This window comes from Streptomyces sp. NPDC101393 (genome assembly GCF_044767385.1).
In the GTDB taxonomy this organism is placed as follows: domain Bacteria; phylum Actinomycetota; class Actinomycetes; order Streptomycetales; family Streptomycetaceae; genus Streptomyces.
This window is the reverse complement of sequence record NZ_JBIWNU010000003.1, coordinates 526,590-580,931: the sequence shown is the minus strand read 5'-3', so window position 1 is coordinate 580,931 and position 54,342 is coordinate 526,590. Positions and strand designations below refer to the sequence as shown.

At 71.9% G+C, this 54,342-nt stretch carries 53 protein-coding genes (1 of these 53 cut by a window edge); 23 read left to right on the top strand and 30 right to left on the bottom strand.

The genetic code is table 11. From position 1 onward, the window contains the following. On the bottom strand, nucleotides 1-567 hold the 5' portion of the coding sequence (locus ACIRQ7_RS12410; protein ID WP_401467036.1) for a helix-turn-helix domain-containing protein. The gene continues 345 nt to the left of window position 1, outside the view; only the first 567 of its 912 coding nucleotides appear in the window; the start codon lies at nucleotides 565-567; its stop codon lies off the left edge, out of view. 91 nt (nucleotides 568-658) lie between these two features. Next, nucleotides 659-901 carry a DUF397 domain-containing protein gene (locus ACIRQ7_RS12405; protein WP_401467033.1) on the bottom strand — a complete coding sequence of 81 codons (243 nt, stop codon included), beginning with the start codon at nucleotides 899-901 and terminating at the stop codon, nucleotides 659-661. Between the two features lie 195 nt (nucleotides 902-1,096). Between ACIRQ7_RS12405 and ACIRQ7_RS12400 the strand changes: the two genes are divergently transcribed. Then, the gene (locus ACIRQ7_RS12400) at nucleotides 1,097-1,618 is read left to right on the top strand and encodes an ATP-binding protein (protein WP_404262014.1); all 522 of its coding nucleotides are present in this window, start codon (nucleotides 1,097-1,099) and stop codon (nucleotides 1,616-1,618) included. A gap of 350 nt (nucleotides 1,619-1,968) precedes the next feature. On the opposite strand, the gene meaB is transcribed toward ACIRQ7_RS12400, so the two are convergent. The 3 genes from meaB to mutA are packed head-to-tail and all read right to left on the bottom strand — an operon-like array spanning nucleotide 1,969 to nucleotide 7,092. Beyond that, nucleotides 1,969-2,964, bottom strand: a complete 996-nt coding sequence (gene meaB, locus ACIRQ7_RS12395) for a methylmalonyl Co-A mutase-associated GTPase MeaB (protein ID WP_404262013.1) — start codon at nucleotides 2,962-2,964, stop codon at nucleotides 1,969-1,971. 13 nt (nucleotides 2,965-2,977) lie between these two features. Continuing rightward, nucleotides 2,978-5,209 carry a methylmalonyl-CoA mutase gene (gene scpA / locus ACIRQ7_RS12390; protein WP_404262012.1) on the bottom strand — a complete coding sequence of 744 codons (2,232 nt, stop codon included), beginning with the start codon at nucleotides 5,207-5,209 and terminating at the stop codon, nucleotides 2,978-2,980. Beyond that, complete coding sequence (gene mutA, locus ACIRQ7_RS12385) at nucleotides 5,209-7,092, bottom strand: methylmalonyl-CoA mutase small subunit (protein WP_404262010.1); 1,884 nt, start codon at nucleotides 7,090-7,092, stop codon at nucleotides 5,209-5,211. Before mutA ends, scpA begins: the two co-directional genes overlap by 1 nt. A 183-nt stretch (nucleotides 7,093-7,275) precedes the next feature. On the opposite strand from mutA, the gene ACIRQ7_RS12380 reads away from it, so the two are divergent. Next, the gene (locus ACIRQ7_RS12380; RefSeq protein WP_404262009.1) at nucleotides 7,276-8,571 is read left to right on the top strand and encodes a hypothetical protein; all 1,296 of its coding nucleotides are present in this window, start codon (nucleotides 7,276-7,278) and stop codon (nucleotides 8,569-8,571) included. Nucleotides 8,572-8,592: 21 nt separating this feature from the next. Here ACIRQ7_RS12380 and ACIRQ7_RS12375 read toward each other — a convergent pair whose 3' ends face one another. From ACIRQ7_RS12375 to ACIRQ7_RS12360, 4 genes are all read right to left on the bottom strand, one after another. Next, nucleotides 8,593-8,994, bottom strand: a complete 402-nt coding sequence (locus tag ACIRQ7_RS12375; RefSeq protein ID WP_404262008.1) for a DUF1992 domain-containing protein — start codon at nucleotides 8,992-8,994, stop codon at nucleotides 8,593-8,595. 116 nt (nucleotides 8,995-9,110) lie between these two features. Beyond that, nucleotides 9,111-9,695, bottom strand: a complete 585-nt coding sequence (locus ACIRQ7_RS12370) for a hypothetical protein (protein ID WP_404262006.1) — start codon at nucleotides 9,693-9,695, stop codon at nucleotides 9,111-9,113. Then, on the bottom strand, nucleotides 9,692-11,227 hold the full coding sequence (locus ACIRQ7_RS12365; RefSeq protein WP_404262310.1) for an ATP-binding protein: 1,536 nt from the start codon (nucleotides 11,225-11,227) through the stop codon (nucleotides 9,692-9,694). The genes ACIRQ7_RS12370 and ACIRQ7_RS12365 overlap by 4 nt, the downstream gene beginning before the upstream one ends. A gap of 26 nt (nucleotides 11,228-11,253) precedes the next feature. Then, on the bottom strand, nucleotides 11,254-11,961 hold the full coding sequence (locus tag ACIRQ7_RS12360) for a response regulator (protein WP_401467012.1): 708 nt from the start codon (nucleotides 11,959-11,961) through the stop codon (nucleotides 11,254-11,256). Between the two features lie 141 nt (nucleotides 11,962-12,102). Between ACIRQ7_RS12360 and ACIRQ7_RS12355 the strand changes: the two genes are divergently transcribed. Further along, nucleotides 12,103-12,867 (top strand): polysaccharide deacetylase family protein, encoded by a 765-nt coding sequence (locus tag ACIRQ7_RS12355; protein WP_404262005.1) that lies wholly within the window; start codon nucleotides 12,103-12,105, stop codon nucleotides 12,865-12,867. A 56-nt stretch (nucleotides 12,868-12,923) separates the two neighbouring features. On the opposite strand, the gene ACIRQ7_RS12350 is transcribed toward ACIRQ7_RS12355, so the two are convergent. From ACIRQ7_RS12350 to ACIRQ7_RS12340, 3 genes are all read right to left on the bottom strand, one after another. Beyond that, entirely contained in the window at nucleotides 12,924-13,337 is a 414-nt protein-coding gene (locus ACIRQ7_RS12350; RefSeq protein ID WP_401467006.1) for an SsgA family sporulation/cell division regulator, read from the bottom strand. Between the two features lie 178 nt (nucleotides 13,338-13,515). Next, nucleotides 13,516-15,042: a PH domain-containing protein gene (locus ACIRQ7_RS12345; RefSeq protein WP_404262003.1), complete on the bottom strand. Its 1,527-nt coding sequence runs from the start codon at nucleotides 15,040-15,042 to the stop codon at nucleotides 13,516-13,518. Next, nucleotides 15,039-15,557: a PH domain-containing protein gene (locus ACIRQ7_RS12340; RefSeq protein ID WP_401467000.1), complete on the bottom strand. Its 519-nt coding sequence runs from the start codon at nucleotides 15,555-15,557 to the stop codon at nucleotides 15,039-15,041. The genes ACIRQ7_RS12345 and ACIRQ7_RS12340 overlap by 4 nt, the downstream gene beginning before the upstream one ends. A gap of 158 nt (nucleotides 15,558-15,715) precedes the next feature. Here ACIRQ7_RS12340 and ACIRQ7_RS12335 point away from each other — a divergent pair, with 158 nt between their 5' ends. Beyond that, on the top strand, nucleotides 15,716-16,345 hold the full coding sequence (locus ACIRQ7_RS12335) for a TetR/AcrR family transcriptional regulator (protein ID WP_404262001.1): 630 nt from the start codon (nucleotides 15,716-15,718) through the stop codon (nucleotides 16,343-16,345). 20 nt (nucleotides 16,346-16,365) lie between these two features. Here the strand turns inward: ACIRQ7_RS12335 and ACIRQ7_RS12330 are convergent, their stop codons facing one another. Beyond that, on the bottom strand, nucleotides 16,366-16,779 hold the full coding sequence (locus ACIRQ7_RS12330; RefSeq protein ID WP_404261999.1) for an SsgA family sporulation/cell division regulator: 414 nt from the start codon (nucleotides 16,777-16,779) through the stop codon (nucleotides 16,366-16,368). A 294-nt stretch (nucleotides 16,780-17,073) separates the two neighbouring features. Here ACIRQ7_RS12330 and ACIRQ7_RS12325 point away from each other — a divergent pair, with 294 nt between their 5' ends. The 3 genes from ACIRQ7_RS12325 to ACIRQ7_RS12315 all read left to right on the top strand — a co-directional run bounded on the left by ACIRQ7_RS12325 (nucleotide 17,074) and on the right by ACIRQ7_RS12315 (nucleotide 19,476). After that, entirely contained in the window at nucleotides 17,074-17,235 is a 162-nt protein-coding gene (locus ACIRQ7_RS12325) for a hypothetical protein (RefSeq protein ID WP_404261998.1), read from the top strand. 113 nt (nucleotides 17,236-17,348) lie between these two features. After that, the gene (locus ACIRQ7_RS12320; protein WP_404261996.1) at nucleotides 17,349-18,410 is read left to right on the top strand and encodes a nitrous oxide reductase family maturation protein NosD; all 1,062 of its coding nucleotides are present in this window, start codon (nucleotides 17,349-17,351) and stop codon (nucleotides 18,408-18,410) included. A gap of 37 nt (nucleotides 18,411-18,447) precedes the next feature. Next, nucleotides 18,448-19,476: a methyltransferase gene (locus tag ACIRQ7_RS12315; protein ID WP_404261994.1), complete on the top strand. Its 1,029-nt coding sequence runs from the start codon at nucleotides 18,448-18,450 to the stop codon at nucleotides 19,474-19,476. Nucleotides 19,477-19,553: 77 nt separating this feature from the next. Here ACIRQ7_RS12315 and ACIRQ7_RS12310 read toward each other — a convergent pair whose 3' ends face one another. From ACIRQ7_RS12310 to ACIRQ7_RS12280, 7 genes are all read right to left on the bottom strand, one after another. Then, nucleotides 19,554-19,886: a TcmI family type II polyketide cyclase gene (locus ACIRQ7_RS12310; protein ID WP_401466982.1), complete on the bottom strand. Its 333-nt coding sequence runs from the start codon at nucleotides 19,884-19,886 to the stop codon at nucleotides 19,554-19,556. Nucleotides 19,887-19,921: 35 nt separating this feature from the next. Beyond that, nucleotides 19,922-20,401, bottom strand: coding sequence for an SRPBCC family protein (locus ACIRQ7_RS12305; protein WP_404261992.1), 480 nt, complete (start codon nucleotides 20,399-20,401; stop codon nucleotides 19,922-19,924). Between the two features lies 1 nt (nucleotide 20,402). Further along, nucleotides 20,403-20,669, bottom strand: coding sequence for an acyl carrier protein (locus tag ACIRQ7_RS12300; protein WP_401466976.1), 267 nt, complete (start codon nucleotides 20,667-20,669; stop codon nucleotides 20,403-20,405). 16 nt (nucleotides 20,670-20,685) lie between these two features. Further along, the gene (locus ACIRQ7_RS12295) at nucleotides 20,686-21,936 is read right to left on the bottom strand and encodes a ketosynthase chain-length factor (RefSeq protein WP_404261989.1); all 1,251 of its coding nucleotides are present in this window, start codon (nucleotides 21,934-21,936) and stop codon (nucleotides 20,686-20,688) included. After that, nucleotides 21,933-23,201, bottom strand: a complete 1,269-nt coding sequence (locus ACIRQ7_RS12290; RefSeq protein WP_401466970.1) for a beta-ketoacyl-[acyl-carrier-protein] synthase family protein — start codon at nucleotides 23,199-23,201, stop codon at nucleotides 21,933-21,935. The genes ACIRQ7_RS12295 and ACIRQ7_RS12290 overlap by 4 nt, the downstream gene beginning before the upstream one ends. After that, on the bottom strand, nucleotides 23,198-23,632 hold the full coding sequence (locus tag ACIRQ7_RS12285) for a cupin domain-containing protein (protein WP_401466967.1): 435 nt from the start codon (nucleotides 23,630-23,632) through the stop codon (nucleotides 23,198-23,200). The genes ACIRQ7_RS12290 and ACIRQ7_RS12285 overlap by 4 nt, the downstream gene beginning before the upstream one ends. Before the next feature lie 63 nt (nucleotides 23,633-23,695). After that, nucleotides 23,696-24,823: a SchA/CurD-like domain-containing protein gene (locus ACIRQ7_RS12280; protein WP_401466964.1), complete on the bottom strand. Its 1,128-nt coding sequence runs from the start codon at nucleotides 24,821-24,823 to the stop codon at nucleotides 23,696-23,698. Between the two features lie 269 nt (nucleotides 24,824-25,092). Here ACIRQ7_RS12280 and ACIRQ7_RS12275 point away from each other — a divergent pair, with 269 nt between their 5' ends. The 3 genes from ACIRQ7_RS12275 to ACIRQ7_RS12265 all read left to right on the top strand — a co-directional run bounded on the left by ACIRQ7_RS12275 (nucleotide 25,093) and on the right by ACIRQ7_RS12265 (nucleotide 28,640). Continuing rightward, nucleotides 25,093-26,724 (top strand): FAD-dependent oxidoreductase, encoded by a 1,632-nt coding sequence (locus ACIRQ7_RS12275; RefSeq protein WP_404261987.1) that lies wholly within the window; start codon nucleotides 25,093-25,095, stop codon nucleotides 26,722-26,724. Between the two features lie 399 nt (nucleotides 26,725-27,123). After that, entirely contained in the window at nucleotides 27,124-28,167 is a 1,044-nt protein-coding gene (locus ACIRQ7_RS12270) for a WD40/YVTN/BNR-like repeat-containing protein (RefSeq protein WP_404262309.1), read from the top strand. Between the two features lie 146 nt (nucleotides 28,168-28,313). Continuing rightward, the gene (locus ACIRQ7_RS12265) at nucleotides 28,314-28,640 is read left to right on the top strand and encodes a hypothetical protein (RefSeq protein WP_404261985.1); all 327 of its coding nucleotides are present in this window, start codon (nucleotides 28,314-28,316) and stop codon (nucleotides 28,638-28,640) included. Between the two features lie 161 nt (nucleotides 28,641-28,801). On the opposite strand, the gene ACIRQ7_RS12260 is transcribed toward ACIRQ7_RS12265, so the two are convergent. Further along, the gene (locus ACIRQ7_RS12260; RefSeq protein WP_404261983.1) at nucleotides 28,802-29,308 is read right to left on the bottom strand and encodes a MarR family winged helix-turn-helix transcriptional regulator; all 507 of its coding nucleotides are present in this window, start codon (nucleotides 29,306-29,308) and stop codon (nucleotides 28,802-28,804) included. A 73-nt stretch (nucleotides 29,309-29,381) separates the two neighbouring features. Beyond that, entirely contained in the window at nucleotides 29,382-31,301 is a 1,920-nt protein-coding gene (locus tag ACIRQ7_RS12255; RefSeq protein WP_404261982.1) for an FUSC family protein, read from the bottom strand. A gap of 247 nt (nucleotides 31,302-31,548) precedes the next feature. On the opposite strand from ACIRQ7_RS12255, the gene ACIRQ7_RS12250 reads away from it, so the two are divergent. Continuing rightward, nucleotides 31,549-32,211 (top strand): TetR family transcriptional regulator, encoded by a 663-nt coding sequence (locus tag ACIRQ7_RS12250; protein WP_404261981.1) that lies wholly within the window; start codon nucleotides 31,549-31,551, stop codon nucleotides 32,209-32,211. A gap of 85 nt (nucleotides 32,212-32,296) precedes the next feature. Here the strand turns inward: ACIRQ7_RS12250 and ACIRQ7_RS12245 are convergent, their stop codons facing one another. From ACIRQ7_RS12245 to ACIRQ7_RS12230, 4 genes are all read right to left on the bottom strand, one after another. Further along, on the bottom strand, nucleotides 32,297-32,608 hold the full coding sequence (locus ACIRQ7_RS12245; protein ID WP_404261979.1) for a hypothetical protein: 312 nt from the start codon (nucleotides 32,606-32,608) through the stop codon (nucleotides 32,297-32,299). A 640-nt stretch (nucleotides 32,609-33,248) separates the two neighbouring features. Continuing rightward, nucleotides 33,249-34,052, bottom strand: coding sequence for a DeoR/GlpR family DNA-binding transcription regulator (locus ACIRQ7_RS12240; RefSeq protein WP_403672787.1), 804 nt, complete (start codon nucleotides 34,050-34,052; stop codon nucleotides 33,249-33,251). Between the two features lie 138 nt (nucleotides 34,053-34,190). After that, on the bottom strand, nucleotides 34,191-35,072 hold the full coding sequence (locus tag ACIRQ7_RS12235; protein ID WP_404261978.1) for a ketose-bisphosphate aldolase: 882 nt from the start codon (nucleotides 35,070-35,072) through the stop codon (nucleotides 34,191-34,193). A gap of 54 nt (nucleotides 35,073-35,126) precedes the next feature. After that, complete coding sequence (locus tag ACIRQ7_RS12230; RefSeq protein WP_403672790.1) at nucleotides 35,127-36,032, bottom strand: SIS domain-containing protein; 906 nt, start codon at nucleotides 36,030-36,032, stop codon at nucleotides 35,127-35,129. 331 nt (nucleotides 36,033-36,363) lie between these two features. Between ACIRQ7_RS12230 and ACIRQ7_RS12225 the strand changes: the two genes are divergently transcribed. The 3 genes from ACIRQ7_RS12225 to ACIRQ7_RS12215 all read left to right on the top strand — a co-directional run bounded on the left by ACIRQ7_RS12225 (nucleotide 36,364) and on the right by ACIRQ7_RS12215 (nucleotide 38,701). Continuing rightward, nucleotides 36,364-37,806, top strand: coding sequence for a sugar porter family MFS transporter (locus ACIRQ7_RS12225; protein WP_401466937.1), 1,443 nt, complete (start codon nucleotides 36,364-36,366; stop codon nucleotides 37,804-37,806). 218 nt (nucleotides 37,807-38,024) lie between these two features. Beyond that, complete coding sequence (locus ACIRQ7_RS12220) at nucleotides 38,025-38,438, top strand: hypothetical protein (RefSeq protein ID WP_404261976.1); 414 nt, start codon at nucleotides 38,025-38,027, stop codon at nucleotides 38,436-38,438. Beyond that, the gene (locus ACIRQ7_RS12215; protein WP_404261974.1) at nucleotides 38,411-38,701 is read left to right on the top strand and encodes a hypothetical protein; all 291 of its coding nucleotides are present in this window, start codon (nucleotides 38,411-38,413) and stop codon (nucleotides 38,699-38,701) included. Before ACIRQ7_RS12220 ends, ACIRQ7_RS12215 begins: the two co-directional genes overlap by 28 nt. A gap of 358 nt (nucleotides 38,702-39,059) precedes the next feature. On the opposite strand, the gene ACIRQ7_RS12210 is transcribed toward ACIRQ7_RS12215, so the two are convergent. Beyond that, nucleotides 39,060-39,359: a YciI family protein gene (locus tag ACIRQ7_RS12210; protein WP_401466931.1), complete on the bottom strand. Its 300-nt coding sequence runs from the start codon at nucleotides 39,357-39,359 to the stop codon at nucleotides 39,060-39,062. Nucleotides 39,360-39,501: 142 nt separating this feature from the next. Here ACIRQ7_RS12210 and ACIRQ7_RS12205 point away from each other — a divergent pair, with 142 nt between their 5' ends. Beyond that, entirely contained in the window at nucleotides 39,502-40,236 is a 735-nt protein-coding gene (locus ACIRQ7_RS12205; RefSeq protein ID WP_404261972.1) for an endonuclease V, read from the top strand. Between the two features lie 133 nt (nucleotides 40,237-40,369). On the opposite strand, the gene ACIRQ7_RS12200 is transcribed toward ACIRQ7_RS12205, so the two are convergent. Next, nucleotides 40,370-41,560: a saccharopine dehydrogenase family protein gene (locus ACIRQ7_RS12200; protein WP_404261970.1), complete on the bottom strand. Its 1,191-nt coding sequence runs from the start codon at nucleotides 41,558-41,560 to the stop codon at nucleotides 40,370-40,372. A 478-nt stretch (nucleotides 41,561-42,038) separates the two neighbouring features. Here ACIRQ7_RS12200 and ACIRQ7_RS12195 point away from each other — a divergent pair, with 478 nt between their 5' ends. Continuing rightward, nucleotides 42,039-42,980, top strand: coding sequence for a dihydrodipicolinate synthase family protein (locus ACIRQ7_RS12195; RefSeq protein ID WP_404261969.1), 942 nt, complete (start codon nucleotides 42,039-42,041; stop codon nucleotides 42,978-42,980). Nucleotides 42,981-43,056: 76 nt separating this feature from the next. On the opposite strand, the gene ACIRQ7_RS12190 is transcribed toward ACIRQ7_RS12195, so the two are convergent. Further along, nucleotides 43,057-43,797, bottom strand: a complete 741-nt coding sequence (locus ACIRQ7_RS12190) for an MgtC/SapB family protein (protein ID WP_404261967.1) — start codon at nucleotides 43,795-43,797, stop codon at nucleotides 43,057-43,059. 160 nt (nucleotides 43,798-43,957) lie between these two features. On the opposite strand from ACIRQ7_RS12190, the gene ACIRQ7_RS12185 reads away from it, so the two are divergent. The 6 genes from ACIRQ7_RS12185 to ACIRQ7_RS12160 all read left to right on the top strand — a co-directional run bounded on the left by ACIRQ7_RS12185 (nucleotide 43,958) and on the right by ACIRQ7_RS12160 (nucleotide 51,400). Next, nucleotides 43,958-44,338 (top strand): MmcQ/YjbR family DNA-binding protein, encoded by a 381-nt coding sequence (locus tag ACIRQ7_RS12185; RefSeq protein ID WP_404261965.1) that lies wholly within the window; start codon nucleotides 43,958-43,960, stop codon nucleotides 44,336-44,338. A gap of 192 nt (nucleotides 44,339-44,530) precedes the next feature. Next, nucleotides 44,531-45,724, top strand: coding sequence for a CaiB/BaiF CoA transferase family protein (locus ACIRQ7_RS12180; protein WP_404261964.1), 1,194 nt, complete (start codon nucleotides 44,531-44,533; stop codon nucleotides 45,722-45,724). Continuing rightward, nucleotides 45,724-46,749, top strand: a complete 1,026-nt coding sequence (locus ACIRQ7_RS12175) for an LLM class F420-dependent oxidoreductase (protein ID WP_404261962.1) — start codon at nucleotides 45,724-45,726, stop codon at nucleotides 46,747-46,749. Before ACIRQ7_RS12180 ends, ACIRQ7_RS12175 begins: the two co-directional genes overlap by 1 nt. Before the next feature lie 15 nt (nucleotides 46,750-46,764). Beyond that, nucleotides 46,765-47,907: an acyl-CoA dehydrogenase family protein gene (locus tag ACIRQ7_RS12170; protein WP_404261960.1), complete on the top strand. Its 1,143-nt coding sequence runs from the start codon at nucleotides 46,765-46,767 to the stop codon at nucleotides 47,905-47,907. Nucleotides 47,908-47,967: 60 nt separating this feature from the next. After that, entirely contained in the window at nucleotides 47,968-49,182 is a 1,215-nt protein-coding gene (locus ACIRQ7_RS12165; RefSeq protein WP_401466904.1) for an acetyl-CoA C-acetyltransferase, read from the top strand. Between the two features lie 34 nt (nucleotides 49,183-49,216). Next, nucleotides 49,217-51,400 (top strand): 3-hydroxyacyl-CoA dehydrogenase NAD-binding domain-containing protein, encoded by a 2,184-nt coding sequence (locus ACIRQ7_RS12160; protein ID WP_404261959.1) that lies wholly within the window; start codon nucleotides 49,217-49,219, stop codon nucleotides 51,398-51,400. Between the two features lie 43 nt (nucleotides 51,401-51,443). Here the strand turns inward: ACIRQ7_RS12160 and ACIRQ7_RS12155 are convergent, their stop codons facing one another. Further along, nucleotides 51,444-52,172 (bottom strand): MerR family transcriptional regulator, encoded by a 729-nt coding sequence (locus ACIRQ7_RS12155; RefSeq protein ID WP_404261958.1) that lies wholly within the window; start codon nucleotides 52,170-52,172, stop codon nucleotides 51,444-51,446. A 554-nt stretch (nucleotides 52,173-52,726) separates the two neighbouring features. On the opposite strand from ACIRQ7_RS12155, the gene ACIRQ7_RS12150 reads away from it, so the two are divergent. After that, nucleotides 52,727-54,187, top strand: coding sequence for an amino acid permease (locus tag ACIRQ7_RS12150; protein ID WP_404261956.1), 1,461 nt, complete (start codon nucleotides 52,727-52,729; stop codon nucleotides 54,185-54,187). Nucleotides 54,188-54,342 lie beyond the last annotated feature (155 nt).

Here is a 54,342-nt window from a genome sequence, read left to right as displayed (position 1 = left end):
GATGACGGCCCACAGCCGCGGCGCGTCCTGGATGGACAGCAGATTCTGCCGCTGCACCCGCAGTGCCACCCGCCGCTCGATCTCCTCGGCGGACGCCCGCGGATGGCCGAGCTGGGTCACGGCGCGGGCGTAGTCCGCCGTCTGCAGCAGGCCCGGCACGAACTGGACCTCGTACGTACGGATGACCGAGGCGGCTTCCTCAAGACCGATGTGCGTCTCGAACCAGCCGGGCAGCACGTCGTTGTACTGGTGCCACCAACCCGGGCTGCTGGTACGGCCGGCCAGGGTGAGGAAGTCGGTGCGGTCGGACTCGTCGGTGATGCCGTAGAGCGTCAGGAGATCCGCGACATCCCGCTCCTTGCAACTCACCCGGCCGAGCTCCAGGCGGCTGATCTTCGCGTGCGAGCCGCGGATCGCGTCCCCGGCTGCCTCGCGGGTGATGCCCGCCGCCTCGCGCAGTCTGCGCAACTGAGTGCCCAGCACGATCCGCAGGACCGTCGGGCCGCCGCGCGGGTGGTCGAGGTAGCGGCGCAGTGAAGGGTCGCGACTCTGCTGCGCGGCGCTCATGCTGACTCCCCTGGGTGGTCGGGCGAACGCCCAGTGTCCCATCGCCCGGCGTGTTCGTACAGTCGTGGCGACTATCCAGCCGACATATGCGTCAGCCGAGGCCGATGAGGTCGTCGAAGTCGCCGTCCTTGGCGCCCTGGACGAAGGCCACCATCTCGTCGTGCGTGTAGACCAGCGCCGGGCCGGACGCGAACCTGGAGTTGCGCACCGCCACCCCGCCGTCGGAAAGAACGGCCAGCTCAACGCAGTTGCCGCTGGGGTTGCTACGGCGGCTCTTGCGCCACACGGCGGGCTCGATGCTGGTTGCCCGCATGCCGTTGGTCACCGACTCCATTACAGCTGCTCCTTGCTGGAGGACGCGCCTCCGACCGATCTCGAGCCCGCGATCACGATGGCGTGAACAAGCCCCTGTGCGACCGTCCTTACCGATGCAATTGCAGATGTACTTGCAGCGGGGGGCGGCTGCCGAGGATATTAGCTCTCCCGGGCACTCCCGCCCAGCCCCGAATTCCCCTTCGCGGAGATCGTGATGACGACACATCCGGTAGAGACCGTGCACGACACCCTTCGGGAGGAAGCGTGTGAGGAGACCTGGTGGCTGCCGGGCCCCGACGACTTCGCCGCCTGCGCGCTGAGCGGTTCCGCGCGCACCGTCGCGGACGCCCGCCGCTTCACCCGGACGACGCTGGCCGGCTGGGAGATCTGCCCCGATGTCGCCGAGGACGCGGCGCTGGTGGTCTCCGAACTCGTCAGCAACGCCCTGCGGTACGGATCGGAGGGCGGCCTGATCGAGGAGCAGGTCGAGGCGGGCGACATGGTGCTGCCGGCCTCGGTCGCTCCGGCCTGGCTGGCACTGACCCGGCAGGAGACCACCGTGCTCTGCGCGGTGTCGGACCCCGGCGCCACCGCGCCCGTCGTGGCCCCGCACCAGCCGCTCGCCGAATCCGGCCGCGGGCTGCAGATCGTCGACCGGCTGAGCGACTCCTGGGGCTGGACGTCGCCGGACGGTTCGGGCAAGACGGTCTGGGCCGCCATGTCGATGCGCGGCTGACCTTGCCGGTGGGGTCAACGGCCGCCCAGGGCTGGGCGGTTGTCCCCGTGCCGGGCGGGTGTCCCGCGCCGGATGGTTGTCCCGTGCCGGTCAGGCGCGGTCGAAAGGGCCGCCTGCGGACGGATGCGGCCCGATCGCGATGTCGTCGGCCGCCGGGACCGCTCGTGGCAGCACAGCGACGTCACGTGCGGTGGCAGCCAGTTGGGGCTGAATAGTCCTACGCGCAGGCCCCTGGGCGGCCGGCAGCCGGGTGCCGGGCCGCAGCGGGCCCCGTGCACCGCGGGCGTGCCTCCAGGCCGCCGCCCGCGGCGTGTGCCGGACAGGGAAGCGCTCGATCCGCCCGGAGAGGGTCAGGCCGGGCCCGTCAGCCCGAATGCCGAGAGCAGACGCTCGGCGGCAAGGGTGGCGGTGATCTGCCCCTCGCGCACCTCGCGCTCGATGCCGGGGCCGAGCCGGCGTACCTCCGGATGGTCCTGGAGGCGGTCGATCAGCCGCTCCCGCACCATCGCCCAGGTCCAGTCGACCTGTTGGGCGCGGCGGCGTTCGGCCAGTGCGCCGCTGGACTCCAGCAGGGTGCGGTGCTGCTCGATCCGTTCCCACACCGTCTTCAGCCCGCTGCCCTCGCGGGCGCTGCAGGTCAGCACCGGCGGCGTCCAGGCGGCGTCCGGGGGCTGCAACAGCCGTAGCGCACCCGCCAGTTCGCGGGCCGCAGAGCGGGCGTCCCGCTCGTGCGGGCCGTCGGCCTTGTTGACGGACACCAGGTCCGCCAGCTCCAGCACCCCCTTCTTGATGCCCTGGAGCTGGTCGCCGGTGCGCGCCAGGGTCAGCAGCAGGAAGGTGTCGACCATGCCGGCGACGGTGGTCTCGGACTGGCCGACACCCACCGTCTCCACCAGGACGACGTCATAGCCGGCCGCCTCCATGACCACGATCGACTCGCGGGTCGCCCGCGCCACCCCGCCCAGCGTGCCGGACGTGGGGGAGGGGCGGACGAACGCCGCAGGGTCCGTGGCCAGCCGCTCCATCCGGGTCTTGTCACCCAGGATGGAGCCGCCGGTCCGGCTGGAGGACGGGTCGACGGCGAGCACCGCCACCCGGTGCCCGGCACCGGTCAGCAGCGTGCCCAGCGCGTCGATGAACGTCGACTTGCCGACACCCGGCACCCCGCTGATGCCCACCCGGCGCGCCGTACCCGAATACGGCAGCAGCTCGACCAGCAGGCGCTGGGCGGCCTCCCGATGGTCGGCGCGGGTGGACTCCACCAGCGTGACGGCGCGCGCGATCCAGGCCCGGGAGCCCGCACGGACGCCCTCCGCGTACCGTTCGACATCGATCGTCACAGGCATCAGCGGCTCCGGCTCACAGCTCGTGGCCGAGGACCTGTGCCAGGTCCTTCACCAGGTCGAACGCGGCATCCGGGATGACCGTGCCGGGCGGGAAGACCGCGGCGGCGCCCATGTCGCGCAGCGTCTGCACGTCCTGCGGCGGGATCACCCCGCCCACCACGACCGTGATGTCCTCCCGGTCCTCGGCCGCCAGCGCCTCGCGCAGCGCCGGCACCAGCGTCAGGTGGCCGGCCGCCAGTGACGACACCCCGACGATGTGCACATCCGCCTCCACCGCCTGCCGGGCGACCTCGGCCGGCGTCTGGAACAGCGGGCCGACGTCGACGTCGAAGCCCAGGTCGGCGAAGGCCGTGGCGATCACCTTCTGGCCGCGGTCATGGCCGTCCTGGCCCATCTTGGCCACCAGGATGCGCGGCCGGCGCCCCTCGGCGCGCTCGAACGCGTCCACCAGTGTCCGGGTGCGCTCCACGCCGGAGGAGGGGCCTGCTTCGTCTCGGTACACACCGGAGATCGTACGGATCTGGCCGGAGTGGCGCCCGTACACCGATTCCAGGGCGTCCGAGATCTCGCCGACCGTCGCCATCGCGCGGGCCGCGTCCACGGCCAGCGCGAGCAGATTGCCCTCCAGCCCCTCACCCGGACCGGACTTCGCCGCGGCGGCCAGCGCCCGCAGCGCGTCCTGGCAGGCGCTCTCGTCGCGCTCCTCGCGCAGCCGCCGGAGCTTCTCGATCTGCTGGGTGCGCACCGAGGAGTTGTCGACCTTGAGGACGTCGATCTCCTCATCGGTCTCCACGCGGTACTTGTTGACGCCGATCAGTGCCTGGCGTCCGGAGTCGATGCGCGCCTGGGTGCGGGCCGCGGCCTCCTCCACCCGGAGCTTGGGGATGCCCGCGTCGATGGCCTTGGCCATGCCGCCGGCCGCCTCGACCTCCTCGATGTGCTGCCAGGCCCGCTGCGCCAGATCATGGGTGAGCTTCTCGACGTACGCGCTGCCGCCCCACGGGTCGATGACCCGGCAGGTGCCCGACTCCTGCTGGAGGAAGAGCTGGGTGTTGCGGGCGATACGGGCGGAGAAGTCGGTGGGCAGCGCGAGCGCCTCGTCGAGGGCGTTGGTGTGCAGCGACTGGGTGTGGCCCTGGGTCGCCGCCATCGCCTCGACGCACGTACGGGTGACGTTGTTGAAGACGTCCTGCGCGGTCAGCGACCAGCCCGAGGTCTGCGAATGGGTGCGCAGCGAAAGGGACTTGGGGTTCTTGGGCTCGAACTGCTGGACCAGGCGCGCCCACAGCAGGCGGGCCGCGCGCAGCTTGGCGATCTCCATGAAGAAGTTCATGCCGATCGCCCAGAAGAACGACAGGCGCGGGGCGAAGGAGTCCACGTCCATGCCCGCGTCCATGCCCGCGCGCAGATACTCGACCCCGTCGGCGAGGGTGTACGCCAGCTCCAGGTCGGCCGTCGCGCCCGCCTCCTGGATGTGATAGCCGGAGATCGAGATGGAGTTGTAGCGCGGCATCTTCTGCGAGGTGTACGCGAAGATGTCGGAGATGATCCGCATCGAGGGCTGCGGCGGGTAGATGTAGGTGTTGCGGACCATGAACTCCTTGAGGATGTCGTTCTGGATGGTCCCGGCCAGCTTCTCGGGCGGTACGCCCTGCTCCTCGGCGGCCACGATGTAGAGCGCGAGAACGGGCAGCACCGCGCCGTTCATCGTCATCGACACGGTCATCTTGTCCAGCGGGATGCCCTCGAAGAGCTGCCGCATGTCGTAGATCGAGTCGATCGCCACACCCGCCATGCCGACATCGCCGGTCACCCGCGGGTGGTCGCTGTCGTAACCGCGGTGGGTGGGCAGGTCGAAGGCGACCGACAGGCCCTTCTGGCCGGCGGCGAGGTTGCGCCGGTAGAAGGCGTTGGACTCCTCGGCGGTGGAGAAACCGGCGTACTGCCGGATCGTCCAGGGCTGGTTGACGTACATCGTCGGATACGGGCCGCGCAGATACGGCGTGATGCCGGGGTAGGTGCCCAGGAAGTCCAGGCCCTCCAGGTCCTCCTCGGTGTAAAGCGGCTTGACGTCGATGCCCTCCGGGGTCTCCCAGGTCAGGTCCTCGACGCCCTTGCCGGTGGCTTCCGCCACCGCCTCGGCCCACTGCCCGGCGTCGGACGCGCCGGCCGCCGTCTTCGGGTCCGTCAGCTCGACCGTGCTGAAGTCCGGGATGGCGCCCGCCTGTTGCGTCGTCTTGTCCATCACGCCACCTCCATGACGTCCAGGGCCGAGGACAGCACCTCGACCGCGTCGCAGCCCGCGAAGACAAAGGAGTCCACACCGGCCTGTACGTATTCCTCCCGGCGCTCGCCCGGCTTGCCGGCCAGATGCACCCGCAGTGCACCGGCCGACCTCAGCGCGGCCGCCACGGCCGCCGCCTGCTCGCCGTACACCGCGTCGCCCGCACACAGGCAGGCGATCCGCGCACCGCTACGGGTGAACGCCTCCGCCACCGACTCCGCGTCCACCGACGCCGGCTCCTGCACCGTCTCGATCCCGCCCGCCTGGAAGAGATTGGCGGCGAACGCCACCCGCGCGGTGTGCGTGGCGACCGGTCCCAGCGCGGCGAGGAAGACCTTCGGCCGGTCACCGGTGGCCGCCAGATGGGCGTCGGAACGCGAGCGCAGCGTCTCGTACGCGTCGTCCCTGCGCACCCGGGGCAGGCCACCGCCGACCGGGGCGGGTGCCGGATCGCGGTGTACGGCGGGCTCCGCGAGATGCGGGAACTCGCTGACGCCGGTGATCGGTTCACGGCGCCGGGCGAGGTCCTGTGAGCGGCGCTGCCAGGTGGCCGCGAGCCGTTCGCGGATCAGGCCGGAGCGCAGCGCGGCGGCCAGGCCGCCGGCGCCCTCGATCTCCTGGAACCACGCCCAGCCCGCGCGGGCCAGCTCGTCGGTGAGCTGCTCGACGTACCAGGAGCCGCCCGCCGGGTCGATCACCTTCGACAGGTGCGACTCCTCCAGCAGCACGGACTGGGTGTTCCGGGCGATCCGCCGGGCGAACGCGTCGGGCAGACCCAGCGCGGCGTCGAACGGCAGCACCGTCACCGCGTCCGCGCCGCCCACGCCGGCGGACAGCCCGGCGACCGTGGTGCGCAGCATGTTCACCCACGGGTCCCGACGGGTCATCATCACCGTGGAGGTGACGGCGTGCTGACGCTGCGCGGCGGCAGCGGGGGAGACGCCGCACACCTCGGCCACCCGCGCCCACAGGCGCCGGGCCGCGCGCAGCTTGGCGATGGTCAGGAACTGGTCCGCGGTGGCGGCGTAGCGGAACTCCAGCTGCGCCGCGGCCGCGTCGACGTCCAGCCCGGCGGCGGTCAGCTCGCGCAGATAGGCGACACCGGTGGCCAGCGAAGCGCCCAGCTCCTCGGCGGCGGAGCCGCCCGCCTCGTGGTACGGCAGCGCGTCGACGGCCAGCGTCCGCAGACCGGGTGCCTCGGCCGCGCAGCGCACGGCGAGCCGGGCGGCCGCGTCCAGGTGGGTGCGCAGACCGCCGTCGTCGCCGGTACGTGCCACCAGCCCGAGGGGGTCGGCGCCCAGGTTCCCGGCCACCTCGCCGGCCGGAACACCGGACGCGGCGTACAGCCGCAGCAACTCCTCGGCCGCGGTGGCGAAATCGGCGCCCGCGTCCAGTACCACGGTGGCCAGGTCCAGATAGACGCCCTTGAGCGCCTCGGCCAGCCCGGTCACCGGCACGCCGCCGTCACCGACGGTCAGCCAGAGCGAGGTGACGCCGTTTTCGAGATCGGCGAGCACCGACTCGTTGGCGCGCTGCGGATCGGTGTGCTCGTGGCGCTGGCGTACGTCCCAGCCGGAGACGGTCGTGCCTTCGGGGCGTCCGGCCCGTACGAAGGGCGGGAAGCCGGGGTGGCCCAGGGCGGCCGTGTGGTCCTCGGCGGTGTACAGCGGGCGGATGCGGATTCCGTCCTGGAGCTCGGTGGCGAGCGCGTCCTCGGCGGCGGCGCCCGCTGCCTCTGTGACGCCCGATTTGCGCAGCACGCCTTCGACGAGGCGCTGCCACTGCTCTCGGTCCGCGTCCGGGAATGCGGCGGCCAGGGGGAGTTCGGGGGACTCGGCGGTCATGGCAGCAGGCTAGGCGAACGACCGTTAGCCGGAGCAGGGGCTCCAGCTGTGACCTTGCACTCGTTGACCTCGTGTTTGTCCGTATTCAGGGCGACATTCCGGCGTGAGGTGATCTTGCGCGCGGCGCGTCGGGCGCGTCGCCGCCTTGGCTACGGTGGGCGCGGCCCCCGACCGAGGAGCGGAATGTCCAGGCCGCCGATCACCCGCCGCACCGCCGTCGCCGCATCGCTCTCGTCCCTCGTCGCCCTGGCCGCCCTCGCCGCCCCGGCGGTCCAGGCGCAGCCACGTCCCGGCCCCGGAGGCGCGGCTGCCTGCTCCGGACGGACGGTCGCCTCCTGGTCGGCCGAGCCCGCCGTCACCGGGGAATTCGCCCGCTACGGCAATGACAACACCCGGGTCGACGACTGGACCGGCGGCGACGGCACCCACTCGGTGCGGCTGCCCGACGGCAGGACCCTCTGGCTCTTCTCCGACACCTATCTGGACCGGATCCACCCGCCGCCCGGCCCGCTGGGCGAGCCCTACGGCCGGCGCACGTCCGACACGGGCAGCACCCCCTACCTCCGGCACAACACCGCCGTGGTGATGTCCCGTTCGGGCCGACTGGAGCGGACCCTGACCGGCGGCGGCGCCGGTCAGGCACCCGGAGCGTTCTTCCCCGACCCGGCGGGCGGCGGCTGGCGCTGGCCGGTCCGGGCGAGCGTGCAGTCCCGCACCCCCGGCTCGCCCCGGAAGGTCGTGCGGGTCCTGCTGTGGAACCGCGCCCCCGGAACGGGGCCGTGGGCCTTCGGCGTGCCCCGCAGCACCGAGGTCGCCACCCTCTCGCTGCCCGGCCTGCGCCTGGAGGGCATCACCGAGGTCGTCGGCCAGGCCTCCGTCACCGACCCGGGGCGGCGGGTCCTCTACGGCGCCGCGACGGCCTCCGCGGGCGGCTGGACCTACGTCTTCGGCGGCGACGACCGGCCCCGGACACCGGCCTCCAGCGCCTACCTCGCCCGGGTCCCGGCCGGGCGACTCGCCCGCCGCGCGGACTGGCGCTTCTGGGACGGGGAGCGCTGGCGGCGGCGGGCCGGCAGCGCGGTACCGGTGCTCGCGGCGGGTGGCGGCCGCGGGGTCGGCAGCGCCTTCACCGTCGTCCGCGACGGCGCGGCGTGGGTGCTGATCACGACGGCCACCGGGGGCGCGGGCACCGCCGGGATGAACGCCTTCACCAGCTACTGGTCCTGCTCGCCGCAGGGCCCCTGGCACGGCCCGAACGGCCGCATCGTGCCACCCCGACCGTCCGGCGACGGCCCCCGCCACATCACCGCCTACAACCCCCAGGCGCACCCGGAGTTCACCGCGTCCGGACGGCTGCTGCTCAGCTACGACATCAACTGGATCGGTCCGCCCGGTGTCCCGCCCGACGCGCGGCTCAACGGCAATGTGGATCTCTACCGGCCGCGGTTCCTGCGCGTACGGCTGGGGCCGGCGCGCTGACCGGGTGGCCGTGCCGGCCCGCTACCGTCCGTGCCGCTGCCGCCATTCGCGGGCGATCTCGTCGATGTCGAAGGGCGACAGCCGGAGCGGCGGACCTTCGAGGGGAGCACGGATCGCCTCGCGGATCCGGCCGTTGACGGCCGTCAGGATGCGGCGCAGTGAGGCCTCGGTGGGGGCCTGGCGCGCTGTCTCCAGCGCGTCCTGTGCCTCCTTGCGCAGGACCAGCGTCGGCGGGAGGTAGGAGAGGTCCTCGCGGCTCATCTTGTCCTTGATCCACCACAGCTCGTCATACGGCTGGTCGAGGTGGCGGAGCGGCTTCCCGATGCCCTTGAGGTTCGCGAAGTCACCCCGCTCCGACGCCTCGCGGATCTGCCTGTCGATCCAGCTCTCGAAGTCGACGCCAGGGGGTTTGCGCTCGGTCATCACGAGTCTCCCGGGTTCGGGGCCGGCCGGTCCGCACGGCACGCGGGTGCCTGTGTTCACCGTAGCGCGGCCGCGGCGGGCCCCGGCCGGGGCCGGTCACGCCGCGGCCGCCGGGCTCACGGCGTGGGGCTCGGCTGGACCACCGGGAAGGCGTTGTTGCCGCCGCAGACCATCGGGCCGACGCGGACGCTGTCGCCCGACAGCGTCACGGCGACCTGCCCCGGCGGCTTGTTCCCGGGGACGCGGGCGTTGGCCGCGGTGCACACCAGCTGGTTCAGCGAGGCGGAGTCCAGCAGCTTCGCGTTCATCGGCAGGCCGATCACGACCGCGCCCTCCGCGGCATCGGCGGTCAGCCTGCCGGGGAACTCCGGCAGCACGCTGGAGAGCCCGCGCTGCCGTTCGGCGTGGTTCGGGCCCCTCATCAGCAGCTCGATCGCGTGCTCCGGGTCGACCGGGGCCTTGGCCGGCCGGGTCGCCGAGCGCAGCCCGGACGGCCCGTAGAAGAACAGCTGGACATCGGCCTCGGGCTGGCCCGGTGCCTTCACCCCGACGGCCGGGGCGCCCGCGTCGATGACGTCGGTGGGGGCGATACCGCAGCCCGCCGACGCACCGGCCAGCGCGGCGGCCAGCAGACCGGCCGGCACCAGCCGCCGGGACCGGCCGGCGGCGGGCGGGGTCGCGGATGTGGCCTGCGCCCTCATGCGTCGTGCTCCTTTCCGGCGGCGGGTTCCGTCTCGTCCCGGCCGGCCTCCTTGACGGGCTCCTCGTCCCGTTCACCGGCCGTTCCGGCGCGGTGCAGGGGCAGATCGACGGTGAACACCGCGCCGCCCTCGGCGGAGTTGGCGGCGTGCAGCGTCCCACCGTGCAGCCGGACGTTCTCCATCGCGATGGCCAGCCCCAGACCGCTGCCCTCCGAGCGGGCGCGGGCCGAGTCCGCCTTGTAGAAGCGGTCGAAGACATGCGGCAGGACGTCGGGGTCGATACCGGGACCGCTGTCGGCGATCTCGATCAGCAGCCGGTCCGCCCCGGGCGCGGGGGAGTGCAGCAGCACCCGGACCGGCTCCCCGCCGTGGTGCAGGGCGTTGCCCACCAGGTTGGCGACCACCACGTCCAGCCGGCGCGGGTCCAGCCGGGCCCGCACGTCCGCCGGCAGCTCCGTGGCCACCCGCTTCTGCCAGGCCCTGGCCTGCAGGGTCTTACGGATGGTCTCGGCGACGTCCACCTCGTCCAGATGCAGCGAGGCGGCGCCCGCGTCGAAGCGGGAGACCTCCATCAGGTCCTCCACCATCCGCGCCAGCTTCCCGGTCTCCTGGCTGATCAGCCGGACCGCCGAGGCGGTGTCCGGATCGAGGGACCCCGCGTCCTCGTCGAGCACGTCGGTGACCGCGGACATCGCCGCCAGGGGGGTGCGCAGCTCGTGCGAGACATCGGCGGCGAAGCGCCGGGCGTTGGCCTCCAGCCGGCGCAGGTCGGCCATGCTCTCCTCCAGCCTCGCCGCCATGTCGTTGAACGTCCGGGACAGATCGGCCAGTTCGTCGGTGCCCTTCACCTCCAGCCGGGTGTCCAGCTTGCCCTCCGCGATCCGCCCGGCGGCCTGCCGCAGACCCCGCACCGGCCGCAGCACCCCCCGCGCCGCGAACAGCGCCGGGATCACGGCGAGCGCGAGCACCGGCAGCGCGCCCCGCTGCGCGGCGGACACCAGCGCCTCGACATTGGCCTCCTCGGCGTGCAGCGGCAGCTGGGCGTACACGGACAGTGCGGAGGCCGCGCCGTCGGACTGGCGCACCGGAACACCGATGAGCAGCCAGGGGGCGCCGGCCCGGTCGACTCGCTGGAAGGCCGGCACATGGCGCTTCTCGACCGACTCCTGGAGCTCGGACGGTATCGCCACGCTGCGCCGCAGTCCGCCCTCGGTGCTCTCCGGGACACCGCTGTAGTGCACGGAGATGTCCCAGTCGCGGGACTTGCCGGACCGCTCCAGCTGGACCCGGAAGGAGTCCAGGTCCGCCTGGGAGGGCGGCACCTGCAGCTCGGGCGCCAGCGAATTGATCTGCGCCCGGAGGTCGTTGACCGCGATGTCCTGGGAACGCTGCAGGATGGCGTTACGGGCCTCACGGTAGGTCAGCGCCGCCGTGGTCAGCGCGCTGACGGCGGCCACCAGCAGGAACGCGACGACCAGCCGGGCCCGCAGCCCGCGCAGCGGCTGGCGGTCGACCGTCCGCAGGCGGGTCAGGCTCCGCGGCAGGCGGCCGAAGCGGCTCACAGCGGCCCGAAGCGGTAACCGAAGCCGCGCACGGTCTGGACGTAGCGGGGGCTGCGCGGGGTGTCCTCTATCTTCGTCCGCAGCCGCATGACACACGCGTCCACCAGCCGGGCGTCACCGTGATAGCTGTGCTCCCAGACGTGTTCCAGCAGCTGCTGGCGGCTGAAGACCTGCCCGGGGGTGGCGGACAGGAACAGCAGCAGCTTCATCTCCGACGGGGCCAGCGCCAGGTCCGCGCCGGCCTTCGCGACGACCAGACCGGCGCGGTCTATGGCCAGTTCGCCGTAGGTCTCGACCGGGGCGGGGCCCGGCTCGGCGGTGGCCGGCTGGCCGTCGGCGGGCAGCGCGGTGCGGCGCAGCACGGCACGGATCCGGGCCTCCAGGACCTCGCCGCGGGCCGGTTTGACGATGTAGTCGTCGGCCCCCGCCTCCAGTCCGAGCACCACGTCCAGGTCGTCGCCGCGGGCGGTGAGCATGATGATCGGCAGCTGCCGCTCGGCGCGGATCAGCCGGCAGACCTCGAAGCCGTCCTTGCCGGGGAGCATCAGGTCCAGCAGGACGATGTCCGGTCGTACGCCCGGCAGGATCTCCAGGCCCTCCTCGCCGCTCGCCGCGGCCGCCACCTCGTGGCCGCGCCGCCGGAGCGCGAGACTCACCCCGTCCCGTACGGCGGCGTCGTCCTCGATCAGAAGTACACGTGGCATGGGCCCAGTATCAAAGACTTTCATGATGGATCCGTAACAGGAGCAGCCTGCCCGGAATCCCGCGCATCTGTCGTGGTGCAGGGCGGCACGCGCGCAGCGCGAACGCCGCCGCACGGTACGCACACGAGGGACGGGACACACATGGCACGGCGCTTCGGCATCGAGGGCGGGATCATCGGGGTGGCCACGGCGGCGGTGGCGTCGCTCGCGGTCGTGGGGGTACTCGCCCTCACCCAGTCCGGTGCCGCCACCACGGCCAGTGCCGACACCGCGCAGGGGGCCGGGTCGCCGGCGACGGCCAAGGTCGACGCGTCCATCGTGCACGCCTCCGACCGCCCCGGCCGCAGCCTCAACATCACCATCGACGACGGCCCGGACCCCCTCTGGACGCCGAAGGTGCTGGCGGTGCTCAAGAAGCACGACGTCAAGGCGGTGTTCTGCATGATCGGACCGCAGGCCGCGGCCCACCCGGACATGGTCAGGCAGGTCGTGGCGGCGGGGCACAAACTCTGCGACCACACCACCGACCACAACACCGCCATGGACCACCGGCCGCAGGACTACCAGTCGCAGCAGATCCTGGGGGCCCGGAAGATGATCGAGGACGCGGCGGGCGGCGCGAAGGTCGCGTACTACCGCGCCCCCGGCGGCGCGTTCACCCCCTACAGCCGGAAGCTCGCCGCCGGAGTGGGCATGCGCCCGCTGGGCTGGAACGTCGACAGCAAGGACTTCGAGAGCGGCAGCGTGCAGGCGATCGATTCGACCGTACGGGGCGAACTGTCCAACGGGCCGACGGTTCTCTTCCACGACGGCGGTGGCAACCGTGCCCTGACCGTCGAGGCGTTGGACCGCCTGCTGCCGTGGATGCGGCAGCAGGGATACGGCTTCGGCTTCCCGCAGCGCTGAGGGGAGTGAGCCGCATCGGGCGGGCCGCCGCACATCATCGGCCCGCCCGCTGCGGCTCACGCCGCGCCGAACAGCTCCGCGAGGCCGCGGTCGACGTCGAGATGCGTCTGCTCGCAACCGGCGGGCACCGCTTCGTAGGAGCGCGCCAGGAACTGCCGGACGTCGGCGGTCCGCAGCTGGACCATGGCGATGCCCTCGTCCGCGTGGAACTCCATCACCGTGCGGTCCGGGCCCGCCGGACGGACCCGCACATCGCCCCGTCCGGTGCGTGAGTGCAGCCCCTCGGCGAGCAGTTCGCGGGCGAACGCCCAGTCCACGGCCGCGCCGTCCAGGGAGATCTCCGGCGGGAAGGACATCCGCACCGCCAGCGGGTCGGCCGGCTGGTAGTGCAGCACCGCGGGCACCGCGTGCGGACCGGGCGTGGTCGCGATGAGACGGACCTGGACGGCTTGGTCGATGACATGTGGCATCGCGGCTGCTCCCTCACGGCTGTCGGTTCATGGGCACGGCTCGTCCACTAGGACGACGGACCGGGGCCCGTAGTGCACGCGAGGGGGGTGTGATCTGCGTCATGTCGTGGATCCCGGAGGCGATTCGGGGTAGCCGACGGGGGCCCGGACCGGGCTGCCGTGCCCACGCACCCGCGCCCTACCCGCCCGTCGGGGGCGGCGGCGCCAGGAACTCCTCCAGGATTCCCGGGGCCACCGCCGAGGCGAAGGCCGGGGCGCTGCCCGCGTCGAGGTCCGGGATGCGGTAGCCGTCCTCTCCGGCGGCGACCGCGGCGGTGAGCGTGACCAGTCCGGCCCGCCGGGTGAACGGTGAGGTGGTGAACGTCCAGGCGGCGACGGCCTCCCGCTCCAGCGCCAGGGTGTCGCGGCTGAAGGTGCCCGAGCGGGCGATCAGATAGCGGCCGCGCACCCCGTGCCCCAGGTTGCGGTACGCGTCCCGCGCCAGCCACAGCCCCACCGGCGTCGAGACCAGCGCGTACGCCCAGGCGCAGTGCAGCAGGACGGGTGTGAACGCCGCGCCGAGGCCCGCGAGGAGGGCGGTGCCCGGCAGCACCACCCACACCAGGGCGCGCACCCGCCGCCGGCGCAGGGCGCCGCGCGGATGCGGTGTCCGCGCGCCGTCGGGGAAGGGGGAGCGCAGGGCGCCGCTCGCCACCCGTAGCGCCTCGCGGCGCGGCGCGGGCGGCAGCAGCACGCTGCGCTTGCGGTTCTCCTCGCGGTTGCCGAGGCCGCCCGCCACCGCGCCGACCGTGGCGCCGCCGCCGGCCCGCAGCAGCAGCGGCTCACGCAGCAGCACGCCCCGCAGCCGGGCCCGTTCGACGGTCACCGACCGGGTGGTGAGCAATCCGCGGCGGACCCGCAGGGTGCGGGGGTCGCTCCACTCCAGGACGTAGTTCCACCAGCCCTCGACGTAGAGGACGACCGCACCGGCCGAACCGAGCGCGACGATGCCGAGCACTACGGCCGGGACCGTCAGCCACAGCATGCCGGCGCCGAATTCGGTGAACGCCCGCTGCACGAAGCCGAGTTTCCACGGTTCGATACCGATGCCGTCCAGCGTGCGGTAGGCGGCGCCGGCCGCGGCGAACACCCCGCCGATGACCCAGAAGGTGAGTGGTGCGTAGCGCAGCCAGCGCCAGGTGATCCTGGCCAGCACCGGGTCCTTGGTGGCCGCCTCGGTGTCGGCGTGGGCGAGCAGTTCGGTCCGCAGCCGGTCCGCCGCCTGTGCCGTCAGCGCCTCCAGCGACAGCTCGCCGGCGCCCGAGCCCGCCGTGCCGGCCCGCAGCACCGTGACGCCCAGCAGCCGGTGCAGCAGAGTGGCCGTCAGGTCGACGGTGCGGATGCGGTGCAGCGGGATGCTGCGCAGCCGCCTGGTCAGCAGCCCGCTCCGTACGTCGAGGGAGTCGTGGGTGACCCGGAAGTCCGTACGGGCCCAGCGGACCAGGCCGATCAGCGTGACGACGGCGAACGAGGCGGCGATGGCGGCGAGCGTGATCCAGGCCCCGGTGGTGATCCGGCCGCCGGTGGCCAGCGCGGTCAGCGCCAGCGAGCCGAGCGGCGCCGCCATCCAGCCGCAGTGCACGAGGAGGGTGCGCGGGTCCAGCCGGCGCCACGGGGGCGGATCGGCGAGGGCCGCTGCCTCGCGGAGGTGTGCGGGGCTGCTCATGCGGCGTCCCCCGGCACGTCCTGGGCGGCCTCGCCGATGCGCCGGGACAGCTCCTCGGCGTCCGCGTCGGAGAGTCCCGCGATCTTGATGTCGCCCGCCGTGGACGCGGTGGTGACGGTCACCGTCGCCAAGCCGTACCGCCGTTGTATCGGGCCGCGCACGGTGTCCACCGTCTGCACCCGGGACAGCGGGGCGATCCGCCGCTTCTGCCGGAACCAGCCGCTCGCCGCGTACACCGCCCGGCCGCCCAGCTCCCAGGCGTGCACGGAGTACCGCCACCGCGGCATGACGAGGAGATAGCCGACGGCCGGCAGCACGAGCACCACCAGCAGCAACGGCCCCAGCCACGGCAGCGCGCCGGGGAAGAACAGCACCGCGAGCACGGCCATCGCGACGGCGGTGCACAGCATCGGACCGCTCAGTGTCAGCAGTGCCTGGACGGTCCACCAGCGGCGGGCGCGGGGATCGACGCGATGGCGGGGCGGCCGCAGGAGCGGGGCGGCGTGCTCGGGCATGAGGGTCACCGGTTTCCAAGTCAACTGTATTGAATGCCTGTACGTTATAACGGTACAAGCGACTTGTAAAACGGTTGCCGCCTCGACGGGAGCCCCTCAGCACAGCGGTGGTGACCGCCCGGCGGAAGCCCCTCGGCACAGTGAAGGAGCGGCCGCCGATGCCCAAGAAGGTGGACCACGAAGCCAGGCGCGAGGAGATCTCCCAGGCGCTCTGGCGGATCGCGAGCACCCGCGGCCTGGACGGCGCGAGCCTGCGCGAGGTGGCCGCCGAGGCCGGAATCTCGCTCGGCCGGCTCCAGCACTACTTCCGCACCAAGGACGAGATGCTCGCCTTCGCCCTGAGGCGCATCAGCGCGCTCGCCGAGCAGCGGATCCGCGAGCGCATCGAGACACTGGCCGAGGAGCCCTCACCGCGCGTCATCCTGCGCGCCTGCCTGGCGGGCCTGCTGCCGCTGGACGAGAAGAGCCGCATCGGGACGCTCGTCGGCGCCGCCTACTTCGCCCGCGCCGTGCACGACGAGGCGCTGCGCGCCGAGGCCAGGGACGGCACGCCCAAGCTGCGGGCCTTCTTCGCCGACCAGCTGCGGCGGGCCGCCGAACGCGGCGAACTCGCCCCGGAGCGCGCCACCGAGGACGAGGCGATGCTGCTGATCAGCCTCGTCGACGGCCTGGCCTCCTACGTCCTGCTGGAGGTGCACAGCCCGGAAGGGGCGCTACGGCTCCTCGATCTGCACCTGGCGCAGCTGTTCGGCACCGCGGAGCCGCCGGGCGCCACGGGCCGCGGGTAGCGAGGGGCGGGGCTCGACGGCTACGCCTCGCGCAGCAGCGCGGCGAGGTCGCCGTCCACGTCCAGGTGCCGGCCCTCGCCGCCCCTGGCCACCAGCCCGTAGCTGCACGCCAGGAAGCGCAGCAGGTCCCGCGCGTCGAAGTGCACCCTCGCGGTCCCGTCGGCGGTGTGGAACTCGATCACGGTCGTGTCGGGGTCGTGGGGCCGGACCGTCACATCGCCCGCGCCGGACGACTGCCGCAGCCCCTCCTGCAGGAGTTCGCGGCCGAACGTCCACTCCACCTCGGCCCCGTCGAGGGAGGCGGCCGGCGGGAACACCACCCGCACCGCGTACGGATCGGCGCGGTCGTAGCGCAGGGCCGCCGGAATCGTGCGCGAGCGCGGCGCCGTCGCGATGAGACGGGCCTGGACGGCTTGGTCGATGACGGTGGACATCGCCGGTTCCCTTGCGTTCGGTGCGGATCCTCTGCCTCTACGCCGAGTAGGACGGACGGGGCGGGACGCCAGTGCATCGGCATCCTGCGTGAGCTGTGTCACGACGCTCTGATGGCGGTGAGGTTGTGGTCCTTGTGCCCGGGGAGGCGGGGGAGATGGGTGAGACAAGGGAGGGGAGCGAGACGGGTGCGGCGCGGGCGCCGGGTCGCCCGGCCGGCCACACCCGCTCGGCCGAAAGGACGATTTACCGGCCGCACCGGGTGTCGTCCGGCCTCCTCGCGGCGTTGGCCTGCCATGACCGATCCCCGTCTCCGCCCGTGGTTGCTGCCGGCAAGCCTCGCGATGCTCCTGGCGGAGGCGGTGCCGGACGGGCCGGCCGATGCCCCGGCCGCCGAACCCGAGCCGTCCGGCGCCCAGCCGGGCAGCGACCCGGACCGGCCACCGAACCCGGTGTGACGCGGGCCTGACGGCGGTCCGGGAGCCGCGCCGGAAAGCTGCGCCGTGCACTCAGCGTCGTCATCGGGTTACCACATGTGGCGAGCGCCGGCGATCGCCCATAGCTTCGCCTCATGAAACGAGAGCTGAAGGCCGTGCTGTGCCTCGGAACAGCCCTGGTCACAGGGCTTGCCGCGGCACCGTCCAGCGGCGCCGCGGACAAACACGTCGTCCACCCGGGGGAGTCGATCCAAAAGGCCGTGGACGCGGCCGGACCGGGGGACACCCTCTACGTCGCCCCCGGCACCTACCGGGAAAGCGTCCTGATCAAGAAGTCGGGCCTGACCCTGACCGGAGCCGGCCGGAGGACCGTGATCCTGCCGCCGGCCGGCACCCGGGCCGCCCAGAACTCCTGCGCCACCAGCGGCAACGGCATCTGCGTCCTCGGCAGCGCGGGCCACCGCCTCAAGAACGTCGCCGTACGCTCCCTGACCCTGAAGGGCTTCAAGAAGAACGGCCTGTGGGCCTCGGAGACCGACCGGCTGAGCGTGCGCGAGGTGGCCGCGCGCGACAACGGCGTATGGGGCCTCGCGCAGGAGAAGTCCACCCGGGCCGTCTTCCGGGACAACACCGTCACCGGGAGCGGTGACTCCGGCCTCATGGTCGCGAACACCGTCGACGAGGAGGGCGGCGCCATCGACACCCGGGGCACCGTGCTCAGCGGCAACCGGCTCTCCCAGAACCGGATCGGTATCACCGTCCGGCGCGCCCGCCACCTGACGCTCGATTACAACGTCGTCACCGGCAACTGCGGCGGAGTGTTCATCGTGGGCGACGAATCGCGCCCCCGGGCCGGAGCCCTGACGGTGCGCCACAACGACGTCTCCAAGAACAACAAGTACTGCCCCGCGACCAAGCGGCTGCCCTTCCTGCAGGGCTCGGGGATCGTCCTCACCGGCGCCGAGGACACCCTCGTCCAGGCCAATCTGATCCGCGACAACGTCGGCAAGTCCCCGCTCTCGGGGGGCGTCGTCCTCTTCCACAGCTTCGTGAACGCGCTCAACGAACGCAATGTCATCAGCGACAACGTGGTCGTCCGCAACAAGCCGGCCGACCTGGCCAACCGGGACACCGGCAAGGGCAACCGATTCGTCCGCAACGTCTGCCGGACATCGGTGAATGCCGGCAAGTGCTGACCGGCGTGCGTACCCTCACCAGGAGAAACGAGACGGAATGACCACCGTGAGTTCCACCCCCCAGCCGGCCATGCAACTGCGCGAACTCGTCTTCGGCGCCGCCTGCGCCGCGGCCGTACGCGCCGCGGCCAGACTCGGCGTGGCCGACGCCCTGGGCGACAAGCCCGTCACCGCCGACGAACTCGCCATCGCGGTGAACACCGAACCACGCCCCCTGCAACGCCTGCTCCGCGCGCTCTCCTGCTACGGCGTCTTCGCCGAGACCGAGGGCGGGAAGTTCGAGCACACCGACATGTCCCGGCTGCTGCGCGACGACGCCCCCGACAGCCTGCGGTACATCGCCCTGTGGTGCACCGAACCGTGGACCTGGGAGGCCTGGCCGCGGCTGGACGACGCCGTGCGCTCCGGCCGCAGCGTCTTCGACGACCTCTACGGCAAGGGCTTCTTCGACTATCTCCACCAGGACGCCCGGGACTCCGCCCAGATCTTCAACCGGGCCATGACCACATCGAGCCGGCAGTCGGCGCAGGACGTCGCCGACCTCCTCGACCTCACCGGAGTGTCCTCCGTCGTGGACATCGGCGGCGGTCAGGGACACGTCCTCGCCGGCCTGCTGGAGAAGCATCCCGGTATCGAGGGCACCCTGCTCGACCTGCCCACCGTCGTGGCCAAGGCGGACCCGCGGCTGCTGGACGGCGGTGCGCTCGCCGATCGCGTGGCGATCATCCCCGGCGACTGCCGCGACGACATCCCCGTACAGGCGGACGTCTACATCATCAAGAACATCCTGGAATGGGACGACGACAGCACGCGCAGGACGCTGCGCAACGTCATGCGGGCCGCCCGGCCCGGCGCCCGGGTTGTGATCATTGAGAACCTCGTCGACGACAGCCCCTCGATGAAGTTCACCACCGCCATGGACCTGCTGCTGCTCCTGAACGTCGGCGGGGCCAAGCACACCAAGGAGAGCCTGATCAGCCGGATGACCGCGGCCGGGCTGGTCGTCGGCGACATCATGCCGGTCAACGCCTACCTGCACGCCTTCGAATGCACCGTCCCCGCGTGACCGAGGACCGCTGAGCGGCCACACGCGTGGGCGCCCGCCGGGGAGATCCCCGGCGGGCGCCCTGTCGTGCGGACCGCTCAGCGGTTGCCGTCCCGCTCCCAGCTGTAGAACTGGCGGGCCATCGCGTCCTTGGGCCCGCGCCAGGTCTCCGGGTCGTACGGACTGACGAACGCGGACAGCTTGTCGCTGATGGCACGGAACTCGGGGTGCTCCGTCACCTTGGCGATCTCCGGCCCCGGCGGGCGCTCGGATTCGATGAGGTGCAGATACACGTCCCCGAACTGGAAGAGGCTCCGCCGGGTCACACCCACCAGGTGCGGCAGGTCCGTGCGGTCGGAGGCGCTGAACACCTCGGCGATGTCCGTGGCCGACTCCGGAGCCATCCGGGCGACGATCAGAGCGTGGTGCATGCGGGAGATCCCTTTCGTTGCCGCGGACGGGGCCGTCAGTTGGGGGTGACGGGGGCGGACCGGAGCTCGCGGTCGCGCTGTTCGATCTTGTCCCGGATGAGTTCCATCTGGACGCGCGAGTTGCGGTTGATGTGGGCGGTCATGCCCGCGTCGTCGACCGGGGCCTCGGGCTTCATCGCGAAGTCCTGGGTCCAGAACATCGCCGTACCGCCCGGGGTGTCCGCGTACCGCCAGTGGATGTCCATGTGCTCGAACGGGCCGGTCTCCACCCGCCGGGCCTTCACGGTGAGCCCCTGGCGGTCGGTCACCCGCTCCGAGACCCAGCTCCAGACCGTGCCGTTGTCGTCCGGGTGCATCGTCAGCCGGAAGGTCGTCTTCTCGCCCTCCCGGGAGAGCACCTCGACCGACGCGTACTCGCTGAACAACTGCGGCCAGTTCTCCAGGTCGTTGGTCATCTTCCAGACCAGGTCGAGCGGGGCCGCGATGGTGATGTCGTTCTCGGTGTGGCCGGGCATGTCAAGCTCCTGTCGCGAGTGCGGTGTTGGTGAGGTCGATGAAGTCGCGTGGCGTCTTGCAGCGCTCCGCGTCATCCGGCATCGAGCGGCCGTGCCGGTTCTCCAGCTCGCCCACGATCCCGAGGAGGCCGAGCGAATCGAGACCGAAGTCGGCGAACGTCGCGTCCGGCCGGCTCGCCATTTCCTTCGGGTCCACGGTGACGCCGGCGGCCGATTTCATCAGCGAGGCCAGCTCGTCGATGGTCAGTTGAGCGGGTTGAACAGTCATGAGGGGTCTCTCCTTCTCACGAGGGGGTCTCGGTGCCGCGCCGCAGCACGAGCGCCGCGTTCGACCCCATGAGTCCTCGGCTCAGCACCAGCGCCGTCCGCAACTCGGCCGGGCGGGCCCAGCCGGTCACCAGATCGAGGTCATGGCACACGTCGACGACATTGGGAGTGGGCGGAATGACGGCGTTCTCCATGGAGAGCACCGCCGCCGCCGTGTCCAGGACCGGCGCACCGCAGTACGCCCGGCCGGTGCCGGTCTTCGGCGCGGTCACCGGGACAGGCGTGGCACGCCCGCCCAGGACATCGGCGATCGCCAGCGCCTCGGCACGGTCCGCCGCCGGTACGCCGAGCGCGTCGGCGAACACCACGTCGATCTCCTCGGGGGCACACCGCGCGTCATCGAGCGCGCCCCGGATGGCGTGGGCCAGCCCCTCCCGGGACTCCTCCCACCGGGAGGCCCCGGTGAAGGTCGCGGAGTGCCCGGCGACCACGGCGCGCACCCGTGCCCCGCGCTCGCGTGCCGCCTCCTCCTCCTCGACCACCAGCATCGCTCCGCCCTCGGCGGGCGCGAAGCCGCAGGCACCACGGGTGAAGGGGCGGTAGGCGCGGGCCGGATCGTCGCAGGTGCTGAGGTCCTCGTACCCCAGCTGGCAGACGACCGAGTAGGGCGCCAGCGGTGCCTCCGCGGCACCGACCACGACGGCGTCGGTGCCGCGCGTGATCGTCCGGCTCGCATGCGCGAGCGCGTCCAGGCCGCCCGCCTCGTCACTGGCCACCACCCCGCACGGCCCCTTGAAGCCGCCGCGGATCGAGATCTGGCCGGTGCTGGCCGCGTAGAACCAGGCGATGGACTGGTACGGGCCGACGTAGCGGGACCCCTGGCCCCACAGCCGTTGCAGCTCCCGCTGCCCGAACTCGCCACCGCCCGACCCGGCCGCCGTCATGACGCCCACCGCGAACGGTGAGCCGTTGTAGTCGGCCCGGCCCATACCGGCGTCGTCCAGCGCGAGGTTGGCCGCCGCCATGGCGAAGTGCGTGAACCGGTCGGTCTGGACGAGGAACCGTTCCTCGATCAGCGCGCCCGGGTCGAAACCGCGGACCTCGCCCGCCACGCGCAGGGGCAGGTTCTGACACCCCTCGCGCGTCACCACGTCCAGGACGCTGATGCCTTCCTTGGTCGCCTTCCAAAAGGCCTCGCAGTTCACCCCGTTGGGGGCGATGACTCCGATGCCCGTGACGACGGAACGACGTTCTTTCAGGGGGCTCATCGTGCCCTCCCACCCGGTCTGGTCAGGACGACCGCTGACTGGAAACCGCCGAACCCGCTACCCACCGACAGCACCGACCTGAGCGGCAGCGCACGCGCCGTCCGCGGGACGTAGTCGAGGTCACAATCGGGGTCCGGCGTCTCGTAGTTGGCCGTCGGTGGCACCACTTGATGGGCGAGCGCCAGGATGCACGCGACGATCTCGATCGCCCCGATCGCACCCAGCGAATGGCCCACCATCGATTTGATCGAACTCATCGGCACCTTGTACGCGTGCTCGCCCAGCGACCGCTTGACCGCCGCGGTCTCGTGCCGGTCGTTCTGCTGGGTGCCCGAACCGTGTGCGTTGACGTAGTCGATCTGCGAGGCGTCGACCCGGGCGTGGCCGAGGGAGCGGTTGATGGCCTCGGCCATCTCCAGGCCTTCCTGGGTGAGACCGGTCATGTGGTAGGCGTTGCCGAACGTGGCGTAGCCGCGGATCTCACAGTGCACGGTCGCACCCCGGGCGCGGGCGTGCTCCAGCTCCTCCAGCACGAGCACGGCACCCCCCTCGCCCATGACGAACCCGTCGCGATGGGCGTCGAACGGCCTCGACGCGTGGGCCGGGTCGTCGTTGTTCGCCGACGTCGCCTTGATCGCGTCGAAACAGGCCACGGTGATGGGGGAGATCGGCGAGTCCGAAGCGCCGGCGACGCACACATCGACCCGGCCCTCCTCGATCGAGTGGAACGCGTACCCGATCGCGTCCAGGCCCGAGGTGCACCCCGTCGAAACGGTCTGCACCGGACCATGGGCACCGATCTGCTCCGCCACGGCCGACGCCAGCGAGCTGGGCGAGAACGCCCGCTGCAGATGCCGCCCGGCCGGCCGGTGATCCACATCCCACCGCTGCCCGGAGCCGCTGACGGCGACGTAGTCCTTCTCCAGGCGCGTGGTGCCACCGACCGCGGTTCCCAGGGACACCCCGATACGCCAGGGGTCCTCCGCCTCCGTGTCCAGGCCGGAATCGCGCAGTGCCTCCTCGGCGGCGACCAGCGCGAACTGGATGTAGCGGTCCGAGCGGTCCACCTGTTCCTGGCTCAGGCCGTGCGCCGCGGGATCGAAGTCGCACTCGGCGGCGATACGGGAGCGGAACCCCTCCGGGTCGAAGAGGGTGATCCCCCGGGTCGCCGTACGACCGGCGGACAGCAGGTCCCAGAAGGCGGGCACGCCCACCCCGCCGGGTGCGACGATGCCGATGCCGGTGACTGCCACGCGCAGAGTCATGACACCGGCTCCGTTCGTTCAGGGGGCCCCGCCTGCGCGGCGTCGTCCGTGCCCTCGGTGTCCACGTGGCCGAGCTCCGGCCGCGGGGCGAGCGGGCCCAGATGGAACACCATGCGGGCCTCGACGTCCCCGACGTTGCGGAAGCGGTGGCGGACATGAGGGGGGATCAGCAGGCCCTGGTCCGGGCGCATCGGGTGCGCCACTCCGTCGAGATCCACCTCCAGTGCGCCGTTGACGACGTACACGAACTCCTCGGAGTACGGGTGGTAGTGCTCGCCGATGCGCTCCCCGGGCTGGACGAGTGCCATGCCCATGAAGCCGCTCGTGGCACCCACCGCGCTGGGCGTCAGCATGGCGCGCAGATCACCTCCGCGGCGGCGGTTGGGCTGGGTCTCGCTGAGGTCCACGATGCGTGGGCGGTGCGTGGTCATGACTGTTCCTCCAAGTGCGGGGTACCGACGGGGATCGGGGGATCGGTGACGCCGGGGCGGGGCTCACGTGTGGTCGGAATCCGGTGCCCGGCGGTCGGTGATCAGGTCCATGTCGGCGCGCGCGAGGAAGTGGGCCAGCTCGCGGTCGGTCGTCAGACCACCCGCCGCATCGGAGTCGAGCAGCCGCCGCAGAACGGCGAGCTTGCGCGGGCCGCGTACCCCGAGCGCGAACACGGGCTCGCTCTCCAGGGGGACGCGGAGGTCGACGAGCCGGACCACGACATCGTCGCGCTGGAAGACCGTGCTGCCGCTGATCGGGCTGCGGGGGTCGTCCGCCGCCAGCTCGTCCTGCCGCGCCAGCAACCGGGCCAGCGCCATGCCGCAGCCCTCCTTGGCGGGGTAGAACAACGCGTGCCGCCGTACGTCGCCCTGTCCGGGGCCGCCGGCCGCCACGTGGTGCACCGCCGGAAGCGCGGCCCGGGTGAAGAACACCCGCGCGGAATCCGGGTCGCTGAGATCCCGGTCCTGCTCCAGATACGGGTTGATGGCCTCCTCGACCGCCCTGATCTCGGGCTGGCGGGAGACATGGCGCAGCGCGGCGACGAGGTCGCCCTGCACCTCCACGGCGCGCACGACGCGGTTGCCGTGCATGAAGAGCGAGGTGCGGCGCAGCCGGGTGGTGTCGTCGACCTGCGACTGCGGCGAGGTGTAGCCGGCCAGGATCTCGGCGACCATCGACTCGCTGCCGGGCTTGACGGTGAAGGTCAGTGCGTGCCGCACCACTCCGTCACCGACGCGGGGGGAGGCCTGGAGATTGCCCTTCGGGGGCTCGGGGGTGGCCGACGCGATGTTCGACGTCTCCCGCAGCACGCTGAACCGGAGGGACCGGGTGTCGCGTACGCAGCCGTGCAACGGCTGCACCATCTCGACGTGTTCCTCGCTGTTGACCCAGGCCAGGAACGGCGGCGCGCTCTCCCACTCGCTGGTGATCAGCCACTGCGAGGGGTTCTCGATGGACTGGCACAGCTGGTCGGTGATGTGGCCCGGCACGGACGCGACCTGGTTGCGCAGCTGCTCGTACGCTTCGAGGAAGCGCTTCTGGGCGCCGTCTTGAAGGTCCAGCAGAAGAACGACCCGGATTCTGGAGCCGTCGAAAGCGGACTGGGATATTCGTTCCGAGACCGTTGTCATCCTCTACGCATCTCCTTCGGGCCGGGGTGGCACCTTTGGTGCGTCGTCAGTGGCCGGTGCAATCCGAGTGACTGACCCGCCGTGGTCGGGCGGCCGGCTCCGGAATCGGAGGGGTGCCGTCCCGGATCCGATCGTGGTCTAGACCCGCAGGGGGCGCGATTTCTCTGGGCCATGCGGGTGAACCATGATCGAAGCCGGCCCGGGCCGGGCATGGAAACTCCATCTCGTACGTGCCCCTTCCGTACGCACCGCTCGAGCTGGAGCACGCCATGAATTCACAGGCCGAAGTCAGGGTCCCGGTACTGATCGTCGGCGGGTCCCTGGTGGGCCTGTCCGCCTCGCTGTTCCTGGGGCGCCTGGGCATCGCGCACATGCTGGTCGAAAAGCACTCCGACACCTCCCGCCACCCCCGCGGTCGCGGCAACAACGTCCGCACCATGGAGCTCTTCCGGGTGGCCGGGGTCGAGTCGCAGATCCGCGAGGCCGCCTCGGTCCTGGCGGACAACCACGGCATCCTGCAGGCCGGATCGCTCACCGGCGACGACCAGGAGTGGCTGTTCAAGGAGATCGATCCGGGCGGCGGGCTGGCCCGCTTCAGCCCCGCCGGGTGGTGCCTGTGCAGCCAGAACGACCTGGAGCCCGTACTGCTGCACTGCGCCCGCGAACTGGGCGGTGACCTGCGCTTCTCCCACGAACTGATGTCCTTCGACCAGGACCGGGACGGCGTCGGCGCCCTCGTGAAGGACCGGGAGACCGGCGAGCACATCACCGTGCGCGCCGACTACCTCATCGCGGCCGACGGCCCCCGCAGCCCCGTGCGCGAGGAGCTCGGCATCGGCCGCAGCGGACCTGGCGACCTGTTCCACAACGTCAGCATCACCTTCCGGGCACCGGCGCTGGCCGACGCGGTGGGCGACCGCCGCTTCATCGCCTGCTACCTGACCAACCCGGAGGCCGACGGCGCCCTGCTTCCGGTCGACAACCGCGAGCAGTGGGTCTTCCACGCCCCCTGGCACCCCGACCGGGGCGAAACGCTGGAGGACTTCACCGACACCCGCTGCATCGAGCACATCCGGCGGGCGACCGGCGTACCCGGCATGGACATCGAGATCACCGGCAAGGCCCCCTGGCACGCCGCGGAACGCGTCGCCGATCGATACGCTGCGGGCCGCGTCTTCCTGGCCGGCGACTCCGCCCACGAGATGTCCCCCACCGGGGCGTTCGGCTCCAACACCGGCATCCAGGACGCCCACAACCTCGCCTGGAAACTCGCCGCCGTCATCAACGGCTCCGCCGGCCCCGCCCTGCTGGAGACGTACGAGGCGGAGCGGCGGCCGGTGGCCCGTGTGACCAGCGCCCGCGCCTCGGCCCGCTCCGCCGAGCACAGCCACCCGGGATACGACGCCCCCACCGGAGGCGGCCGGCAGAGCGGCGTGCTCACCGTCGCCCTCGGCTACTGCTACCCGGAGGGCGCCGTCGTCGACGCCGATCCCGAACTGCCGGTGGTCCCCGAACGGATGCGGCTGACGGGCGAGCCGGGCACCCGTGCCCCGCACATGTGGCTGCACCGCGCCGGTGTCCGGCTGTCGACGCTGGACCTCTACGAGCGGTCCTTCGTCCTGCTCACCGACGCCGAGGGCGCGGTGTGGCAGCCGGCCGCGGAGCGCGCCGCCGCACGGTGGAACGTACCGCTCGAGGCCTACCGCGTCGGCACCCGGCCGGACGACGACCTGGCCCCGGCGGACGGCGCCGGCGACTGGGCCGAGATCCACGGGACGAACCCCGGCGGCGCGGTCCTCGTCCGCCCGGACGGATTCGTGGCATGGCGGGCCGAGGGCCCGGTGGCCGACCCGGAGGCGGCGCTCCACGAGGTGATGGGATTCCTGCTCTGCCGCGGCTGAGCACCCCTGACCGACCCGCCCGGCCCGCGCGCCCCTGATCCAGCCGTTCCGTACGGCCTGGAGGGGGTGCGCGGGCCGGACTGCGTGAGCCGGGCCGGCGGGTCCGGCCGGTCAGGTGGGGCTGGACTGCGGGGGTGGGCTGGGCTAGCTTCCAGCGCAATGACGCCCGGCGGGACCTGCGCGATACCAGGTGCCCAAGGGGCGTGTGGCGCACGGGAGTTGAGCGGGGTGGGGCGGGTGCGGAGCGCGCGACGCGGGGCGTACGGACGCGGCGGGGCGGACGGTAAGGGGCGGCTGCCGGACCGGGGCGGCCAGGGACGGGCCGGGCGGCCCGTGCTCCGGCGCCGGGCCGCGCGCTGGGCGTCCGTCACGGTCGCCGTCGCCGCACTCGGCGCGGCGGTGAGCGCGTCGGCCGGCGCCCGGCCGGCGCCCGGCGCACCGTCGGCCACGCCCTCGGCCGCCTCCCTCCCGCACGCCGGATGGCATCTCAAACCCAGCGGCAGCACCGCCCGCTTCCGCGGGCTGGCGGCCGTCAGCCGGACCACCGCCTGGACCGCCGGCACCGAAGGCACCGTGCTGCGCACCCGCGACGGCGGCAGGCACTGGAGCGATGTCTCGCCACCGGGCGCCCGGACGCTGGAGTTCCGTGACATCGAGGCGCCCGACGCGCGCCACGCCGTCGTCCTCGCGATCGGCGAGGGCACGGCCTCGCGGGTCTTCCGCACCGACGACGGCGGCACCACCTGGACCGAGAGCTTCCGCAACACCGACCCGCGGGCCTTCTACGACTGCCTGACCTTCTTCGACCGCCGGCACGGCATCGCGCTCAGCGACCCGGTCGACGGCCGCTACCGCATCCTGTCCACCGGGGACGGCGGCCGCAGTTGGCGGGTGCTGCCCTCGGACGGCATGCCGGCGGCGCAGCCGGGAGAGGCCGCGTTCGCCGCCTCCGGCCAGTGCCTGGTCTCCGCCGGCAGCCACGACGCCTGGATCGCCACCGGCGGCGCCGCCGCCTCCCGCGTCCTGCACACCGCCGACCGCGGCCGTACCTGGACGGTCACCGACACGCCCGTCCCGGCGGGCGACCCGGCCCGCGGGGTGTTCGCGCTCGCCTTCCGCGACCGCGCCCACGGCCTCGCCGTCGGCGGCGACTTCCGGCCCGGTCTGCCGTCACCGCGGGCCGGGGCGGTCAGCGGCGACGGCGGCGCGACCTGGACCGCGGCCGCCGCGCCCCCGAAGGAGTACCGCTCCGGCGTCGCCTGGCTCCCGTACTCACGCCGCGCCGCGCTGGCCGTCGGCCCGACCGGCACCGATGTGACGGCCGACGGCGGGCGCACCTGGCACACCGTCGGCACCGGCTCGTACGACACCGTCGACTGCGCGCCCGACCTGGGGTGCTGGGCGGCCGGCGAACGGGGCCGGATCGCCCGTCTGGAACCCTGACGGGAGCGGGCCGCCGGCCTGGCCGAAGTCCCACCGGCCACCGCCGGCCGTCTGCGATCCTGTCGAGCGACCGTCACGCGTACCGTCCGCCCCGCACCGCCGCAGGGGCGGCCACGCGTGTCACCGCACGACAAGGGGAGGCGGCAATGCCGTTCATCGGCGAGACCTGGCGGGTGGAGCGGGGCGCGGAAGTGGTCGGTGAGATCACCGTCACCGAAGCGGACTGGCCCTGGCTGAACGGGCGGTTCGCGCCCGGCCCCGCCTTCGCGGAACTGCGGCCGCACTTCGCCCGCGAGCTCGCACTCGTCGACACCATTGACGACGACATCGAGGCCTGGGAGAGCGCCTACGCGCGGGCCAGTGAGGGCGTACGCCTGGTGGCCCCGGCGGGCCCGGTGGCGGAGTTCCTGCTGCACATCGAGGACGACGCGGCGTGGTTCCGCTGGAGCGACGAGCCGTTCCCCAAGGAATGAGCGGCGGTTGAGCGCTGGGGGATCGGTTGAGCGCCGGACGGGTCGGACGGGTCCGACGGGTCGGATGAGGGCGCATCGCCCACGACGGCGCCGCCCTCCCGCCCGGTCCGGGTCCGTCCGGCAGCCCCGGGGGGCCGGCCTGCCCCGCCGGACCGCCGTGCTCAGTCCATCAGGCTGCCGAGCCGTCCCTCCAGAACCACCAGCAACTCACCCAGCGCGGTGGAGAGTTCGTCCTGCCGCTGGTCGCCGATGCCGTCGAGCAGGGCCGCCTCGTACGCCAGTTGCTCCGGCAGCAGACGGTCGATCGTCTCGCGGCCCTCGTCCGTGAGCGACAGATGTGCCACCCGGCGGTCGCGGTCATCGGGCCGGCGAGCGATCAGCCCGCGCTCCTCCAGCTGCCGTACCCGTTTGGTCACCGCGGCCCCGGACGCGAAGGTCTCCCGGGCGACCCGGCCGGGGGTCAGCTCGCGGTCCATCCGGCGTAGCGTGCCGAGGATGTCGAACTCGGGGCGGGTGAGCCCGGCCCGGCGCAGCGGGGCGTCGGCCGCCTGCTGCAGCAGCGCCGAACAGCGGTTGAGCCGCCCGATCACCGCCATCGGGCCGGTGTCCAGCCCGGGAAGCACCTGCTGCCACTGCCGCAGCACCCCGGCGACGATGTCCTCGGTCACCCGCACACTCCTCTCGGCCACACTGCCGTAGGCCCCAATTGTGCCCGCGCTCCGGGCCTGGTCCGCGCCGGGGTCAGGCGGCAGGAGCGGACGTCACCCCGCTGCCGACCAGGCCCGACAGGGCGCGGTGCCCCCGCTGCTCGGCCAGCGCGATCCGCTCCTCCGGGAGCGCCCGCTGCCACCATTCGCCGGCCGCGACATCGACCGCCTCGCGCAGCTCGACCAGGCCCCCGGCCAGCCGGTCGCGGGCCCAGCCGGTCTCCCGCACGCCCTCGGCGCCGGGCGCCGGCCCGGCCGCGAGGAGCCGGTGCGCCGCGGACTCGGCAGCCACCACCCGCTCCAGGGCGATGTGGATACGGTCGGTGGCCCGCCGGTTGGTGACCAGCACACAGCAGGCCATGCCCACGGCCGCGCCCACCACGGTGTCGATCCAGCGGTCGGCGATCAGGGTCCGGGCCGGCAGGTGGGTGCCGAACGCGGTGAGCAGCAGCGCCATCGGCGTCACGCATACCGAGCCCAGCCAGTAATTCCGGGTGATCCAGGCCTCCGCGCCGAGCTGGAAGGCCAACGCGAGGCCCACCATCGCGACCGGGCCGGTATGGATCAGCGGCAGCAGTGCGCCGAACAGCACCAGGCCGAGCAGATTGCCGAGCGTGCGCTGCAGGGCACGCTGCCAGGAGAGCGTGGTGTTGGCCTGGTAGATCGAGGCCGCGGTCACCACCGCCCAGTACGGGTGCCCGACGCCGACCGCCATCGACGCCCAGCCCGCCAGCACACACCCCACGGCGACCCGCGCGCCTATGGGCAGCAGCGGCGAGCCGGGCGCGAGCCGGGCCCGCAACGCCCGCAGCCCCCGCGGCCCGCCCGGCGCGGGCCGCCTCAACACCCCTGCACCGCAAACGACTTGGTGCCCTGAAGACCTCGCGCCCGCTGCCTCTGCACCCACTCCCTCGGAGCTCACGGTCCCGACGCTCGCTGTCCCGACGTTCCAGGCCCCGGCGCTCTCCGTCCCGGTATGTGCCGTCTCCGTACTCGCTGACTCCGTGGCGGCCGCCTCCACCGCGATGCCGGCGAGTTCGTCGGCCTGGGCGACGGAGAGCGTGACCTCGGGAAGCGCGCGTCCGCATCGCAGCTCACGTGCCCACCCGGTGAGCTGCTCTGCCTCGGCACCGGCGCCCTGACCGGTTTCCCTTTCGCCACCGGGGCCGGTCCCGCCCCACGCCGATTCGGCGCGTACGAGGAGCCGTTCGAGGCCGCCGCGCGCCGTCGCCTTCTCCGGGGTGCGGGCCGGGACCAGGAACAGCGTGTGCCATGCGGCGTTCACGGCAGCCGCCGCCGTGTGCCGTGCCTGTGCGATCCGCGCTTGTGCGACCCCAGCCTGTGCGATCCCGGCCGGTTCGGCACCGTCGGCCTCTGCCTCTGCCTCTGCCTCTGCCTCCGCCTCTGCCTCCGCACGCAGCAGACCGGCTGCGGCCTCCAGCGCGCGGGCGGTGGCGATCCGTTCCGGACCCTGCGGACTGACCAGCGACGGCGCCATGCACACCAGCCAGGCGAGCGCTCCGGTGCCGAGGGTGAGCGCGAGGTGCAACGGGACCTGCCCGATCTGCTGGGGCACGAAGAACGCCGACGCCGCGATGAACGTCAGGATGAGGTTCCCGGGCGGGCCGATGCGCGTCGCGTCGCAGACGATCTTGTGCACCGCGGCGAGCAACGAGGCGAGGACGACGAGCAGCACGGTCGAGGTCGTCAGCGACGCGGCGGTCAGCGCGACACCGAGACCGGCGACCATCCCGAGCATCACCCACGGCAGGGTGCGGGCGCGGGCGGCGTACGGAAGGCCATGCGCGTACAGGGCGCACATCGCTCCGGCCGAGGTGTAGAGGATCAGATCCAGCCGGTCCAGGAGGAGCAGGGTCACATCGGGGATCCCGAGGGCGACGACGGCGCTGAGTGCCGGCTTGTGCCAGATGTCGACGGGACGGCGCAGCCGCACGGTGCTCCGGAGGGGCAGCGGACGGGCGCGCACCGCGCCGGCGAACGCGGTGGTCCCTCTTTCCCCGGTCTCTCCGGTTTCGCCGGCAGGTCTGCCCTTTCCTGAAGGTTTGGCGTGTTTCCCCACAGGGGAAGGTTAGCAGATGTTTTACTCGTGAAACATATACCCCGACGTCGGCGATGCACGGATGCCGTCCGGGGCCTGCCGGGGCGGGGGTGGAGTCCGTCGGGGGAGCGACAATGTCCGGGTGCCAACCGCCAAGAAGCCAACCGCCAAGAAGCCCAGCGCCCAGAAGGCCAGCGCCAAGAAGGCGACGACGCAGGCGAGTGCGTCCCCGGAGCGCCGCCGCGAACTGCTGAACACGGCGGCAGAGGTCTTCGCCGCCCAGGGCTACAACGCCACCACCGTCCGCCGTATCGCGGACGAGGCCGGCATGCTCGCGGGCAGCCTCTACTACCACTTCGACTCGAAGGAATCGATGGTGGACGAGATCCTGTCCACCTTCCTGACCGAGCTGTGGGACGGCTACGACGCCGTGCTGGCCGCTCGGCTCGGCCCCCGGGAGACCATCGAGGCCCTGGTCACGGAGTCCTTCCGGGAGATCGACCGGCACCGCGCCGCCGTCGCGATCTACCAGAAGGAGGCCGTGCACCTCTCCGCGCTGCCCCGCTTCGGGTATCTCACCGACTCCCAGCGTCGGTTCGAAAAGGCCTGGCTGGGCACGCTGGAGCGGGGAGTCGCCGCCGGAATCTTCCGCGCCGACCTCGACATCCGGCTCACCTACCGCTTCCTCCGCGACACCGTCTGGGTCGCGGCGAGCTGGTACCGGCCGGGCGGACACCACAGCCCGGAAGAGATCGCCCGGCAGTACGTGTCGATGGTCCTGGACGGCGTCGCCCTGCGGGAATGACCGGGCTCGCGTTGCCCGCCGGCCCGTTCAGCGGGCCTCAGTAGGGATGCGGCAGGGGAGGGCTCGGCGGGGGCTCGGCAAGGCCTCAGCAGGAGGTGTTCTTGACGTACAACGCCCGTGGGCCGGACGTCTTGCCGTAGCGGACATCCTTCGTCGCGCCCTTGGCGAGCCGTCCGTGCGGGTCCTTGCGGTGCGGGATGACGATGGTGAAGCACGAGGGCCGCGCGGCGCACAGATTCGTCAGTCGCACATAGCGCTGGTGGTCCTTGTCGAAGTACTTCCGCACCTTGACGCACTGCTGCGCCGGAGCGGCGGCCGCCGCCTCTGAGGCCGTGGTCAACGCCAGCGAGGCACTGCACACCACCGCGGTCAGGGCGATGGCCATGATCTTCCGCATGCGATCTCCCCCGATGGAATCTCCTTCTGTGAAGACCCTCTCGGTCTTCGTACGTTCATTCGCCATTCTCCATGTGCCCCCGGAGGAAAACGGCCCCGGGTACCACACAGCGGCACAACAGGGACCGTTTTGCGACACGACTGATTCAGAAATCCGGGAACCGGGACGGCACCGGCGTGCAGCCGGGGGCGCGGCGCCGGCGTGCGACCGGGGGCGCGGCGCCGGCCGGGGCGAGCCGGCGCCGGGATCGGCGGGCCGGGGGCGCCGGAGGTGGTGGCGGGGTCGCGAGGCAGGGCGGGCGCGGTGCGGCTGTCCGCGGCGCGGTGCCCGGCCCGCGGTGCGGTGGCCGCGTGCGGTGCAGTGCCCGCGGCGCGGCGGCCCTCAGTGCGGTGCCCGCGGTGCCCGAGGCAGGCCTGATGCCCGGCGCACCCGCCTGGCGCCCTTGGTCGCCACTCTCTGCTCGGCCGCTACTCTGCTCGGCCGTCACTCTCTGCTCGCCGTCGGCCGTCGGCCCCGGCCCGGGGTGCCCCACCCCCTGCCCGCGGTGGCCTGTCCCCGACCCCCGGCCTTCGGTGGCCCGGCCTCCGGTGCCCGCTGCGTCAGGCTCGGCGAGGGTGCGTGCAGGTCTCTCCAGGCGGTGTCAGTCGGTGGCCGACGGGCGCGCGGTCACGACTCGCAGGCCCCGGTCCGAGAACTCGCGACGCGTCGCCTCCTTCGCCCCGCTGTCCGTGATGAAGGTGTCGAAGACGTCCGCGTCGCCGACCCGCGCGAAACAGCGCTCGCCGATCTTCGAGGAGTCCGCGACGACCACGGCACGCCGGGCACGCTCGGCCATGAGGCGGTTGACGCGGGCCTCGGCCTCGTCGTGCACGGTGGCCCCCATCACCGGGTCCACGCCGTTGGCGCCGATGAAGGCGATGTCCACCGAGATCTGTTGCAGCACCAACTCGCTGAACGGGCCGACCAGTTCGAACGACCGTGAGTGCGCCACCCCGCCCGTCAGCACGATCTTGATCTGCGGTCGCACCGCCAGCTCATTGGCGATGTTGAGGGAGTTGGTGACGATGGTCAGGTGCGGCTGCGGGCCCGCTTCCGCGAAGTCCGGCCGGGTGGCCAGCACCCGGGCGATCGCCGTGGTCGTGGTGCCCCCGCTCAGCCCGACCACGTCCCCGCGCTCCACCAGCTTCGCCGCGGCGCGTGCCACCGCCTCCTTCTCCTCGGACCTATGGGCGTGCTTGTACCGGATCGGCAGGTCGTACGCCACCGAGCTGAGCACCGCGCCGCCCCGGGTGCGGGTCAGCAGCTGCTGCTCCGCGAGGGCGTCCATGTCGCGCCGCATCGTCGCGGCCGAGACCTCCAGCTCGGTCGCTGCCTCCTCGACATCCACCCGGCCTCTGTCGCCGAGCAGCTCGAGCAGTGCGTTCATCCGTTCATGGCGCTTCATGGCGCGAGCCTAATTCGTTTCCGGCGGCACGCTGAGGCCAGGTGGGCGTCCCCACCCGGGCTTGCGCCCCTGGGTCCTGACTTTGCGCCGGATTCCCAGGGCTCCCGGCGCGCCTGCCTCACACCGGGTGCCCCTGCCTCACCCCCGGGCCGGTGCCTGGGTCGCGTACTGGCCGGGGACCGCCACCGGGGTTCCCAGCACCTCCAGCAGCCTGGCCGCCTCCTGGGCCACCGCTTCCCGGGCCGGCTTGACGTACTTCCGGGAGTCGATGAGCGACGGGTCCGCGCCCAGCACCTCACGAATGGAGCGGGTGAACACCGACACCAGATGCGTGGAGATGTTGATCTTCGTCATTCCGGCCGCGATGGCCCGCCGCAGTTCCTCGTCGGGCACCCCTGAGGAGCCGTGCAGTACCAGCGGCACCGGCAAGGTCCTGTGCAGCGCGGCGATCAGGTCCTTGTCGAGCACGGCCGTGCGCTCGTGCATCGCGTGCGAGGAGCCGACGGCCACGGCGAGTGCGTCCACTCCCGTCGCGCGGACGAATGCCAGGGCCTCGTCCGGATCCGTGCGTACCCCGGGTGCGTGGACCCCGTCCTTGCCGCCGACCTCGCCGAGCTCGGCCTCGACATAGACCTCACGGTCATGGCACCAGGCAGTGAGGTCGGCGGTGGCGGCGACATTCGCCTGATAGGGGAGTGCGGAGGCGTCCACCATGACCGAATCCACCCCCGCGGCGATGCCCTGGTGGACCAGTCCGGCATCGGTGATGTGATCGAGGTGCACGGCGATCCGGGCGGACGAGTCCTCTGCGAGGGCGAGGGTGGCGCGGGTGATCGGGCGCAGTCCGCCGTGGTAGCGGATGCAGTTCTCGCTGATCTGCAGGATGAGGGGGGTGCCGGTGCGCTCGGCGGCGGTGACCAGTGCCTCTGCGGTCTCCAGGTGGATGACGTTGAAGGCCGCGGCACCGACCCGCGCCTCACGTGCGGCGCCGACAATCGATGAGGTCGGAACGAGGGGCATGGGATCTCGACTCCCTTGCGGACGGAGCGGGTTGAGGGTCGGAGAGGCGGGTGGCTACGGTGCGGCCGGCGCTTCGAGCATCACGGAACGGGTGAGGCTGCGCGGGCTGTCCGGGTCCAGACCGCGGGCGCGGGCCCGTTCCAGCGCGACGCGCTGCACCAGCACCAGCTCGGCGAGCGGATCGCGCGCATGGCTCACGAAGCGTGCGCCGGTCCGGGTGACATCGGCCTCCAGCCCTTCCGGTGCCTGGCCGAACAGCCAGGTGACCCGGCCGGGAGCAGCTATGGCGATCGGGCCGTGGCGGTACTCCATCGCGGGGTAGGACTCCGTCCAACTCTGCGAGGCCTCCCGCATTTTGAGGGCCGCCTCATTGGCCAGGCCGTACGTCCAGCCCGTGCCGAGGAAGGAGAACTGCTCGGCGTCGACCCACTCCTGTTCGAGCGGTGCGGCCAGGGCGTCACGCGCGTCCTGCACGGCCCGCGAGACGTCCGCGCCGAGATGGGCGCGCAGCAGCGTCAGTGCCGTCGTGGCGAACCGGGTCTGCACCACGGACTTCTCGTCGGCGAAGGGCAGCGCGACCGTCTCGTCGGAGATCGCGACGGCCGGTGTCTCGGGGTCGCCGATGACCGTCACCGTCGGGATCCGCCCCTTGACCGCGTCCAGCACCCGCAGCACTTCGGTGGTGGTGCCGGAGCGGGTGATCGCCACCACCGCGTCATAGCCGCGGTCGCTGCCGAGAAATGCCTCGGAGGCGGCGAACGGATCCGTCACGCCCAGCCCGGCGCCCTCGCGCAGCGCGGCGTACGACTGCGCCATGAACCATGAGGTGCCGCAGCCGACGACCGCGACGCGCTGCCCGGCCTTGGGCAGTGGGCCCCCCGCGGCCCCGAGGCGCGCCGCTTCCTGCCAGGTCTCCGGCTGGCTGCGCAGTTCCTGCTCCATGTACGAGGTCCCGCTCATGGCACACCCTCCCGTGATGTGTACGTCCGATGCGCAGCGACGCGACGACCCGGCCGCGAGCGCCTGCTGCTGTGCGTAAAACTGCAAGTTTTGTGTCTGTTGCAAACGACTGTACGCATCCGTCGCACAGGAATCCATCCCTCGTGAGAGTGGATGCGCCAGAGAGGGCGGGAGGATGGATGGGGGATATGTTACCTATTAGGCCTTTTGGGTGAGTGAATGCCCGGCGTGAGGAGGGGGAAGCCATCTGTTGACACCTGCGTGAAACTGATCCAATACTCGCAAGATCAGTCATGCAGCCCGGCCGCTCCGCCGCAACAAAGGACTGCCCATGTCCATTGCCACGCTCTCCGCGACGCCCCCGCCGCCCTCGTCCAGGACCAAGCGCCGTACCGGCAGGCTGTTCGCGCTCACCGGCGCTGTCGTCGGCGTCATCTACGGCTACGACACCGGCAGCATCTCCGGTGCTCTGGTGTTCCTGAGCAAGGACTTCCACCTCACCGAGGCCGAGAAGGGCCTGGTCAACAGCATCCTGGTGTTCGGCTCGATCGTCGGGGCGCTGATCGGCGGCAAGCTCGCCGACGCCCTCGGCCGCAAGGCCGCGATGCTGATCGTCGCCGGTTCGTACTCCGTCTTCGTCGCGCTCTCCGCGCTCGCGCCCAACGTCATCGTGCTCGACGCGGTCCGCTTCCTGCTCGGCATCGCCATCGGCATCTCCATCGTCGCGGCGCCGCTCTACATCGCCGAATCCACCCCGGCGCGCATCCGCGGTGCCTCCGTCGCCGCCTACCAAGTGGCCACGGTCGCGGGCATCGCCGTCACCTACTTCGTCAACTGGGGCCTGTCCGGAGGCGGTCACTGGCGCTGGATGCTCGGCCTGTCGGCCATCCCGGCCGCTCTCGTGCTGATCCCGCTGTTCCGTCTGCCGGACACCCCCCGCTGGTACGTCCTCAAGGGCCGTACGGAACGCGCCGTCGAGGTCATGGCGACGACCGACCCCGATGTCGATCCGCATGCCGAGGTCGCTGCGGTGAGTGCGGCCCTCCATGAGGAGAGCGGCGGCTCGTCGCGTGCGCTGCTGCGCAAGCCGTATGTCCGCGCCACGCTCTTCGTCGTCGGCCTCGGATTCTTCTGTCAGATCACCGGCATCAACGCCGTGACGTACTACAGCCCGCAGATCTTCGAGGAGATGGGCTTCACCGGCAACGGCCAGAACTTCCTGCTGCCGTCCTTCGTCCAGCTCGCCTCACTGGCCGCGACCGTCCTTGCCATCCTCATCATCGACCGGCTCGGCCGGCGTGTGGTGCTGCTCTCCGGCATCGGCACCATGGTCGTGATGCTCGCCGTCCTGACCACCGTGTTCGCGATGGGCGACCTGGAGGGCGGCACGATCTGGGTGGGCTTCGGCGCGATCCTGCTGTTCACCGCCGCCTTCAACTTCGGCTTCGGATCGCTGATCTGGGTCTATGCGAGCGAGGCGTTCCCGGCTCAATTGCGCTCCACCGGAGCGTCGGTGATGCTCACGGCGGACCTGGTGGCCAATCTCCTGATCGCGCAGTTCTTCCCCTCCCTCATGGCCTGGGCGGGCGCGGCGTGGACCTTCGCCGGTCTGGGGGTGCTGGCGGTCGCCGCGCTGGCGTTCGCCTCCGTCACCGCCCCCGAGACCAAGGGGCGTCAACTGGAGGAGATCCAGGGGTATTGGCGCAACGGCGGTCACTGGCCCGCCGGGGAGACCGAGCCGCCTTCGGGCGCGGAGCCCGAGACGGCCTCCTGAGGGACGCGCCGCGCAAGCCCGCCCCGGTAGCCGCACGGAGCCGGGCCGAGCCGGACGGAGCCGGATGCAGCCGGGCCGAAAAGCAGGTGACGCGGCCGGCCATCGGCCCCTGGCATCGCGGCATGGGCGTTTCCTGAGCAGTCGGACACCGATCGAGAATCCGCCCGGCGGAGGCCGCCGGGTGCTGTCCGTGTGCGCTCACCCGCTCAGGAGAACCCATGTCCTTCCCCACCCCCGCGGTTCCGTCCGGCGCGTCCCCCGCTCTCGACCGCCGGATCGAGCGGCTGCGGGAGGCCGCCCGGTCCGAGCCGCGCCTCGGCGGCGTGCTGCTGTACGGATCCTGGACGCTCGGCGAGGCCGACGCCTACTCCGACATCGAGGCCTACCTCTTCATCGAGGACGCGTTCCACCAGGAGTTCGACGGCAGGGAATTCCTGCGCCGGCTGGGGCCGTTGAAGCTGGCATGCACCACCATGTACGGCATCCTCGCGGTCGTCTTCGACGATCTGATGCGGGGAAGTTCCCTCTGGAGGCCGCAGGGCCCGGCATCGCCGAGGTCGCCACCTGGCGGGGCATGGTGCACCTTCCCGCTCCCGATGCCGCCGTGCTGCTCGACCGCAGTGGTCGGCTGAGCGCCGCCGCCCGCACCCTGGCCGATCCGTGCCCGCCGGACGCGGCAACCACCGCCCAGCAGCTGACCGATGAGCTCGCCAACTGGACACTGATGCTCGCCCAGGTGTTGGCCCGTGGTGAGACCGCACGTGCCCATGCGCTGCTGCACGGCGTCGTCGCCCCACAACAACTCAAGCTCTGCCGCCTGTTGCGCGGGATCCACCGCCCACTGGCTCACTCCCAGCGGCGCGCTGGAACAGGACCTGCCGGCCGCCGACCGTGACCGGTACACCGCGACGACCGCGGCTGCCCGTCCCGAGGACGTACGCACCGCGGCGCGCCACCTTGGCAGTGGAGCCGGGAGCTGGCGGCCGAGGCGGCGGACCGCCGACTGGCGACGTACCCCGCGGGACTGCACCACGAGATCGCCGCCTTGCTGGCCACACAGGGCCGCGAAGGCTGAGAAAACCGGGGAGATGGGAAAGGCTGAGAAGGTCGGCACGGCCGGGAGACCGGGGCGGCCGGGAGGCCGGGAACGGCCAGGGAAGGCGGGCGTCCCCCGGCGCGGTGACGTCACCGCGCCGGAAGACGCCCGGGGCGCGCGTCTCCCGGCAGCGGCCCCGCCGCGCACCTGTGGTGCCTCAGGAAGGCAGCTGCTGCTCGTAGTCCTTGAGGGCCGGTGCGGTCTTGGTCGCGATGAACTCGGTGACGCGGTAGTCGCACACACCGGCGACGCTGAACGGGTCCTCGGCCACGAGCCGCTCGAAGCCGGCGCGGTCCAGCCCGACGGCGAGGATCACGCCGCCGTCACGCGGGTTCTTGCGGCCGGAGGCGATGAAGTGCCCGGCGGCGTACTGCGCGTTCAGCCACGCCACGTGGTCCTCCAGGACGGCATCGACGCGCTCGACGGGTGCGGTGTAGGTCAGCTCAAGTACGAACATACGGGCAATATAGACGAGCCGGCCGAGCCCATCGCCACCCCGCCCCGGCGTGAAATCCGCAGGCCGGAGGGGCGCACCGGGCACCGGAGCCGCCACCCGGCAGATGTCCGCCGGGCCGTGATTCGGTAGCTTTGACGCCACCATGGACACTCCCGGAACGATCTCCTGCGACGACGAATTGCGGAACTGGCCTGCCGACGAAGCCCAGGCACGCGCGGTTCAGGACCGGTTGCGGCCGTACGTACGGCTCGACGAGTCCGGCCCGGAGCCGGGGTTCGCGGGAATCGTGGCCGGTGTGGATGTCGCTTACGACGACGCGCGCGATGTCGTCGCCGCGGCGGCCGTCGCGCTGGACGCCCGGACCCTCGCCGTCGTCGATGAGGCCACTGCCGTCGGCCGCGTCTCCTTTCCGTACGTACCGGGCCTGCTCGCCTTCCGGGAGATTCCCACCGTGCTGGAGGCGCTCGCACGGCTCGCCCGCACACCGGATCTCGTGGTCTGCGACGGCTACGGGCTGGCGCACCCGCGCCGCTTCGGGCTCGCCAGCCACCTCGGCGTCCTCACCGGACTGCCCACGATCGGCGTGGCCAAGAACCCCTTCACCTTCCGCTACGCGCCTCCCGGCCCGGACCGTGGCGCGACATCCCCGCTGCGGGCCGACAGGAGCCCGGCCGCCGGGTCCGATTCCGACGCCGAGGAGGTGGGGCGGGCGCTGCGCACCCAGAAGGGTGTCAAGCCGGTCTTCGTCTCCGTCGGGCACCGCGTCGACCTCGACCGTGCCTGTGCGCACACCCTCCACCTGGCGGCCGCCTACCGCCTGCCCGAGACGACCCGGGCCGCGGACGCCCTGTGCAGGAAGGCCCTCGCGCAGGCGTGACGTCGGCGACGCCTCGGCCCTGCGAGGGGCACCTCATGCGCGGACGTGCCGTGCCCAAGCGGACGTGCCGTGCCCAAGCAGCCGGACCGCCCAGCGGACGGAAGTGCCCAAGTGGAGGGTGGCGGCGGCGGGTTCACCCCTGACGGACCACCCGGAAGGTCATGCCCGCCTCCTGGAGGCGGGCCGTCAGCGCGTCCCCCATGGCGACTGCCGTCGTCACCTGGCCCGAGGTCTCCGGCAGGTCGTCGAAGGCCAGGCTGAGCGCCGACTCGGCAAGCATCTTCGCCGTCTCGTCGTAGCCGGGATCGCCGCCCGAGACCTCCGTGACCAGGCGCTTTCCGCCCCCGGACGCCACGAAGCGCACCGTGAACCAGCTCTTGGCCCGGCGTTCCGGGCTCGGCCCGTCACCCGGCTCCAGCCGTCCCGACAGCCACCGCCGCGCGGGCGGCACCTGGGCCACGACGCTCAGTGCCCCGGCGCCCAGCGCCCCGCCCACCGCGATCGGAAGCCGGCGCACGCCCGCGTAGTGGCGGTAGCGGAAGTCCGGGCCGTAGCGTTCCAGCGCGGTGGCCGAACGGGCGACGATCTGCGGATCGAGGGTCGGCAGCGGCACTCCCCAGGCGCGCGTCGCGCCGCTCCTCATGGGCGGCCCGAAGGGCGCCCGCACCGTACGTCCGTCCGGGCGTGGCTCCACCCGCTGCCGTTCGCGGGCGGCCCGCGCCATGGCGACGGGCCGGGAGGCCACGGTCAGGGCCGAGGCCAGAGTGCCGCCGGAGAACGTGGCGTTGGACCGTACGAAGCCGTCGATGCGCAGCGGGACGCCCTCCGGGAGCAGCCCGACGGTGAAGAGGACGCCCAGGTCGGGCGGGACGGAGTCGAATCCGCAGGCGTGCACGAGGCGCGCGCCCGAGGCACGGGCCGCGGCGTGGTGCCGCAGGTACATCCGGTCGATGAATTCCGGTTCGCCGGTCAGATCGACGTAGTCGGTGCCGGCCGCGGCGCAGGCGGCGACCAGCGGCTCGCCGTGGACCAGATACGGGCCGACGGTCGTGGCCAGTACGCGGGTGCCGGCGGCGAGCGCATGCAACGCCTTGGGATCGCTGCTGTCGGCGTGCAGCAGGGGGAGTTCCGCGCAGGCGGGGTCGATCTGCGCGAGCCGGTCGCGCAGCAGCTCCAGTTTGGCGGTGTTGCGTCCTGCCAGCGCCCAGCGGCAGTTCTTCGGCGCATGCCGGGCCAGATATTCGGCGGTGAGCGCCCCGGCGAAGCCGGTGGCGCCGTACAGGACGAGGTCATGGGCTCGTCCGGAGGTTTCCTGCCGTCGCATCGCGCGTCCTCTCGGCCTGGGCTTCGTTGGCTTCGTTCACGGCTCGTGGTTCTGCTTCCACGTCTCCGGCCCGCCACCGCAGGTGGCAGGCCGCAGGGCACGGGCGCAGGGGCGCCCGCGCCGCACTCTGTCAGAGCGCCCTGGTCATGAACGTACCGTTCGGGTCGGGGCGGAGGTCCGCGAGGGCGGGCCTGGCCGGATCCCGACCTCATCCGCCTTCGGCGCCGGTGGAAACCGAGCGGCCCCGTCGCTGCGGCTGCCGGAACTGTGTGCCGGAGCAATGGTGTTGCTGTGTACGGAGCGATGTCCCCGGTGGGGCGGCGTGGGCGGAGGTGGTCTTGACGCGGCGTCGGAAGGGGGACACATTCACCGAAGACATCGGACGTCCAATCTCCGGATGCCCGGGGCACCGCTCACCGAGCCCTCTCGTGTGACGCCCGCACCACCGGAGCGGACCGTACGGCAGAAAGCCGGCGCCATGCCTCTTGCCACATCCCTGCCCGCGCCCCTCACCGGGGTCGTCCCACCACTGTGCACGCCGCTCACCGACACCGGGCAGGTCGACGTGCGATCGCTGGCGGCCCTCACCGAGCACCTCGTCTCCGCGGGGGTGGACGGCCTGTTCGTGCTCGGCTCCACCGGGGAGGCCGCCTACCTGTCGGACGATCAGCGCCGCACCGTCATCGAGACGGTCGTCGGGACCGCAGGCGGGCGGCTGCCCGTCCTCGCCGGCGCCATCGACATGGCCACCGCCCGCGTACTGGACCACGCCCGTACGGCCTGCGGGCTCGGGGCCGACGCCATCGTGGCGACCGCGCCCTTCTACACGCGCACCCATCCGGCCGAGATCTCCGACCACTACACCCGTCTCCGCAACGCCGTTGACCTGCCTCTCTTCGCTTATGACATCCCGCCGGCGGTGCACACCAAGCTGCCGTCCGACACGGTGCTCGCGCTCGCCGGCGAGGGTGTGCTGGCCGGGCTCAAGGACAGCAGCGGCGACGACGGTGCGCTGCGCCGGCTGCTGGTCCGGCTGCGCGCGGTCGATCCCGCCTTCTCCGTGCTCACCGGATCGGAACTCTCCGTGGACGGAGCCCTGCTGGCCGGTGCGCACGGCGTCGTACCGGGCCTGGGCAATGTCGATCCGGCGGGCTATGTGCGGCTGTACGCGCATGCGCGCGAGGGCCGGTGGCGTGCCGCGGCCGCCGAACAGGACCGGCTCGCGGCGCTGTTCTCCCTCACGGATGTCGGCGACGAGAACGAAATGGGCCGCAGCTCGTCCGCCCTGGGGGCGTTCAAGGCCGCCCTGCACATGCTCGGCGTCATCGCCGCCCCCGCGACGGCCGCGCCGCAGCTGCCGCTCGACGATGCCGCGAACCGGACCGTCCGCCGGTTGCTGGAGGAGGCGGGGCTGCTGTGACGGTGGTGACGGCCGGGGCAGGCGCCGGGGGAGGGTCCGGCGGGGCGGCGACCGGGCGTGAGCCTTCTGCGACGGCTCATTCCGTGCTGTCGTTCCGGCGTCCCAGGGTGACACCGCGTACGCCGTCCAGCTCCGTCAGCGCCTCGACCAGGCGGTGTGCGGACCCCGTCCCCTCCAGGCGGAGCAGGACCTCGGCCGAAAGACGCTCGTCGTCGGTGCTGGTCTCCACCTGGACGTCGGTCACCCGGAAGCCGTTTCCGGTGCACAACTCCAACATCCGTCCCAGCAGCCCGTGTTGGGTGCGGTAGGTCAGGCGCAGCTCCACGTGGTCCAGGGAGGGCGCCGTCCCGATGCGCCCGGAGACCTTCGAGAAGCCGCGGATGACGAGGAAGTGCACGGCTGTCGCCCCGATGGCCAGCAGCGGCAGGCCGCCCCCGCAGGCCATGCCGATGGCGCAGGTCAGCCAGATGGTGGCGGCCGTTGTCAGCCCGCGGACCGCGTCCCGCTTGACGAAGATCAGGCCACCGCCGATGAAACCGATGCCGGAGACGACCTGCGCCGCGACGCGGGACGGGTCGAGGACGACGCCGTCCATCCCGTCCAGCGCGCCGAAGCCGTGGATCGAAACCTCCATGAACAGCGCGCTGCCCACCCCGACGAGGGTGTGGGTGCGCAGGCCGGCGCTCTTCTGCCGGGCCTCACGCTCCAGCCCGATGAGTGAGGACAGCAGCAGCGCCATGGCCAGCTCGGTGAACTGACGCAGTCCCTGGCCGTTGCCGATGTCGAACAGTGCGGCGGCGAGTTGCGGGTGTGACATGGGGGCATTGTCCCTCCGTCGGCCCGGCGTTCGGCGCTCCGCGGGCCGTTGTCAGTGGTCGCCGTTAGCGTGGAGGGCGATGGGGCGGCAGGCGCTCGCTGCGTGCCGTGCGAGGCGGTGCCGCGGATGGTGCGGACGGGGGACGGACGTGGAGGAGCGCATGGCGAAGGCAGCGGGTCCGGCGGCGGTGCGGGAGCGGGTGCGCGCGTTCGCGCTCGGGCTTCCCGGCGCCGTGGAGGAGTTCCCCTGGGGCGAGAGCGTCGCCAAGGTCAACAAGAAGGTCTTTGTCTTCCTCGGTGTCGGCGACGGCAGCTATCCGCTGGGGATGACGGTGAAGCTGAAGGACCCGGAGGTGCACGCGCATGCGCTGACCTCGCCCGGTGCCGAGCCCGCGGGCTACGGCCTCGGCAAGGCCGGATGGGTGCAGATCCCGATGGAGCCGGCGGGAGCCCCGGCGGCGGATCTGCTCTGCGACTGGGTCGAGGAGTCCTACCGCGTGATAGCCCCCAAGAAGCTCGTCGCCGAGCTTGACGGGAGCTAGTGGGGGCACATCCCTGGGCGCCGGACATCAGGCGCCAAAGGCCCGTGACGGCGAGGGCGGTTGAGCCTCGTCGGAACGGGCTTTTTCTGTAGGTACCACTTGGTCGGGGGGCTTGTGGAAAGTGGAACACGTTCTTAACATCACGAGTGTTACATCAGAAGTGTCACAGTGCGGCGGAGAGTGGCGGGCGTGATGACGGAGTCAGGGAACGGCCCGCTGGGCGGGGTACGGGTGGTCGAGCTGGCGGGGATCGGGCCCGGCCCGTTCGCGGCCATGCTGCTGGCCGATCTGGGAGCCGATGTCGTCCGCGTCGACCGCCCCGGAGGCGCGGGCCTGGGCATCGATCCCGCCAAGGACATCACCAACCGCAACAAACGCTCCGTCCTGATCGATCTGAAGAGCCCCGACGGTGTCGCGCAGGTGCTCGATCTGGTGGAGCGGGCCGATGTGCTGGTCGAGGGATACCGCCCGGGTGTGGCCGAGCGGCTGGGCGTCGGTCCCGAGGAGTGCCTGGCACGCAACCCCCGGCTGGTCTACGGCCGGATGACCGGCTGGGGACAGGACGGCCCGCTCGCCGCCACCGCCGGACACGACATCGGCTATATCGCCATCACCGGCGCCCTCGGCATGATCGGCCCGGCCGACGGCCCGCCCGCCATCCCCGCCAACCTCCTCGGCGACTACGCCGGCGGCTCCCTCTACCTCGTCATCGGCATCCTCGCCGCCCTCCAGCACGCCCGCTCGGACGGCGGCAGCGGCCAGGTCGTGGACGCCGCGATCGTGGACGGCACCGCCCACCTCACCTCGATGATTCACGGCATGCTCGCGGCCGGCGGCTGGCAGGACCGCCGCGGCGCGAACCTCCTGGACGGCGGCGCCCCCTTCTACGGCACGTACGAGACCGCCGACGGCGGTCACATGGCGGTCGGCGCGCTGGAGAAGCGGTTCTACGCCGAATTCATCGGCCGGCTGGGCATCGAGGACGACGCTCCGGGCCGTGACGACCTCGCCGCCTGGGGCGAGCTGCGCACCGCCATCGCCGCCCGCTTCAAGACCCGCACCCGGGCGGAGTGGACCGAGGTCTTCCAGGACTCGGACGCCTGCGTCGCGCCCGTGCTGTCCCTGCGCGAGGCGCCGGCACACCCGCACCTCGCGGCCCGCGGCACCTTCGTCGACGACGGTGGGATCACCCAGCCCGCACCCGCCCCACGCTTCTCCCGCACCCCCGGCGCCCTGCGCAGACCGCCTGCCCGGCCGGGCGCGGACACCGAAGAGGTCGCCCGCGACTGGCAGACGCCCGGCCTGGTGGACCCGGCAGCGGCGCACGGGTCCGGTGCCGCCTCGACGGCCTCCGGCCGCACCGGCCGGAAGGACGCGGACAGCTGATGGAACTCGCCACCACGCTCCAGTACGCAGGCGACCCCCGCCGGGCCGCCGAAGAGGTCGCGGCCCTGGAGAGGGCCGGCCTTGACGCCATCTGGGTCGCTGAGGCCTACGGCTTCGACTCACCCACGATCATGGGCTTCCTCGCCGCCCGCACCGAGCACGCCAACATCGGTTCGGCGATCCTGAACGTCTACTCCCGTACTCCCGCGCTGATCGCCCAGACGGCCGCCGGCCTGGACGCCGTCTCCGGCGGCCGTGCGCTGCTGGGTCTGGGGGCCTCCGGTCCGCAGGTCGTCGAGGGCTGGCACGGCAAGCCGTACGACAGACCGCTGGGCCGCACCCGCGAGACCATCGAGCTGTGCCGCCGTATCTGGCGGCGCGAGGTCATCGACCACCACGGCATCACCGATATGCCGCTGCCCGCCGAGAAGGGCGGCCGGCTCGGCAAACCGCTGAAGATCCTTACCCGGCCGGTGCGCCCGGAGATCCCCGTGTACGTCGCCGCCCTGGGCCCTGCCAACGTCCGGATGACCGCCGAGATCGCCGATGGCTGGCTGCCCACCCTCTTCATCCCGGAGAAGGCCGCGCAGGTGTGGGGCACCCCGCTCGCCGAGGGCGCCGCCCGGCGCGACCCGGAGCGCGGCCCGCTGCAGACGGTCGCGGGCGGCCTGCTGGCGATCGGCGAGGACGCCGCCGCCGCACGTGAGCTGGCCCGCCCGGCCATCGCGCTGTACGTCGGCGGCATGGGCGCGAAGGGCAAGAACTTCTACCACGACCTGGCCGTCGCCTACGGCTACGAACAGGCCGCGCAGACCATCCAGGAGCTGTACCTCGCCGGGAGGAAGCGGGAGGCCGAAGCGGCCGTACCGGACGAATTCTGCGAGCTGATGTCGCTGTGCGGGCCGGAGGGCTACGTCCGCGAGCGGATCGCGGCCTTCCGGGAGGCGGGCGTGACGATGCTCAACGTCCACCCCGTCGGGCCCGAGCCCGCGAAGCTGATCGAGACCGTCAAGAACTGGCTCTGAGGAGGGCCCCCACTGATGAAGCGCCAGATCTTCACCGCCGACCACGACGCCTTCCGCGAGACCGTGCGCACCTTCCTCGCCAAGGAGGTGACGCCGCATTACGAGCAGTGGGAGAAGGACGGCATCGTCAGCCGGGACGCCTGGCGGGCGGCCGGCAAGCAGGGGCTGCTCGGCCTGGCGGTGCCCGAGGAATTCGGCGGTGGCGGGGAGAGCGACTTCCGCTACAGCGCCGTGCTGGCCGAGGAGTTCACCCGGGCCGGCGCCGCGGGGCTCGCGGTCGGCCTGCACAACGACATCATCGGCCCGTATCTGACGACGCTCGGGACCGAGGAGCAAAAGCGCCGCTGGCTGCCCGGATTCTGCAGCGGCGAGATCATCACCGCCATCGCGATGACCGAGCCCGGCGCCGGCTCCGACCTCCAGGGCATCCGCACCACCGCCGAGGACCACGGCGACCACTGGATACTCAACGGTTCCAAGACCTTCATCTCCAACGGCATCCTCGCCGACCTGGTCATCGTCGTCGCCAAAACGACCCCGGAAGGCGGGGCGCACGGCCTGAGCCTGCTGGTCGTCGAGCGCGGCATGGCGGGCTTCGAGCGCGGCCGCAATCTCGACAAGATCGGCCAGAAGGCCCAGGACACCGCCGAGCTGTTCTTCGACGGCGTACGCGTCCCCAAGGAGAACCTCCTCGGCGAGCTGAACGGCGCCTTCGTCCACCTCATGACCCACCTCGCCCAGGAGCGGATGGGCATCGCCGTCGCCGGTATCGCCGCCGCCGAACACCTGCTGGAGATCACCAGCCAGTACGTCAAGGAGCGGGAGGCCTTCGGGCGGCCGCTGGCGAAGCTCCAGCACATCCGCTTCGAGATAGCCGAGATGGCCACCGAATGCGCCGTCACCCGCGCCTTCCTGGACCGCTGCATCGCCGACCACTCCGCCGGTGAACTCGACGCGGTGCACGCCTCGATGGCCAAGTGGTGGGCCACCGAACTCCAGAAGCGGGTCGCCGACCGCTGCCTCCAACTCCACGGCGGATACGGCTACATGACCGGATACCGCGTGGCCAAGGCGTTCACCGACGGCCGCATCCAGACCATCTACGGAGGGACCACCGAGATCATGAAGGAGATCATCGGCCGCTCCCTGCTCGGCTGACGACGACCGGCCGCCCCACCTGCTGCGAATGCCCCACCCTCATGCGAAAGGCTGCTTGACTTGAGTACCGAAGCGTACGTATATGACGCGATCCGCACCCCTCGCGGCCGTGGCAAGGCCAATGGCGCACTGCACGGCACCAAGCCCGTCGACCTTGTCGTCGGCCTGATCCACGAACTCCGCAGCCGCTTCCCGGATCTCGACCCCGCCGCCATCGATGACATCGTGCTCGGCGTGGTCAGCCCGGTCGGCGACCAGGGCTCCGACATCGCGAAGGTCGCCGCGATCGCCGCCGGTCTGCCCGACACCGTCGCCGGTGTCCAGGAGAACCGCTTCTGTGCCTCGGGTCTGGAAGCCGTCAACCTGGGCGCCGCCAAGGTCCGTTCCGGCTGGGAGGACCTCATCCTGGCCGGTGGCGTCGAATCCATGTCCCGCGTCCCGATGGCCTCCGACGGCGGCGCCTGGGCGATGGACCCGATGACCAACTTCGACACCAACTTCGTCCCGCAGGGCATCGGCGCCGACCTGATCGCCACCATCGGGGGCTTCTCCCGGCACGACGTCGACTCGTTCGCCGCGCTGTCCCAGGAGCGTGCCGTCGAGGCGTGGAAGGACAACCGCTTCGAGCGCTCCGTCGTCCCCGTGCGCGACCGCAACGGCCTGGTCGTCCTCGACCGCGACGAGCACATCCGGCCGGGGACCACCGCGGAGTCGCTGGCCGGTCTCAAGCCGTCCTTCGCGATGATCGGCGAGGCCGGCGGCTTCGACGCCGTCGCGCTGCAGAAGTACCACTGGGTCGAGAAGATCGACCACGTCCACCACGCCGGCAACTCCTCCGGCATCGTGGACGGCTCCGCCCTCGTCGCCATCGGCAACGCCGAGGTCGGCAAGCGCTACGGCCTCACCCCCCGGGCCCGGATCGCTGCCGCCGCGGTGTCCGGATCCGACCCGACGATCATGCTCACCGGCCCCGCCCCGGCCGCCCGCAAGGCGCTCGCCAAGGCCGGTCTGACCATCGACGACATCGACCTCGTCGAGATCAACGAGGCCTTCGCCGCGGTCGTGCTGCGTTTCGCCAAGGACATGGGCCTCTCCCTCGACAAGATCAACGTCAACGGCGGCGCCATCGCCATGGGCCACCCCCTCGGCGCCACCGGCGCGATGATCCTCGGCACCCTCATCGACGAGCTGGAGCGGCAGGACAAGCGCTACGGCCTGGCCACCCTCTGCGTCGGCGGCGGCATGGGTATCGCCACCGTCATCGAGCGCCTCTGACCCGCCCGTCCCACCCCCTTACGGAGAAGCCACAGTGAGCGAGCCCACCACAGCGTCGACCATTCGCTGGGAGCAGGACGAGACCGGCGTCGTCACCCTGGTCCTGGACGACCCCGACCAGTCCGCCAACACCATGAACAACGCCTTCAAGGCCTCCCTCACCGCGGTCGCCGACCGCCTGGAGGCCGAGAAGGACAGCGTTCGCGGCATCATCTTCACCTCCGCCAAGAAGACCTTCTTCGCCGGCGGCGACCTGCGCGACCTGATCGCCATCACTCCCGCCCAGGCCCAGCAGGCCTTCGACGCGGGCAACGGCATCAAGCGGGACCTGCGCCGTATCGAGACCCTCGGCAAGCCCGTCGTCGCCGCCATCAACGGCGCGGCGCTCGGCGGCGGTTACGAGATCGCGCTGGCCTGCCACCACCGCGTCGCCCTCGACACCCCCGCCACCAAGATCGGCCTGCCCGAGGTGACCCTGGGCCTGCTGCCCGCCGGCGGCGGCGTGACCCGTACGGTCCGGCTGCTCGGCATCGCCGACGCGCTGCTGAAGGTGCTGCTCCAGGGCACCCAGTACAACGCCACCCGGGCCAGGGACAACGGCCTGATCCACGAGGTCGCGGCCACCCCCGAGGAGCTGCTCGCCAAGGCCCGCGCCTTCGTCGACGAGCACCCCGAGTCCCAGCAGCCCTGGGACGTCAAGGGCTACCGCATCCCGGGCGGCACCCCCGCCCAGCCGAAGTTCGCCGCCAACCTCCCGGCGTTCCCCGCCAACCTCAAGAAGCAGGTCAACGGCGCCCCCTACCCGGCGCCGCGCAACATCCTCGCCGCGGCCGTCGAAGGCTCGCAGGTCGACTTCGAGACCGCCCAGACCATCGAGGCGCGGTACTTCGTCGAGCTGGTGACCGGCCAGATCTCCAAGAACATGATCCAGGCGTTCTTCTTCGACCTGCAGGCCGTCAACTCCGGCGCCAACCGGCCCAAGGACATCGCGTCCCGCAAGGTCGAGAAGGTCGCCGTGCTGGGCGCCGGGATGATGGGCGCGGGCATCGCCTACGCCTGCGCCAAGGCCGGGATGCAGGTCGTCCTCAAGGACGTCTCCGCCGAGGCCGCGGCCAAGGGCAAGGCCTATGCGGAGGGCCTGCTCGCGAAGGCGCTCAGCCGCGGCCGTACGACCGAGCAGAAGCGCGACGAGCTGCTGGCCCGCATCACGCCCACCGCCGACCCGCAGGACCTCGCGGGCTGCGACGCCGTCATCGAGGCGGTCTTCGAGGACGTCTCCCTCAAGCACAAGGTCTTCGAGGAGATCGAGCACATCGTCGCCCCCGACGCGCTGCTGTGCTCCAACACCTCCACCCTGCCCATCACCGCGCTGGCCGAAGGCGTCGAGCGGGACCAGGACTTCATCGGCCTGCACTTCTTCTCGCCGGTCGACAAGATGCCGCTGGTGGAGATCATCAAGGGTGAGCGCACCGGCGACGAGGCGCTGGCCCGCGCCTTCGATCTGGTCCGGCAGATCCGCAAGACCCCGATCGTCGTCAACGACTCCCGCGGCTTCTTCACCTCCCGCGTCATCGGCCACTTCATCAACGAAGGCGTGGCGATGATCGGCGAGGGCCTCGACCCGGCCTCCGTCGAGCAGGCCGCCGCCCAGGCCGGCTACCCCGCCAAGGTGCTGTCCCTGATGGACGAGCTGACCCTCACCCTGCCGCGGAAGATCCGGCGGGAGACCCAGCGGGCCGTCGAGGAGGCCGGCGGCAGCTGGCAGCCGCACCCCTCCGACGCGGTCATCGACCGCATGGTCGACGAGTTCGGCCGCACGGGCCGCAGCGGCGGCGCGGGCTTCTACGAATACGGCGAGGACGGCAAGCGGAGCGGACTCTGGCCGGGCCTGCGGGAGCACTTCACCCAGGCCGACGCCACCATCCCGTTCGTCGACATGCAGGAGCGGATGCTCTTCTCCGAGGCGCTGGACACCGTCCGCTGCTTCGAGGAGGGCGTGCTCACCTCCGTCGCCGACGCCAACATCGGCTCCATCTTCGGCATCGGGTTCCCGGGCTGGACCGGCGGCGTGATCCAGTACATCAACGGCTATGAAGGGGGCCTGCCGGGCTTCGTGGCCCGCGCCCGCGAGCTGCAGGCGGCGTACGGCGAGCGGTTCGCGCCGTCCGCGCTGCTGGTCGAGAAGGCCGAAAAGGGCGAGAAGTTCAGCGACGGCTGACGCCCGACGGCGGGCGGGGGCGGGCCGCGGCGGCCCGCCCCCGTCACGTCGCCGCCTCGCCGAACCACTCCCGCAGCTCCTGCTTCATCGACCGCTGGAATGCGGTGACCAGTGCCTGCACCACCATGGGCTGCATATGGGCGGAGAGCGACTTCATGCGCGCCATCTCGTCGGGCGCCGGCCCGCCCTCCCGGTACGGCCCCCACACCTCGTCCTTGAACAGCCGGCTCAGCTCGCGCGCCGCGGAGCGGGTGTGCTCGATGACCACGGTGCGCGCGGCGAGAATCGTCTCCAGGGCGATCGGGACGTCCAGCAGCCGGGCGCCGAGGTGCAGCAGCCCCGGGTCGACCTGGAAGATCTGGGGGTCCTCGGTCCGTACGAGCACGCTCATGGCGGCCAGCCGGTCCAGGTCCTCCTCGGTCAGGTCGCGTCCGACCCGCCTCTGGAGCTGGTCGCGGGTGGTGTCCTCGGCCTTGTCGGGGATCCAACTCGCCACCAGCGCACGGTGGATGGCCAGATCCTGGGCGCTGAGATCCGGTGGCAGCTGCTCCAGGTAGCGTTCGATGGCGGACAGGGTCATGCCCTGGTGCTGGAGTTCCTCGATGAGCGCGAGCCGGGAGAGGTGGTCCGGTCCGTAGCGGCCGACCCGGCGCGGACCGATCTCGGGGGGCGGCAGCAGCCCGCGCGTGCTGTAGAAGCGGATCGTGCGGACGGTGACGCCGGCGCGGGCGGCCAGTTCGTCGACCGTCAGGTCGGTGGCGGACTCCATCATGTTCAACAGTATTGCTGTCTCACCACTCCTGTGAAACCTTCTTGACCGCTCTGCCGACCGGCCGGGCATCCCTCCGGGTCGCTCTTCGGGCCCGCAGCGCAGCGTTCGGGCCCTCCCGCCGCTCCGCCCCGTGGCCGGGACGGCCCTGCCCGCGGTCCTCGACCGGGACTCCGGCCGGCTGGTGCGGGCGGCGGACGTGTCCGCGCCGATGCCGCCGGACGGGGCACGTCGGACGCGTCCGCTGCCGATGCCCGCGTCAAGGGGGCCGTTTCCGTCACTCACCACCGGCTCAATCGCGCCGAGCGCGTCACCTTTTTGTCGCTGCTCGGCAAGAAATGAGTCCGGAATCGGGTGAACTCACTCACCCTTTTGAAGCTTTTCTGGCGGGCAATTCGGACAAAAGCGTCCAGATCCTATCGGGGTTATGGGTCATGTGATCTCCCCCACAGACGGAGGAGCACTCTTCGGGGAAGGTGTGCCGTCGGCCGACTTCGCGCGATCCGCGTACCCCGGTCACGGCTTTAGCGCCTGCCCGAAAGCGAGATGAACCAGCAGTGAGCACAGAAACCGTCACGGATGAAGCCCAAAGGCCATCAGACGGGGGGAGTGGCGCGCAGCAGGACGCGGGTGACGCCGGATACAGCAAGGGCCTGAAGGGCCGGCACGTCAACATGATCGCCATTGGCGGGGCGATCGGTACCGGCCTGTTCCTGGGCGCCGGTGGCCGCCTGCACTCCGCCGGACCCGCGCTGGCCGTCGCCTACGCGGTCTGTGGCCTCTTCGCCTTCTTCGTCGTACGGGCTCTGGGTGAGCTGGTACTGCACCGCCCGTCGTCGGGCTCCTTCGTTTCGTACGCCCGTGAGTTCCTGGGGGAGAAGGGCGCGTACGTCGCCGGCTGGATGTACGTCGTCAACTGGTCGACGACCGGCATCGCCGACATCACCGCGATCGCGCTCTACACCCACTACTGGAGCCTGTTCACCGACATCCCGCAGTGGGTGATGGCCCTGATCGCCCTGGCGGTCGTGCTGACGGTGAACCTGATCTCCGTGAAGATCTTCGGTGAGCTGGAGTTCTGGTTCGCGATCATCAAGGTCGCGGCGCTGGTCGTCTTCATGTTCATCGGCATCTTCCTGCTGGCCACCCAGCACCCGGTCGGCGGGCATACGCCAGGCATCGATCTGCTCACCGACAACGGCGGGCTCTTCCCGACCGGACTGCTGCCCGTGGTGATCGTGCTCCAGGGCGTGGTCTTCGCCTACTCCGCCGTCGAGCTGGTCGGTGTGACCGCCGGCGAGACCAGCGAGCCGGAGAAGGTCGTGCCGAAGGCCGTCAACTCCATCATGTGGCGGGTGGGCGTCTTCTACGTCGGTTCGGTGCTGCTGCTGACGCTGCTGCTCCCGTGGAACAAGTACACCGGCGGCGAGAGCCCCTTCGTCACCGTGCTGTCCAACGTCGGGGTGCCGGCAGCGGGCGATGTGATGAACCTCGTCGTGCTGACCGCCGCCATGTCCAGCCTGAACTCCGGGCTCTACTCGACGGGCCGCATCCTGCGGTCCATGTCGATGGCGGGCTCCGCGCCCAAGTTCGCCGGCCTGATGAACCGCAACCAGGTGCCGTACGGCGGCATCATGCTCACCTCGTCGGTGTGTGTGCTGGGTGTCGCGCTCAACTACGTCATGCCGGGCGAGGCATTCGAGATCGTGCTGAACATCGCGGCGCTGGGCATCATCAGCACCTGGTGCACGATCATGGTCTGTCACCTGGTGTTCGTGCGCCGCTCGAAGGAGGGCTCGGTCACCCGCCCGCGCTTCCGGCTTCCCGGCACACCCGTGACGGACATCGCCACCATCGCCTTCCTGCTCGGCGTCATCGTCCTGATGTGGTTCGACGACGGTGTCGGCCGGCAGACCGTGATGCTGATCCCCGTGCTCGCCGCGGCGCTGGTCGTCGGCTGGTTCGCGGTCCGCGGGCGGGTCGGCCGGATCGCCAAGGAGCGCGAACTGTCGAAGTAGCCGCACCTTCGGGCGCCTTGACGATCAAGGGCGGTGGCGGGCGCCCCCCCGGGGGCCCCCCCCCCCCCGGCGGGGCGGGGGGGGGGCCCCCGGGGGGGGGCGGGGGGGGGGGGCGTGGGCGGCCCGGCAGCGGTGGGCCAAAGGGGGCCCCCCGG

What these genes read in the sequence shown, in the direction of transcription:
- ACIRQ7_RS12405 (WP_401467033.1), bottom strand. Translation starts at nt 901, where the DNA reads ATGGAGTCGGTGACCAACGGCATGCGGGCAACCAGCATCGAGCCCGCC.
- ACIRQ7_RS12400 (WP_404262014.1), top strand. Translation starts at nt 1,097, where the DNA reads ATGACGACACATCCGGTAGAGACCGTGCACGACACCCTTCGGGAGGAA.
- meaB (WP_404262013.1), bottom strand. Translation starts at nt 2,964, where the DNA reads ATGCCTGTGACGATCGATGTCGAACGGTACGCGGAGGGCGTCCGTGCG.
- scpA (WP_404262012.1), bottom strand. Translation starts at nt 5,209, where the DNA reads ATGGACAAGACGACGCAACAGGCGGGCGCCATCCCGGACTTCAGCACG.
- mutA (WP_404262010.1), bottom strand. Translation starts at nt 7,092, where the DNA reads ATGACCGCCGAGTCCCCCGAACTCCCCCTGGCCGCCGCATTCCCGGAC.
- ACIRQ7_RS12380 (WP_404262009.1), top strand. Translation starts at nt 7,276, where the DNA reads ATGTCCAGGCCGCCGATCACCCGCCGCACCGCCGTCGCCGCATCGCTC.
- ACIRQ7_RS12375 (WP_404262008.1), bottom strand. Translation starts at nt 8,994, where the DNA reads ATGACCGAGCGCAAACCCCCTGGCGTCGACTTCGAGAGCTGGATCGAC.
- ACIRQ7_RS12370 (WP_404262006.1), bottom strand. Translation starts at nt 9,695, where the DNA reads ATGAGGGCGCAGGCCACATCCGCGACCCCGCCCGCCGCCGGCCGGTCC.
- ACIRQ7_RS12360 (WP_401467012.1), bottom strand. Translation starts at nt 11,961, where the DNA reads ATGCCACGTGTACTTCTGATCGAGGACGACGCCGCCGTACGGGACGGG.
- ACIRQ7_RS12355 (WP_404262005.1), top strand. Translation starts at nt 12,103, where the DNA reads ATGGCACGGCGCTTCGGCATCGAGGGCGGGATCATCGGGGTGGCCACG.
- ACIRQ7_RS12350 (WP_401467006.1), bottom strand. Translation starts at nt 13,337, where the DNA reads ATGCCACATGTCATCGACCAAGCCGTCCAGGTCCGTCTCATCGCGACC.
- ACIRQ7_RS12345 (WP_404262003.1), bottom strand. Translation starts at nt 15,042, where the DNA reads ATGAGCAGCCCCGCACACCTCCGCGAGGCAGCGGCCCTCGCCGATCCG.
- ACIRQ7_RS12340 (WP_401467000.1), bottom strand. Translation starts at nt 15,557, where the DNA reads ATGCCCGAGCACGCCGCCCCGCTCCTGCGGCCGCCCCGCCATCGCGTC.
- ACIRQ7_RS12335 (WP_404262001.1), top strand. Translation starts at nt 15,716, where the DNA reads ATGCCCAAGAAGGTGGACCACGAAGCCAGGCGCGAGGAGATCTCCCAG.
- ACIRQ7_RS12330 (WP_404261999.1), bottom strand. Translation starts at nt 16,779, where the DNA reads ATGTCCACCGTCATCGACCAAGCCGTCCAGGCCCGTCTCATCGCGACG.
- ACIRQ7_RS12325 (WP_404261998.1), top strand. Translation starts at nt 17,074, where the DNA reads ATGACCGATCCCCGTCTCCGCCCGTGGTTGCTGCCGGCAAGCCTCGCG.
- ACIRQ7_RS12320 (WP_404261996.1), top strand. Translation starts at nt 17,349, where the DNA reads ATGAAACGAGAGCTGAAGGCCGTGCTGTGCCTCGGAACAGCCCTGGTC.
- ACIRQ7_RS12315 (WP_404261994.1), top strand. Translation starts at nt 18,448, where the DNA reads ATGACCACCGTGAGTTCCACCCCCCAGCCGGCCATGCAACTGCGCGAA.
- ACIRQ7_RS12310 (WP_401466982.1), bottom strand. Translation starts at nt 19,886, where the DNA reads ATGCACCACGCTCTGATCGTCGCCCGGATGGCTCCGGAGTCGGCCACG.
- ACIRQ7_RS12305 (WP_404261992.1), bottom strand. Translation starts at nt 20,401, where the DNA reads ATGCCCGGCCACACCGAGAACGACATCACCATCGCGGCCCCGCTCGAC.
- ACIRQ7_RS12300 (WP_401466976.1), bottom strand. Translation starts at nt 20,669, where the DNA reads ATGACTGTTCAACCCGCTCAACTGACCATCGACGAGCTGGCCTCGCTG.
- ACIRQ7_RS12295 (WP_404261989.1), bottom strand. Translation starts at nt 21,936, where the DNA reads ATGAGCCCCCTGAAAGAACGTCGTTCCGTCGTCACGGGCATCGGAGTC.
- ACIRQ7_RS12290 (WP_401466970.1), bottom strand. Translation starts at nt 23,201, where the DNA reads ATGACTCTGCGCGTGGCAGTCACCGGCATCGGCATCGTCGCACCCGGC.
- ACIRQ7_RS12285 (WP_401466967.1), bottom strand. Translation starts at nt 23,632, where the DNA reads ATGACCACGCACCGCCCACGCATCGTGGACCTCAGCGAGACCCAGCCC.
- ACIRQ7_RS12280 (WP_401466964.1), bottom strand. Translation starts at nt 24,823, where the DNA reads ATGACAACGGTCTCGGAACGAATATCCCAGTCCGCTTTCGACGGCTCC.
- ACIRQ7_RS12275 (WP_404261987.1), top strand. Translation starts at nt 25,093, where the DNA reads ATGAATTCACAGGCCGAAGTCAGGGTCCCGGTACTGATCGTCGGCGGG.
- ACIRQ7_RS12265 (WP_404261985.1), top strand. Translation starts at nt 28,314, where the DNA reads ATGCCGTTCATCGGCGAGACCTGGCGGGTGGAGCGGGGCGCGGAAGTG.
- ACIRQ7_RS12245 (WP_404261979.1), bottom strand. Translation starts at nt 32,608, where the DNA reads ATGCGGAAGATCATGGCCATCGCCCTGACCGCGGTGGTGTGCAGTGCC.
- ACIRQ7_RS12240 (WP_403672787.1), bottom strand. Translation starts at nt 34,052, where the DNA reads ATGAAGCGCCATGAACGGATGAACGCACTGCTCGAGCTGCTCGGCGAC.
- ACIRQ7_RS12235 (WP_404261978.1), bottom strand. Translation starts at nt 35,072, where the DNA reads ATGCCCCTCGTTCCGACCTCATCGATTGTCGGCGCCGCACGTGAGGCG.
- ACIRQ7_RS12230 (WP_403672790.1), bottom strand. Translation starts at nt 36,032, where the DNA reads ATGAGCGGGACCTCGTACATGGAGCAGGAACTGCGCAGCCAGCCGGAG.
- ACIRQ7_RS12225 (WP_401466937.1), top strand. Translation starts at nt 36,364, where the DNA reads ATGTCCATTGCCACGCTCTCCGCGACGCCCCCGCCGCCCTCGTCCAGG.
- ACIRQ7_RS12220 (WP_404261976.1), top strand. Translation starts at nt 38,025, where the DNA reads ATGTCCTTCCCCACCCCCGCGGTTCCGTCCGGCGCGTCCCCCGCTCTC.
- ACIRQ7_RS12210 (WP_401466931.1), bottom strand. Translation starts at nt 39,359, where the DNA reads ATGTTCGTACTTGAGCTGACCTACACCGCACCCGTCGAGCGCGTCGAT.
- ACIRQ7_RS12205 (WP_404261972.1), top strand. Translation starts at nt 39,502, where the DNA reads ATGGACACTCCCGGAACGATCTCCTGCGACGACGAATTGCGGAACTGG.
- ACIRQ7_RS12200 (WP_404261970.1), bottom strand. Translation starts at nt 41,560, where the DNA reads ATGCGACGGCAGGAAACCTCCGGACGAGCCCATGACCTCGTCCTGTAC.
- ACIRQ7_RS12195 (WP_404261969.1), top strand. Translation starts at nt 42,039, where the DNA reads ATGCCTCTTGCCACATCCCTGCCCGCGCCCCTCACCGGGGTCGTCCCA.
- ACIRQ7_RS12190 (WP_404261967.1), bottom strand. Translation starts at nt 43,797, where the DNA reads ATGTCACACCCGCAACTCGCCGCCGCACTGTTCGACATCGGCAACGGC.
- ACIRQ7_RS12185 (WP_404261965.1), top strand. Translation starts at nt 43,958, where the DNA reads ATGGCGAAGGCAGCGGGTCCGGCGGCGGTGCGGGAGCGGGTGCGCGCG.
- ACIRQ7_RS12180 (WP_404261964.1), top strand. Translation starts at nt 44,531, where the DNA reads ATGACGGAGTCAGGGAACGGCCCGCTGGGCGGGGTACGGGTGGTCGAG.
- ACIRQ7_RS12175 (WP_404261962.1), top strand. Translation starts at nt 45,724, where the DNA reads ATGGAACTCGCCACCACGCTCCAGTACGCAGGCGACCCCCGCCGGGCC.
- ACIRQ7_RS12170 (WP_404261960.1), top strand. Translation starts at nt 46,765, where the DNA reads ATGAAGCGCCAGATCTTCACCGCCGACCACGACGCCTTCCGCGAGACC.
- ACIRQ7_RS12155 (WP_404261958.1), bottom strand. Translation starts at nt 52,172, where the DNA reads ATGATGGAGTCCGCCACCGACCTGACGGTCGACGAACTGGCCGCCCGC.